Raw genomic sequence first — 57,671 nt, 5'->3', positions numbered from 1 at the left:
TCACTATTTCTTTCTTCTAAATAACCATAAGAATAGTAAACACCAACTTTATATTGTGCATAACTAAAACCTGCTTCAGCTCCTTCCAGCATATATTCAAATGCTTTAGCGTAATTTGGTTCACCACCATTTACACCTTCTTCATAGAACAAAGCGATGTCAACATTAGCATCTACAAAACCAAGTTCTAATGCTTTCTCAAATAATTCAAAAGCCATTTCTTCATTTTTATCACCTCCTATTCCATAACGGTAGAAACGTGCTAAATGATAAACTCCCTCTGCAATATCATTATCTGCAGCAATCTGGAAATACTTACGAGCTTCCTCTAAGTTTGGTTCTCCTACAACACCATCTTCACTCATAAACCCTAAACGCAAGGCAGCAAAGAAATACTCATTGTTTAAAGCATCAATATATAAAGCTTGTGCCTCCTCAGCATTAGCATCTAAACCTTCACCTCTCTCCAACATCATAGCCAACTCAACTTTACAGTAGTTAGATCCGTGCTGTTCTATTCCTTGTTGATAATAAGCAATTGCCTTTTCTGTATTAGGTTCTCCTGCATATCCATAACGATTATACCTACCTGCATATTCCAATCCCATTCCATTATTTCTTTCAGCAGACAGTTCAAAATACTCAAGTGCTTTCTCATAGTTTGGTTCATCTTCAAACTCTGTATTTTGATAAGCAATACCTAAGCGGTAAGGCGCATAATCACTTCCTAATTTAGTAGCCTCTTCTAACAAAGCTTTTGCTTCTACTACATTGCTTTCTACCTCTCCTGAATCTAACAAAACAAAAGCCTTTTCAGACATTGCTCTATCAAAGCCGTTCTCAATTGCTCTATCTAAATATCCTATTGCTTTTTCAACATCTTTATATTCCTCATTGTACAGACGAATAGTTGCTAATTCTAACAACGCTTCATTTGAGTCATAAGCAACTGTTTTCTCTAATAAAGCAATTGCAGTTTTAAAGTCTCTTTCTCCTCCATTAAGAGGATACAAATAGCTATACGCAAGTACAAAACCACTATATACAATTCCGTAATCGAAAGCATAATCAAGTAAATCACGCCCTCTTTCAACAGTATATCCCAAACTTTCAAATCGTCCATTACAGCACATCATTCCTAATAAATAAGCTGAATAAGCACTTTTATTAGCAATTCCTTCCTCTAATACTTCTGCAGCTTTAGCATCTTGCTCTTCTCTTAAATAATAATCAGCTAAAACATACAATCCTTTCTTTTGATTGTGTAATAAGTCTGAATATTTTTCAATAACCTGCCATCCTTCCTCTGGAGAATTACAATTGCGAAACTCAATATTCAATAAAAACAACTCCCCTGCAGCAATCTTTGTCTTTGCTACAATATTCTGTAACAACTGCAACCCTTCATCTTGATTCTTTTCATATCCTAAGTTGCCATAATATTTACTATACCCTACGTGACAAGTACATAGATCATCTCCTAATTCATATCCTTTTTGTAAATATCCCTTTGCAATCTCATCATCTTTATAGCTAAAACGAGCATTTAAAAACAACTCATATTGAAAACCATAAGCTCTTATAAAACCTTGATTTATAAATAAGTTATTTAATTCTCTAACATCTGTAAACCAAGTAGCATAATCCTCTGCATTTAAAGACATACTGCTATGAACACAATTAGAATCTTCGTTCAATTGAATATATAATTCTTCAATTACTTCATTACTTTTTGCTTCTTTAACCGCTAACAGACATATTGCATAAGCTTTATACCATTGATTAGGATCATTATAATCATTTGCTTCTATAAATGATTTTGCTTGTTCTGTTAGTGATACACTATCAGTCGCAAAGTCACTTACGTAGCTTTTATATTCATTAAAAGAATTTCTCATAATTGTCTGTTTTATTGTTTTTTGTAAACTAAATATCATTCTCAATAATCACAAATGTAAGAAAACGACATTCAATAAGAGTCGTCATTACGACTAAGCGCAATTTCTATAATTGTGAATTACTAAAATATTTACAATATTTCAATATGACACTACAAAATCAATAAAAAACAGAAGTAATGAATAAATTACACCGCAAAAAGAATAACCAAGAAAATCTAAACCGATAAAAATTAACGATTATTTGTTTGCTTGTAAATAGTTATGATTCACACGAGACGACGCTATTAGCGATGCTATCAATCCTAAGAAAATAATTGATACAAACACTAAAACTAAGTTCATTAAGTTGAACTCAACAGGATAAGCCATTCCCTCTCTAATTGAGATAAACTGAAAATGCGCTTGAAGTAAAACAAAAACAACTCCTAAAAAAACACCTATTAAACTTCCTAAACCACAAATAATCATTCCCTGAAATAAGAATATTTTTCTTAAATCAGTTAGTGGTGTACCAAGTTCGTTCAAGGTTTTAATATTGGATTGTTTCTCTAAAATAATCATAATCATTGCTCCCACTAAAGTAAAAAGAGCCATTATAACTACTAACACAAAAATAAGATAAACAACAAGGTTCTCTGTATTCAGCATACGATACAAACCATCATTTTGTTGTGCTCTATTCTTGATAATAAAATTTTCTCCCAATACTTCTTTTACCTTACTTATCGCTTTGCTTTCAGAGACATTATCTGCTATAGCAAGTTCAAGATTAGTAATCTCATTGGCAGGAATAAACAATAAGTCTCTCGCAACATCAATGTCAACGAATACATACTTATCATCTAAGTCATCATTTTGTAAAATATAGACACCAGTAGGGTTTAAAGTCTTTTTAATAAACGCATCTTCTGGATTATTAATCACCCCTTTACCTGGTTTCATTGCTAAAGCTTCAAAAGCATTTTCAGTATCAAAAAGCCCCATTGATAGCACAGCACTAATACCGATACCTACAACAGTCTCATCTGAATCTGCCTCAAGCCAATTACCATATTCTACTTTACTCTCGAAATCGCTAACATTTGAATAGTCAGAATCTACGCCTTTTATTGTAGAAACTGTTTGTTTTTCTTTAAAAGAAAATAAAAGGCGATCTTCTACTACTTTAGCAACTCCTTTAAAATAACCTGAATCTTCTAAGTCTAAAATCTGTTTGTCTTCCACTACAAAGCTTTTGCCTTTTTCGCTATACACTTTTAAGTCTGGATCAAGATCATTGACAAACGAAAGACTAAAACTCCTTAACCCACTAAACACAGACAAAACAATAAACATAGCCATAGCACTGACAACAATTCCAATGGAAGCTATTGCAGTAATAACGTTTATCGCTTTGCTCTTGCTTTTACTAAAAGCATATCGTTTAGCTATGTAAAGAGAGAACTTCAAATTACTTTTTCTTTCTTTTTACTAATAAATCACGGTCAGCGATTGGATTTTCTTCACCTTTTAAAGCCTTATCGATTTGGTCAATATACTCTAAACTATCGTCGATATAGAAAACTAAATCTGGAACTTTTCTTAATTGGTGTTTTACTCTTTGTGCTAATTCGTGTTTAATTAACGGAGCATTTGATTGAATTGCTTTCAATAATTCAGGACCTTTCTCTGATGGAAAGATGCTTAAGTATACTCTTGAAATTGATAAGTCAGTTGTAATACTAACTTTAGAAACCGAAATTATCAAGTTTGATAATCCGTTCTTACGTACCTCTCCTTGCAAGATATCAACGATATCCTTTTGCAACAAGGTCCCCATCTTCTTTTGTCTATTTGTTTCCATAGTGCAAAAATACAATTTTTTGCATATCAAAGTTTTTTATCTTTGTTTATCAACCCAAAAAAACTGAAATGAAAAAAATTGAACATATTGGTATTGCAGTAAAAGACTTACAAGCTTCTAATGCATTGTTTGAAAAACTATTTGGAGCTCCAGCTTACAAAGAAGAGAGTGTAGAGAGTGAAGGTGTAAAAACTTCTTTTTTTATGAATGGCCCAAACAAGATAGAGTTATTAGAAGCTACAAATCCAGATAGTCCAATTGCTAAATTTCTTGAGAAAAAAGGAGAAGGAATTCATCACATCGCTTTTGATGTTGAAGATATTGAGGCAGAAATGAAAAGACTTTCCGATGAAGGCTTTATCGTTTTAAACGAAAAACCTAAAAAAGGTGCTGATAATAAATTAGTTGCATTCTTACACCCTAAAACCACAAACGGAGTATTGATTGAACTATGTCAAGAAATCAAATAAATGCTAAAAAATTCTTGCATAAACCAATAAAACGGAGTAATATTGCACTCGTCAAATTATGTTTGACACTGGTCCTATAACTCAGCTGGTTAGAGTAGCTGACTCATAATCAGCAAGTCCCTGGTTCGAGCCCAGGTGGGACCACCACGAAATTTTACGGTCAAAAGACCGGTCCTATAACTCAGTTGGTTAGAGTAACTGACTCATAATCAGTAAGTCCCTGGTTCGAGCCCAGGTGGGACCACAAAAGAACCCCTCATTACCTTGGTAGTGAGGGGTTTATTTTTTTTAGGGGGTTGGTTAGGGGGCTATATTATTTCATACTATTTCAATAACATTATCCTTACCAAACCATTCTTCTGCCTTTTTTATCACTTCTACATCTGGATTGTGAAAGAAAATTGCTAAATTTTCTTTAGCTCTTGTACAACACACATAAAAAATCTTTTGAGTTCTTGATAAAACTCTTGGAAAAGATTCAAGTTTACTTTTAGTCTTTGATTTCCCATCTACAAGTTGCTGATAAATGCTTTTCTGATTAAAAAGATAATTAAAATTATAATCATTCCAATTACCATTATCTAGGATAACCAAGACATTATCAAATTCTGCACCTTTAGTTTTATGTTGTGTTGAGAATGGAGTTTGTCCTTCCAGATATTCATACAGTTTTTGAAATTTACTAAACTCTACATTTTTCACTCTATTATACAAATACTCACTTTTCACTTTAAAAGTCATGAGCTTATCATCAATCAAACAAATCTTTTTTTCGTGTGCATCGTTAATAACTTGTTCAATAGTATTATTTTCAACATCTTCAAGGCTTTCAATATTCTCTTTTAAAGCCTTTTTATCTGCGATACTTGTAATTTTAAAATGATAGTCTGTAGCTCTTAAAAACTCATTGTACTTTTTATTTTGATAGAGAAAAATATTATGCTGAATTTTAAATAAGTGTTTTATAAGATTATCCCTTTTTGAACCTTTCTTGTTCTCATCACCTTCATCTTTCTTTTTATCATCAAGTAATTGGTCTTTGTCAACATACATTTTGGAAAAATCAACAAAATTTAATGACTTGGCATAATCATACAAATCGACATTATCATCAATAAAAAGCTGCATTGCATCTGTTGGACGAACAGTTTTTAATTCTTTGCTATCTTTTCCTTGCTGTAATATTTCAATTACTTCTCCAAATGTATTCTCTGAAAAATCAGTTGCAATATTCTTATCTTTAATATACTTCTTAATTCTATCTCTAAAACTTAATATGTGGTCTTTATCATAAATATCCATCAACTCTCTAAAACCACCTTTTCCTGCTATTAAATTATGAGTAAGATTAAGTTCTTTTGTTTCCTTTGAATTACTAAAATCCCAAGCATGTTCTGATGCTAAAAAATCTTTAACTTTATTGAGATCTCCATCAGCAGAATACAAAAACAAAACAGCACCTTGTTTTATTACACCGTCAATCATATTAGGAGCTTCAGGGTCAGTAGAAGGTTCTTGAGTTATGCCATCAGTACGAAGTTTATTCGCTAAATTAATAACAAGTTGAGGATTTCTTCTATTTTGCTTCTTTAGAATTTCTTGTACTTGTCCTGCATTCGTTCCTTTGTAATAATCTAAATTACCAATGCCTTCTTCATAAATTGACTGCATCGTATCCCCAAAAAAGCCAATGATATTTTTTCTACTACTTTTCTTAAAATACGTAAGAAATATTTCTACAACGGCTTTACTTGTATCTTGATATTCATCTATGAAAATGAATTTGTATTTATCTTTTACTAGACTGCTGAGTTTGGGATATTTTTCAAAAAGGTAATTTGCTACTATTAGCAATTCATCGTGAGATATTATACCTTCACGTATTCTAACGAATTCTTTGTATTGCACTCCATTAGTCAAAGCCGCAAAATAATTCTCTGGAACGGGATTGACTTTTTCAATAGATATTTTAGTTACCTCTCCATTATTTGCTAAAGATATAAGAGCTTCTTTAAGCTCTTTTTGAAAGTGCTTAATATTATCCCATAGAAAATCGTGTATCGTAGATACATTAAGATTTTTATGGTTTACCCTTTCTTCAATTTCTTTAACAGCTGCATTGGTATAAGTCATACAGGCAACCTTAGCTGTTGGATTTTCAGCTATTACCTGCCTAATTACATTTACCAAAGAATAGGTTTTACCACTTCCTGCACCTCCACTTAATAGAAAATTATTACCTTCATCTATTAACTGAAAAATCTCCAGTACTTCTGGCTCTAAATTTCGTCTTCCTTCAACCATAACAAACCATTTTTAATATAAGCTGGAATATTCCAATTGCTGAAAACTTCATCACTATGATATATTATATCTAAAGCGAAATGAGTTTTCTTCTTAATACAATTATTAGCCAAATCATAAGGACTTTTTGCATTATCATCAAAATCAGATGAATTTTTTATTCCTTGAAACGTACCTTTATTTGATTTTACAAATTCTCTATTCAAGTGTATAAAAGCATCCTCAAAACTCCTAGCGTGATAACTATTTTCTTCCTGTTGGTAACATATGCATACTTTAGAAGTTCCAACATTGATAGTCCTATTTTCAATAGACAATGTTTTTAAATCATTCCAAGACATTTCCTTAAGAAAGTGTAATAAAGCTGAATTACTTGTTTCTGATCCTTCAACTACAGGACATGCCTCTATTATAGGATTACCTTTTTTGTCGTTATTCCCTAAATATCCTTTCGAATCAATATCAGTTAATATCAATGACTTTATACCTAAGAAATCAATAAATTTTTCAAATATGTGAGAGTAGGCGCCAACTTCTATAATTGAAATATTTTGAGATAGTAGAGGAAGGAGAGTATCATCATAATCTTCACTCGACAATCTTGCTTTATCTTCTAAATCTACTTTTCGCATAAAAGTTGGTATTAAGATTCTCTCAGTATCCCCCTCTATAAGAACAGCCTTATCAGCAAAAAATATCTCTGCTCTACTAACTGTTAAATATTGTTTTAAGAATTGATATTGCTTAGGGGTTTTATTATATTCAGCTATTAATTCTTTTAAATTTTTGGCCTTTACATCATTCTTTTTAATAGCCTTCAAATATTTTATATTTTCAAAATCACTATCTGCTACAATATGTGACGAGTGTGTTGTAATTATGTACTGTAATGGTCTATGTATCTCATTACACTTATTAATAGAAGTTTTCTTAATACCTTCTCGAAGTAACTTCTTAATGTTTTTAATGAAAACATACTGCATTTGAGGGTGAGTATGAGCTTCTGGTTCCTCAATAATCAATAAATTGATATCAGCAGGTTTTTTATCATTATCTCTCTTAAAATCTTGAACAAGAATTTCAATTTCAAAAATCATACTTATAAGATTCATATACCCTAAACCATTATAATGCTCTGGTAACCTATGATCATCATGAGTATATACAACTGTTGTATTCCCTTCAAGTAATTCTCTATGTTGTAAAGTAGAAATAATTGCGATATCAGTATCATTAAATTTTACACCTCCAAAGTCTTGTACTTTTTTAATTACATCTTTAAATAAATCTATATAAATACCACTTAATATATTATCAGTTTCTGAAAGCTGATGTTTGAAGTTTTCTGTAGCCTGACTCTTGTCAGCATTATCCTCCTGCTTTTTATAAATACTAGAAGTTTGTTTAGATAAAGTATTCTCTTTTTCTTTGTTAGTTACATCTCTTTTTGCACTTATGTACTTGAAATTAATGATATCCTTTAAATTTATATTCTCACGAACAAGGTCAATAGGCGTTGTGTCAGTAATATCTTCTGTTGTTATATCATACTCAAACGAGTATTTACGTATTTTAAAATAGTCATCTAAATTTTGCTTTAGAAAAAATTTTAATACTTTTTGAATATAATCAACTTTCCTTTCTTTCTTACCTTTCTTAGGCAATTCTTTATTTAAAAATGAATTAAAATCTTCTTGCAATTTCAAGAAGTCCTCAAAACTAATAGTATATTCAAAACCTAGCACAATAACATTATTATTAGGATCCAAATCCATCAATACCCTACTAACATTAGATAAGTCATCAAAATCATCATATTCTATATAAAGTTTTAGCTTAATACCTTTAGATAGAAATTTAGTAGAAGATTTTGAAGACTTAATGATTTTTTCAAAATCATTTTTAAAATCAATATTAAAATCATCGTATGAGAATTTAGTTTTTTCATTTAAAAACTTATCCAGAACAGATAAAATTGAGGTTTTACCCGTATTATTCTTACCAATAACTAAAGAAAGTTCATCTTCTAAATCAATTGAAAAATCCTTTAACAATCTAAAGTTTTGTACTTTTATTTTTGATATCTTCATATTTTATAATTCTAAAACATTATCAATTTCTTTCATCAACCTATCTGTTTCTACTAAAGCAACAATCATCTGATTATAGTGTTTAATATCTTCAAAAGACAATTCTCTATCCTTACGATCCTTTAGCCATTTCTGAGCTGGTTGATATCCACCTATGTAGAAATTCCAAGCCACTTCTGGAACGTTATCAAAGTATTGGGTATCGTTGATAAAAACTTTCCCTTCATTGAAAGCTGTTTTACCTACTACATTATCACCACTCTCAGGATAAGAAGATATAAAATCATTTATCTTGTCTAATTCTAGTAAATGTAGTTCACGTATTTTCTCACCTAAGGCTACTAACTTCCAGAATGACACCGAATCATTAGGATAAGGCACACGAGGAAAATCTATTTTTAAAAACTCTTTATAAGTTTCTCTGTATTTTGGCGAATGTAAAACAGCGTAGATATAATCTAATATATCTATAGGAGCAAAAGTTGCTTCTATCACCTCTTTTTCGTTTGTAAATGTTAACCCCAATTTATCTGCTATTTCATTTACAATTTCTAAATTTAAATTTGGTGTGCGTACTGATATTTTTTCGACACTTGTTTGAGTAAAGTCGTTGTATAAATATAAAGGGAAAATCGAAGTAATCTCACTTGTTTTATTTGAAACAAATGAACTTTCAATAATTTTATTAGATATAAATATATGTTGATAAGTATCTCCTGATTTAAATTGTTTACAAAGTGATAAGCCTAAATTTTTGCCATTTAACATATGCTTTGTTATATCTTTTCTTGATCGTTCTATAAATTCATATTTATAATAAACATATTTATTATCGAAAGGGCGGTAAGAAATAGGCTGAATATTCTCATCACTCCATAAGTCTGTTTTTTTTACAAGATCTATCTTAAAAGATTTATTTTCTTTTAAATTGTATTTTGATTGAATTTCATCTTTATTTAGTAGATAAAAATCTTTTATTCTATTTAATAATACATCCTTATTTGAATCAATTACAAAACTATCTCTAGAAGTCACTATCCCCACATTGTTGATAGGAAATAGTGAGTTTACTTTAAAACCATAATCATATGTTTTTTGAGCAGTAAAATCTTTTGGTACCATAAAATAATCAGGTGCCACATTTTCTAATTTATTAAAATCAATTGAATGAATATTTTTCTCGATTAAAAATTCGTATTTACTTTCTCTTTTTCCATATAAATCATATTGAAATACTTGACCTAATTCATTTGTTTTTTTAGATCCTGTTTTTACAAAAAGATTGATCGAAACACCCTGCATGATGTCAAAAACATTTTGATCAATTGAACCATCAGGTGCTGTTTCTTTTTTCTTTGAATTTCCATGTAAATCGATGGTATAAATCTTATCATACGTTTTTAGCAGATTCCATCTCATCCCTCTAAAAGTAGGATTGTCTAAAAAACCGTGTGGATTAATGAAAGCCAAAACCCCATTTCCGTTTTTCTCAATAAAATGCTGTCCATAACGCAAGAACTTTACGTAATCATCATTTATCCATTTAGGGTTTCTTTCTTTTAATTTCTCTTTACCTCCAGGTTCTTTCTTATAATCTTCCATCAAGTCCATTATCCAGTTTCCCTTGTTAGCCGATTCACCACTATAAGGTGGATTCCCCATAATAACCATCACAGGTGTATCTTTTTTTATAGCATTTGCTTGGTTACTTTCATCTGATAACCAAGAGCTAAATAGTGTATTAGTATCTGGATGTGCTTCCTCTAAAGAATTCGTAAGATATATTTTGAATCGTTGATCATCATCACTATGATAACCTGTTTCTTGTAATAGCATATCCATCTTTAGATGTGCCATTGCATAAGATGCCATCAATAACTCAAAGCCATTAAGGCGTGGTATTAAATCAGCTTTTACATATTGATTCCACATACCTTCCATTCCTTTGAATTTTGAATAGATATGTTTAACAGTTTCGGCTAAGAATGTTCCTGTACCTGTAGCAGGATCTAATATCTGAACACGATGCACCTCTTTCTCTACTTGTCTATAACCAGTTGAAGAACGTCCATCTGCCATATCTGTATTTACTTTAATTTTAGTCTTTGATGTATCCGCTAATCCTTGAGATAAACCAAATTCATCTTTTAAAATATCATCTACAGCTCTTACAATAAAATTTACCACAGGTTGAGGGGTATACCAAACTCCTCTTGCTTTACGTAACTTAGCATCATACTTTGAAAGGAAAGTTTCATAAAAATGAATTATTGGATCTTCCATCTTTGTACTCTTACCAAATCCTTTCATAATTTGATGTACGTCTGTTGCCAAGAACACATTAACTAACTCATCTACAACCCAATCTATACGTTTATCCAAATCAAATCCAGCAATGTCCTGAAATAACTTACGCAAAAAAGGATTAGACTTAGGTATTAGATTAGCAGCTTCTATACGAGAAAAGGTATCTAATGTGCTATCATTATAGCGAGCAGCAAACATTCCATAAGCAATTGTTTGAGAATAAATATCGGAGAAAGCTTTATTATCTATATCGTGAATCAACATATTCTTAAACGAAATCATTTGCTGCTTTAATGGTGAGAATTGTTGTAATTCATCATCTGCATTTAAAGCCTTTTCAATTATATCAGCCATCAAACGTGCTTTACCTGCCAACAACTCTGCAAGTCTTTCGGCAGAACGAATAGTTTGAGACACAACTGTACTGAAGTTCAATATAAGACTCTCAAATGTATTTATGTTCTCTTCTATTGGTTGTATAACTCCATTACGTATTTCACCTATCGTTATTGTTGTTGTTAATTCTCCGTCTCTATAAAAATCAAATTTTAGGTAATCCGTTATAATCAAATTAGTAAGTCCTTCTTTATACCTACCAAACTGTTCTTGAAGTTGTTTTGACTTTAAATCGACTCCAATATCTTTAGCTTCGATATACCCAATAGGAATAGTACTTCCAACTTTAGTTAACACATAATCGGGAGCTCCACATGCTTGTCGTTTGGGTTCATTTGTTGCCTGTATTTCTGGTAACAAACTCTCTATTAGGTTTTGTAAATCTCCACGAAAAGTATGCTCTGTAGAATTTCCTAATTTATAGCGGTTATTAAGGCTTGATATGTATTGTAAGGTCTTCATTGTAAATAGCTTTAAAAACCAAAAATACTTATAATTCAAGTAAGTTAAAAGGGATTAAAAGCTAACTCATAGAAACTACTAAAAATGACTAAAACTGACAGTTAAATAAACAATTTCTATTTAAATAAAAAAGAACACTTTCCTACATTTCACTTTATTCCCTACATTTGCATTAGAAAATATTACGAACACGCGTGAGCTGTCGAATTTGGTTACAGAAAACTAGGAATCTTCTTAAAACCCAAACTTCGTCAGACTTACGCTCGTGCCTTATATTGGCGTGGGCTAGGTCTTTCTGGGTTTTGGGTATCCTAGTACCTCTGTAACGGATTGATTTTAGTTTCACGCCTTTTTTTAATTTTATAAGGCAATGAATTACACACCGTTTATTACAATCCTAAATAAAGTACTCTTTGATAAGAAAAAAGTGAGTTTTGCAAAAGAAAATGAGATTTTACTCACTCCTTCTTTTATCGAAAGCTTAAAAGAGATTCGATCAAATAAAGTTTCTCAATACCTTTTACAACAGATTAAAGAAACTATAAACGAGATGAATACAATAGATAAATCTTCAATACTACAGATTACTATTACAAATGAAGAATTATTTCATGCTATGTTTACTAAATCCATGTTAGGTATTTATCCCGATTGTCCAAATATAAATGATTTTGACTTTCAGCGTGATGCAAGTTCATTATTACTTACCAAGAATATTCCCACTGTGTTTATTTACTTTATCTATGAACACATGCTGTTTCCTATATACAAAGTTCAAGACTTCAAAAAAACAATCACTAAAAAAGATTACTTTGATTTATGTAGTTTAATTTCCAAACATTACTTTACGCATTAATTCAATTTTAATTGATTTGTTTAGACATGACAGTATTCCAACTATCAATAAGAAATTCTATTTCCTGTCCAGAAAAATAAGGTCTTAGTTGTTCAACTATATCTTGTTCTCTAATACCACGAGTCCCTAATAAAAAAATGATTTTTTTAAATACATAATCATAATGATACTCCAAAGGATGATCTATTCTTTCATCTTCTGGATCTAATTTGAATATAATATCCCTTCGTGTAGCAATAACTTTTTTATCCAAAGTTCTAATAAACCCAATAAGAACATTGTTCCTTTCCATCAACATTTTCTTCATTTCTTTAGTGTGTGTATCTAAGAGATTTGACACATTCTCAAGATAACTTATTGGTTTAATATTTTTCTTTTTTACTAAATCTACTTGAAAATTATTGTCGATAAAATTCCTAACAATATAACCTAAAACATCTTGTATTGGAACATCTATAATTTTAGAAATTGAAAAAACCTCCTCATGAATCTTTTTTTCAATTTTTATACTTTTTAATACTTTTCTACTCATAACTATTTGAATTACATCATCTTAAATACTTTTTTCTACTTTTAATTTTTTCTTTTCAAAAGAAACACAAAGTAACCGACTAACAATCAATCACTTCCCCCCGAATGGGCAATAAAGTATCGGAAATATGCCGATACCGTCTTGCTATTAAAGAAATACTTCATTTAGTCTATCTTACCATTAACATTCATTCATTTCAAAAATGAGACTTCTCATAACAAACATTTCAATTATTTACTTCTATTCACTAAATAATCATTGATATCTTTAGAGCAATTATAAAAAACACTACCATCAATTGCTCTATTTCCATAAAAAGAAATAATTTTTTCAGCTGACAATCTTCCATTTTCATCTTGATCTAATAAACAAATAATCTTAGAATATCTATTCAAAAAATCAAATGTATTTTTGTTAGACAATAATGATGTAGAATTTAAAATGACATAATCATGTTGAGATTCACGGTGGGGATAACCAACTAAAAAGGATAAAAAATCAGTCCAACTTTCCAAAACAATTACTGAATTTTTATTATTTATAAATGTTGAAACAAACTTCTTTCCTAAACATATTTTTATGTATTTGTTTCGAACTTCGTACCCATCCAAATCATTTTTAAAACCTATTCCGTAATATAACTTATCATTAAGTTTGTAATGAAGTTCTACACAATACTTTTTAGCTATTTTCAGATCAATACATCGACTTTGTATATAATTGATTAGTTGAATATTCGTTAAAGGCTTAATCACTCTTATTTCGTAATTCTTTTCTTTTTCAATAGCAACATCTTGAAAAAAGGACTGGTGAAAAGAAAAATATTCATTGTTTAAAATCTGTAATACTTCTTTTAAATCACACTTGTAATATATCATTACAAAATCTAAAACGTTTCCTCCTTTTCCTTCTCCATGATCATACCACAAGTTCTTTAAAACATCTATTTTAAAAGAAGCTGTGCATTCATTCCTAAACGGACTTATGTACCAAATCTCACGATTTGTCTGTTTGACATTTTTAGCTCCTATTTTATCCAAAATAGATGCTAAGCTTATTTTTTTTGCTTCATTGCATGTCATAATCCTGTACGACTTAAATTTTACTGATTTTTTGATGATTGATGACAGAACCTTGTAAGTTGTTGATATTTAATAAAATACACTGTCATCAAACTGTCATCAATCATCAAACTTATTCTAAAGCTGTCATCAAACTTATTTTGATGACAGCTTGATGACGATTTTGATGACATATAACTTACTGAAATAAATCACATTACACTACTTGTCATCATTATCATCAAAATAATGAGCAATTTTGCTTAACTCAATTTCATAGTAGCGTCCTTTTCTATCTAATCTTGTAAATTCTCCATAAGATTGATAATCATAACCAGAATATTTATTTGAATTATTAGAGGGTATAAATCCCCAATTTTTAAAAATAGTTCTCACATCATTCGCTTCGATATGACTTCTTTTATTTAGTTTTTTTATAATGGCACAAGTTTCCATTGGTGTAAGACAGATTTTTTTCTCTTCAAATCTTTCTGCAATCTCTCGTAATAATTCTAACACTTCATCCTGTACCTTGCTTTTATCAGAATTCATTAGTTTAATAAGTGCTTCAGTACGAATTTCTTCAGGTGTAAACCACATACGTGTTTTCTTTGTAGTTGAATAGGATATTGTATGTAGATAATTAAGAAAGTCTGGGATTTCTTTGAAAAGCAAGTCTAAGAAATCCGGGTTCTTTTCTATTTGTGGAATTTTGCGTACCCAAAAGCGTATTTCCTCTCTGTCTATCTTCATAAACGAATCTTCAAAATTGCTTGTCATTACAAACTTGTAAAAAGATTCCACTTCTTCTTTATCTCTACCTTTTCGTTCAATCTTATTTCTATCAGCAGTACTTAAAAACTTGATACGTTCAGTGATTTGTTGATTATCAGTAACAACTTCATCTATAAGAACTAATAACTTCCCATCTAAGTCTGAATTAAAATTATTTACAAAGGATTCTGCATTGATATAAGTAGCATTAAATGAAAATATCTTTCTAAGATATTTAAGCATAGTTGATTTTCCCGTTTCTCTTACTTTAGAAACTAAGACAAGTACAGGTAGAACCTGTGTCGGATATTCTAACATTATCTTAAAGTAATCAAGACCTAAATGATATTGTTCTCCGAAAATATGACGTATAAAATCCAATGTATTTTTTAGTTTACTTTCTAAGAAAACTAATTCGTCAATAGACCTTTGTACTCGGTAGTCTATAGGGTGGTAAATATTGTAGAAATCAGCTATCTCCCTACTATAGTTTATATGTTGGGGAATACAACAAAAACCATAATACTTTTTAATATTGGAAATAAAGTCTTTTCCAAAGTCATTAATAATCGTTTCCTTGTTCCAAGGCAGCATTACTTTTTCAGTAGTTTTACCTAGAGTTGGTCGTTCGATTATGGCATAGTAAGCTGTACCCACTCGAATAAATTCGGCAGAATGTAAGTTCATAAGAAATAATAGATTATAATCCTTATATTTGCAATACAAGGATTTGATTAAAAATAAAAATTCTAAGCGTTTGGTTTTTGAAGGAAGCAAACGCTTTTTTTATGGGTTTAATAAATGATGATTTTTCAATGCAATTTGGATTAATTGCTTACGCGAAAAGATAGGCCTTCCATCAATCTCATAGTATGGAATCTTACCTTTATTTTTCCAATTAATAATAGTTTGAACAGTTCTATCAAACATATTAGCTACTTCTTGTTGAGACATTCGATCCTCTCCAATAGGGAAAAAAGTATTATTTAATACATCATGAGATTCATTTGATAATCTCTCTTTATTTTCATTTAAAACATTTGTACTCATTTGAATTGATTTTAAAACATTTGAACACAGCAAAGATTTATTTTTCTTTAAAAAAAAATATTACAGACCATTACACATTAATATAACAATCTGAATAACAGGTTATTATAATATATTTTTTTGAATAGATATTGCCCAATCATTAATGTAATTACAATCCGCTAAGAATTCTTTACTATTTTTTTCTTCTCGAATTATATACTGGTTAATTGTTGTTTGCGACAAACTATTTCCTTTAAAATAAGTGTATAATATTTTAGGTAATTTTTTTGGAACTAATTTAATGGAGTCGCTATTCTTTAAAAAAATAAAAATAGAAATGATGTAATTAAAGACTTGTTTATTACTAGCTACAATACTGTTTAATAATCCATGTGCATAATATAAATCGTCTCGGCTAAATGAAGGATAAGTCTGAGTACAAGAAGAAAAAAACAATTCGAATACATTAGACTCTTTATAGATGAACTTTTCTTCGCATATAAATTCAAAAAATGAGCGAAGTATCTCTTTTGAATAATCTAATCTATCTTCAGGAAAATCATCATTAATCTGAAATAATTCATATTCAGAAAGCTCAAAGAGAGGAATCTCTTTTTGAAAATATTCCTCTTGCCCTATTATTTTCTCAAGCTCTTTTTTAGTTATTATAGCATTTTCAGAAATAAACAACTCCATACCATTTTTATAGTTATGGTAAGATATATTGGGCACAAAATTCATATTTAAATACCTAAAAAAAGTATCTTTCAAAATTATAATATTTTGATGATTAGAAGAACCTACTCCTGAATAAAGTTCTTTAGATATAAAGTTTACAAATCTATTTACAGCAGTTTTCTTGTCATCTAGAAATAACAAGCCAAAACAATTAGCTAAAGTCACTTTGTTCTTCTCTAAATTCTCATTAATTTGAAAAAGTGCTTGAAAAATAAGTTGATCTAAAACATTCAGAAAGTAATTTACATCTCCTTTTTCAGAGATACTAAATTGTTTACTTATTGATTTATCAAGAAAACTAACTCTAACCAAAAAATTAAGCTTGAAAGCTAATAATTCACATAAATAATGTAACTCTGAATTCTTCTTCTTTCCTTCAGAAAAACTTAGAAAAACCTTTTCCTGTAAAGTCATAAAAGAACTCGTAGAAATATTTTCTATTAAATCAAGCTTGAATTTTTCCTGTAAAGGACCTGTAAATAAGTCAATTAAATCATTATAATCAAAATGCATAACAAGTTCTTTTTCAACACTTGAGAAAGAAACTTCAGATCCAGAGTGCCCTTGTAGGTACTCCATTAATTGTTCTAAAGGTGTTAATATTTTAAATTCCTTTTTCATTGGATTATATATTTTCCCATTTGTTCAACTCTTTTTGTTTAAATGATTCCCCAACGTGCACGTATCTTCTAAAGCTTCTTTCGTCTTTATGATTGGTGGTACTTTTAATTACTCGCTCTGAAATTCCTAAAATGATACTATTAGTAATAAATGTCTTTCGCCCTACATGAGAGGTAATTACATCACACTTTCTTACTTCTGTATCTATCCTATTTGCACCTATATAACGAGTTAGTCTAATCTTGTCTGTAATTCCCACCTCTTCACAACATTCTTTAAGTCTCTCATTCAATTTCTGAGAAGTGATTCTTGGCACAGGGCTATAAGGAGTGTCTTTATACTTCTCAAGTATCTCTTTTGCAAATGATATTAAGTAAACCTGATGATGAACTGTCTTAGTCTTAACAACAGTATAATTCAGATAATCATCAACTATATTACAATCTCTAAGAGAATAAATATCACTATGCCTTTGCCCAGTAAAACAAAGGAAGCAAAACATATCACGCGCTCTTTCCATAGATCTATTTTCAAAATTGTGATTATAAAGTTTCATCAATTCATCCATAGTCAAAAACACTACTTCAATTTCATTATCAACTCTTTTTATCTTTTTAAACTCAAGACTATCATGATAACCTCTATTAAAAGCCCATTGCATAAAAGCTTTTAAAGTTGCTATTAGCTTCCCATAATAATTATTCAATGTTTTACGTTCAACAAAACAATACTCCATAAAAGCCTCCTCAAAACGAAAATCTATCGTATCAAAACGTAGTACATATTTTGTAGATTTAGCAAAGTCCATATAAAAAGCTTTTACAGAATTATATTTAACTACGGTAGACTTAGCCTTAGAAATAGTAGAAACTTTAATATACTCACTAAAAGCATCAAAAAAACGAATAGATACACTTACCGCTTCTAACTTATATTTCTCCTCAAATAATTTTTCTGTAAATGAAATAGAATTAAACCTGAAGAAATCGAAGATATGTTCAACTTTATTAATAGTATTTGTCAATATTGCATTATACTCTTTATAATCTGCATATAGATTTTTATCCTCTTTATTTATATTACGAATTTGGTTAATCTCTGGATCCCAATCTTCAAGCTTAGTCTTGATACTTATATTTTTTCTTATTCTGACTTTGGGAGCAGTAATTATTAAGCGAATAGGAACCATATTATCCTTATCTATTTTATCTTTTCTAAGCTCAAAATAATACTTCATTGTAGTTGCTTTTTAAGGGGGGCTGGCCAAGGGGGCAAACTTTTTACACAAAAAAATAGGAGCTTTTCCTATTTTAATTTTTTTTTTCATTGAAATCTTAAAAAAACACTCTAAAACCCCAAAATTTACGTAGGGGGCAAATTAGGGGCTAACAGTATAATTAAAATGAATTAAAACCAGTTAAAACAGACTCAAATAAATTGTATTAAACTGATTATCAATGAGTAAAAGTATGTAAAAGCTCATTAAAAAACAAAACAAGTTCAGGTGGGACCACTAAAATTTCAAAGAAGCATCTATTGTAAAATAGGTGCTTTTTTTATGCCCTTTTTTCTCGTTTCACTTCATCAGTACAACATACGTACAACATTTTGTTCTACCCCACAAAGATACTAAAGTTTTCATTTTGTTTCATTTAGCTTCTTTTTTAGTCAAAAATAGCAAAAGTGAGACTTCAAGTGCCATCTCGCCTTTGCCTTTGAAACACTTCATTATATTGCATTTAGTTATATTTCAAATCCTAACTAATAACAATGCACTATGAATACCTTAATTGAAACTCCGTTTTTTTTCTTTCATCAGAAGTTAGAGAAGTTTAGCTCGATTACTTTGTCTAAAAAATTCACCTACATAATTGCACCATTACTACCAATATCATCATTGATTGTATCGGTAGCACTTTTGCCGTATTTCTATAACTTATCAAAGTGGTATATTCTTTTACCTTTGAGTGCATTAATTTACTCAGTACTATTATTAACCGCAGTAATTAATTTCCTCAAAGGACAAAACATTTTCTTAATCAGCCATCTAAACTTAATATACCGACAATCTTTTAAATCATTTCAAAACTCAACAGAGTATCTACTATCACTCCCTGTTGAAAAGATAATTTCAATCGATACAGCTCCTATTGAAAAAGAAAAAAAGTACAATAAGGATAATGTATTTACTTTCAATACTACACATGATACCATCATAAAAGAAACCTTATATCAATTAAAGAAAGAAGTTATTAATGATGATACAACTGTGGAGGATTTTAAAAGAGCAATACTATACTGCATTATTAAACATGTAGGACATATAGAACCCTTTATCAAATTAGAACTTCAATCCCAACATTGTGCAATGTTTTTGGAATCGTTCTTTATTCCTTTTGTACAGCTATTTACTCTACATAAAACCACACTTAAAGAAAGTTGTCGTTATTTTCAATATGCAACAGCAGAAAGTCATTCTGCAATTAACTATGATTCTATAAATAAAAAGGGAAGAAAACTAATCACTAACGCTCATAAAGAAACATATGCTAAGATCTTAGAAAATGTAAAAAGTCAGTTGTCTAAAAAAACGTTCTAAACCTTAAATTAAATGTCAGTTCACTGACAAACCACCGTTTCAGATAGCTTCATTCAAATAGTTTAGCGTCATAATTCAAAAAACATTTATTATGACAACGCTAAAAATCATCCAAGAGCTTAACGAGATTAAGCTAATGATTACCAAGGGTAATCAGTTTCAGAAAGAGATCTTTACTATTAAAGATCTAATGGCTTATACTGGTTTTTCAGACAGTACCATTCACAAATTAACTTCTAAGAATTTAATTCCTCATCACAAACCAACCAATGGTACCTTATTCTTTGATCGCCTTGAAATAATTGAATGGATTAAACAGTACAGAGTCTTTACAGACGAAGAAGTTTTATCGCAATTTTCAAAACAGTTAAAAAAATAAAAGCATTGATAGCCCTACTATCAATGCTTAGATAACTATTTCTATAACTCAAAGAAAAGAGTAGTAAATGTAACTACTTCTTTCTGAAAATTGTTTGATATGACTACAACTGCAACAGAATACATTCGAATAGGAACAGATTACTATGCGATAAGAAAGAAGAACGTAAACGGCAAAGAAATCATTGTCGAACGCAAACTATGGAAAAAGTCAGAAATCATCACTGACTTTGGAAAAGACATGATTAAAGAACTACCAAAATTCTTTGGTTATAAATGTGAACCCAGTCACATTAATTACGCTCATTTTATAGGAGATTATTTTAATTCCTACTCTCCTATTCTATATGATATAGACACTACCTCTGTACTTTCATTAAATTCACTTAAAGAGCAGATACCTATTACCTTTTATTTTCTACAACACATTTTTGGAAATCAATACTTACTTGGTATAGATTACTTTAAAATCTTGTTGTTCTATCCCGAGCAAATATTACCAATCATAGTACTTGTATCAAGAAATCGTGAAACAGGGAAAACTACCTTTCTAAACTGGATAAAAGAAATCTTTGATAAAAATGCTGTCTTTATCAAGGCCAATGCATTTACCGAAAAGTTCAATAGTGAAATGGATAGTAAACTTCTCCTGTTAATAGAAGAAGTAAAATCTGACAATAAAGATATCGTTGAAGCAATTAAATACATCTCAACAGCAATGTATCAATCCATTGAATACAAAGGACAAGAAAAAGTTGAACAGAAATCTTTTCTTAAGATTATTATGACTAGTAATCACGAGCATAACTTTCTAAAGATAGATAAAGAAGAAACAAGGTTTTGGGTGATTAAAGTTCCAATGATAAAAAATAGAAGCACTGAGTTCTACGCTAAGCTTATTAAGGAGGTTCCCATTTTTTTAAACTACCTCTATAGAGTGCCTTTCACGACTGAAAAGAAAACACGAATGTGGTTTACTCCTGAATTAATACATACAGAAGCTCTACACAAATTAAAACACGACTTAGACCTTCAAAACAAGAACCTGATTCTTGACATACTTGATATCATTTTTAATGAATTTGATATTAATGAACTAGACACTACTCCATCTGATATTAATGCCCTTTTAAACTATTATAACAGAGGACATAATATTCCTATGCGAGAGATACAGACCATACTTGAAAATATTGCCTTAGTACGATCAACGAATTCCAATAATTATGAGCGGATCAAAATTGAGGACAATACATTAAAGCGGATTATTCACAAAGGGAAATACTACAGAGTTTTAAAAGACACTCTTTTAAATCAGATGACAGATGAGAAATTACTGTAATAGATAGAATATCACTCATTTCATAATACTTCATAGTATCAAACCCTTGTCATCTATAGTTCATCTGCAATCATCTAAAACAATATTCTTTTAAAGACACAATCAAACTCAGATGCACAGATGACAACAAAATGACATAGAGATATTTTATTAAAAACTAAATATCAACTACTTACACCTAAAAACAATAATTATGACCTATCAAGAAGCAAAAAATATATCTCTTATCTCTATTTTAGATAACATAGGGATAAGACAATCTAAAATTAATAACAAGGAAGCCTGGTACTACTCTCCTTTTAGAATAGAGAATACACCGTCATTCCACGTAAGTGTAACTAAAAATGTTTTCTATGATTTTGGAGATAGTACATATAAGGGCAATGTCTTAGACTTTGTAATGTTGTATTACAAGTGTGATGTAAAAGAAGCTCTTAAGATTTTAGCAAACAACTCTTTTTCTTCTCACCAGTTACCTTCTAAGGTAGATACTTGTGAAAAAAGAAAAGACTATCAAATTAAGGCTATCATACCGCTTAGAAATAAATACCTAATACATTATATCAACCAGCGAGGTCTATCCCTTAAAATAGTTCAGAAGTACTGCAAAGAAGTACATTACACTATTGGTGACAAAGCCTATTACGCAATAGGTTTTCAAAATGAACTTGGCGGAGTAGAACTCAGAAACAAGTATGTCCAAATATGCTTAGGTTCTAAGTCGCTTTCTTATATAGACAATGGTTCAACTACCGTATTTATATTTGAAGCCTTTATAGATTTCTTATCATTTCTCACTCTTAAACCAAACTTAGAGTACAAGTTTGATTATATCATCTTAAACTCGGTTTCTACTTTGGACAATACACTAATTAAACCTCCAAACAATTATTTGTACAAAACCTTAGATAACAAAGTAATGTTTGAGTCAAAGTACAAGAGTATTATCGCTTGCTTGGATAATGACAAAGCTGGCGATAAAGCAACGGAAAAATTACTCACTGCATTTCCATTAACTACAAAAGATGCGAGGATGAGATATAAATATTACAAAGATCTCAATGATTATTTACTTAGTATTAACCGCATTGAACTGACGTAAGAATTATCGAGATGTGTCTTTGTCCTTACAAATTGAAAATTTGAATCGGAACAAAGACCACTCGTTTTTCTCCCGAAGGTCGCAAAATTGGCAAGACGATGAAAAGAGAACATAAGATAGAATTTAGAGTTACCCTAACAGAATCTCTGCTTATAAAAACCAAAGCAGATAAAATTGGTTGCAGCGTTTCTGAGTACCTGCGTAATACTGCACTTGGGTACGCACTTAGCTACAAACTAACACAAGATGAAATTGAGGTTTACAAACTACTAAATAAGTTTGCTGATAACTTTAGGAGAATTGGCAACCTATTTAAACTGGGTGATACCACAGGTGTAAAAGAAGCTACTATTGAAACCTCAAACTTAATTAGAGATCACCTTCAAAAACTAAAGTAATATGATAGCTAAAGCAAAAACATGTATTGGAGGAACAGCACTTTTTAATTATGTGATTAATCCAAACAAAGGCTATGAACTTGTTAGAAACAATCTTTCGGGGGAAACTCCGAAAGATATGTTTCAAACTATGCAGATTCTACAAAATCAAAACTCACGCTGTAAAAACAATACAATCTCCGTTGTTATCTCACCTACTATTGAAGATAGTAAGAAGATGACAGATAAAGATTTAAACAATCTTGTCCATGATTTTTTAGTTGGTTTAAAGTTAGATCCCAAAAATGCGCAATACATCGCTTTTGTTCATACTGAAAAAGAACACAAGCACATTCATATACTTGCTAACCGTATTGATGAAAATGCAAAGGCATTAAAGGATAATTATATCGGATTTCAAGCCCAACGCATTGCTCATGAAATAGCTTTAAAATATGGTTGGATTTCTATACGACAGGAAAACGAAAACAAAAAAGAACAAGTAAAAGCTAATCAGAAGCAAGTAGCCCAAGAGATTAAAAAAGCACACTACCTTGTTTTAAAAGAGCAACCTAAAAGTTTACAGCAGTATATTGATATGATGCGTATGCATCAAATAGAAGTAAAACCGAGTGTAAACAAACAAGGCAATATTCAAGGGTATCGATTTATTCATTTACCTACAGGTACAAACCTAAAAGCAAGTGAAGTTGACCGCAATCTAAAACTAAATGAGCTGTTTGAAAATAATACTCCCAAACGTAGTGACGATTTATTTCACGCTGTTCTGTTCAAAGACCAAGACAAACAAATTTCATTTGAGAATTGGAATACAAACACAGCAAGCCTGTTTAGTTTTCTAAACTCTTACAGCAATTACTATGAGGACTATGCTCCTGATATCACTAAAAAGAAAAAACGAACGATAAGACGATAGTTATGGCAAAGCAGCAACCAACACTTACAGAACTCACTGAGCTACTTTTTAAGCAAGTAGTTTACTTGCAAGAAACAATGAAGCAGAATATCGCTCAACAAACTGAACTTTCAGACAAAATAAACAGCATTGAGGTAAAAGTAAACCTGTCAGAACTTCGTAATCTTGAAACTAAAAATAGAAAAAGACTACAAAATGATTTTACTGCATTTCAATCTAAACTTGGAGATAGTAAAGAGGAACTTTTAAAAGTATATAGAGCGATTAGCAACAAGAAGATGTTTTACTTGATTGCTCTTAATATTTTTCTCCTCTTCACAAGTGGAGTATCAATGTACATTGCCATAGATAAATCAATTAATAGCTCTGATTACAATCACTTAATAGAGGCTAATTCAAAAGTAAAACTTGAATTAAATCATCTGAATCAGTTTTTTAAAGAAAACCCTAAGAACTATGAGGTATACAAGAAATGGAGAACCGAAACAGAGGTAAAAACAAACAAGTCTTAGTTTTAAATAACTAAGACTTGCTTTCGTTTTATTTTTTTGATAGCATCTTCTCTAAGTATGCTATTTTCTCTTTCTCCGCTTCTAATAGGCGCTCATAAAGCTTTTTATTTTCTTCATGTGCTTCGATTAATTTATCCAGTGGATTAAAAGTACAGAAGTTGTTATAGATTGGGCTATCGGTAATAGTACTATTGATAATATTCATTACTTTATCATCAGAGTATTCCTTGATAGCGTCAATAGGCACCTCCAATATTTTAGCAATGTTTTCTAATTTAGAATCTTCAACAGACTCACTGTTTTCAATAATAGATACTTGTTGCTGACTAACGCCTAAAAGCTCAGCTAACGTTATTTGCTTCATTCCCTTTATTTCACGGATTCGACTAATATTTTTTCCTATATGTTTACGAGTAGCTGTTGTCATGGCTTAACTTATTAGGTTCAACAAATATACAAAAGAGGTTTATTAAAACCTGTAACCTCTTTCATTCTAATGATAGCGTAAGATACTAATTTTCAATTGTATTATACAAGTAAAATTAGTTCGCTACTGTAGTTTATCATGTCAACTTTGATAATAAAACGCTACTTTATTACATACATTAATTAGTAATCAGTCTTTTACAAGTATTCATCCAAAATCTTAAATCAATTATGGAATACAAGATACACCAGGGAAGAAACATAAAACGTTTCAGAGAAATGCTTGGAATCAAACAAGAGGTTCTTGCATTTGATTTAGGAGATAATTGGACTCAGAAGAAAATCTCATTGTTGGAGAAAAAAGAGGTAATTGATAATTCACTCCTACAGGAGATTTCTGATATACTTGCTGTACCTATTGAAGCCATTAAAAATTTTGATTCAAAACGAGCTCTAAATATTATCTCAAATACACACATTGAGCCTCCAATACAAGAATATCATTACGATACTATTAATCCAATTACTGCCATAGTACAGTTACACCATGAAAAGATTGAATTGTATGAGCGAATCCTCAAAGAAAAAGATGAGATGATGAATCGTTTAGAGAAACTGATTCAAAATAAATAGGTACTTATAGAAAAAAGATAGAATTACTGTGGAAGGTATTCTACTTTTTTTTTTTCATAGATAGTAGTTTAAAAACGTTTAATGTGATTAGGTCTTAATAAGACTTGGTTTTTAGGTTTTATTTTTTATTAATAATTGCACAAAGTTAGGCAATGCCTTGCGGTTCGCTAACAAGAAATTCCCCCATAAATACTTGACTAAAGTCTTCACTTTATTGCGTTGCTTCTTGCGCTCGCTAAGCCATTACCAATTGTGGCTCCATAATTAATTTAAAAATTTAATATTATGGAAACTACAGTTTTAAACACAGAATGGCTTATTGCATCAGAAGTAGAATTAATTTACAAATCAAAAGTAAAGGCTTCACAGAGACCACAGATTACATCTTCTTACAGTGCATATCAAATAGCATTAAAAGCATGGGATAGTAATAAGATTGAATTATTAGAACAGTTTAAAGTACTTATGCTTTCAAACAACAACAAAGTACTTGGAGTATTAGAAGTTTCCACAGGAGGGATAACAGGTACAATAGTAGATTTAAGAATCATTTTCTCCGCTCTTTTAAAAGCGCATGCAGTGGGATTTTTGATTATACACAACCATCCGTCAGGAAAATTAGCACCAAGTGATGCTGATAGACAAATTACAAGAAAGATTAAAGAAGCAAGTAAAATACTTGATATTAATCTTTTAGATCATTTAATTATAACAGCAGAGAGTTACTACTCTTTTGCAGATGAAGGCATCTTATAAAGTGCCTTTATTTTTTTAAAGAGGTAAAACTATAAAGATGCTTTTACAGTTTTACTTCTTTAAAATATTAAATAATTATTTACTTTATATACAAATACACCTCCAAAAATAAACTTATTGATCTTCTTTTAGTATGAATCACACTAATATCTCACAAATGCTATACTACTTTAGAATGACCCTCTTGTTTTCAACATTATACTTGTAGTTTATAATACTCCCATTTAAAAGAAGCTGAATTACTTCATCAATGATATGCAATGGAACCACAAACCATTCTCTCGGAACAAAGCGATTTCCAGATTCGTCATATAAATCAACATTTAAACAAACCTCTGCAAAAAAACGATGAAGTAAATTTTCAAAAAATTGTATATTTAAACTATAACAGCTATAAGATGCTACAACTTCTACATCTGCAAATAAATACGTCGCTTCTTTTGATGCGTTTTTAATACGCTCATGAACAGGAGTTTTTGAAAAACCAATTTTATATAAGTTTTCTAAATTCTGGATTTCTGGATTTTCTGATTTTGATTTTAAAACATAAATCCAACCACTTTGAATATCTTCTTCTTTTAGAGAATTAAAATTTTCCTGTAATTGGTTGTATATTCCTTCATCTGTATTGGTAACGATTTTACCATTTTTTTGAATTGCCTTACCTAAAGAACGGAACAACATATTCGAGATAGTTCCATTCTCAAAAATAGTTACTGTTCTTCCTTCCAAACGAATTCGATCTCCAGACTTATTTTCTTTTACAACTTTTTCAGCATTTGAAACTTCTAAATAACACAAAATCCCGTCTACTAAATAAAAATTACCCTCTATTAAATTATCTTCCGCATTAGTAAAATTTAATAATTTACGCTTTCCTTCCTTAAGCTCTTTATGAACTTGCTTAAACATTTGGTCGTATTTTTGAAAATCTCTTTCTGAAATAGATTTTCTCTGCGCAATATAATCTGCACTTGTTCTACTACCTTCTTTTGGAGTGTATTTAAATTCAAAAATAGAAGTATCTCCTTCATTATCTAATAATCCAAAATCATCATCACATAAAATATCCTCTAATGTTTCAATTTTTAATTCTACTTCTCCTAAAAGATTGAAGCGATCGAACGTTTTCAAGATACTTTTATTTCGTTCATTAGCTCGAAAACCTTTCAATCTAGCTGACAATGTGTATTCTGACATAGAAGTTGTAGATGGTTCTCTATTATGTTTTTCAAAAAACAAATTGATTTCTTCAAACGAATCAATCAAACGATCCTCGTCTGTACGAACAAAAGATTGTTTTTGTTGTGATTCTAATAATCCAAAATCATCGTCATTAAATATATCGTCTAAACTTTTAGCCATTTTGATTTTTTCTACGTTTTGCGTCTTGCAAAAATAATAAAGCTTGTGCTAATCTTTGTTCCTTTGGATCATGCGAATTAATATCAGGAGCGTTCCCTGTGTTCGTTTTCCAACGTTTAATAGCTTCCCAAGAAGCAATCGCTTCTTCTTCGGTCATTTCTATTTTCGTAACATTAATTGTGTCTTGAATAGCCTTTAAAACAGATGTTGTTACATTTTTAGACAAAATCTCAAATGCCTTCTGAAACGGATTAATGGTATCGATTAAATCAATATGAATATCATCAATATTAACAAAGCTTCCTGCCATGCGAATGAATTTCTTTGAACCATGCTCTTCTACTTCACCATTTTTAATAACAGAATCAACAACTACATATTGACGAATTGCTTCCACATCTTCTGCTACTAAATCAGGATAAATCTCCCGAATAATCTTTGGGATTAAAACCGTATTAATTACTTCAGGTTCTAAATTCCCGGGCATTGCCTTTAGCATCGTATCATCTTGAAGAATACGTGCTTTTAAATCGTTTAAATCACTTTCAATAATATCTTTAGCTCTTTGTGAGGTTGGTTTTTTAAATCCTCTTATTTTGATCGTATTTTCATCGTCTGACTCTCCTTCATTTTCATCAGGATCATCCATTGGCTTGAATTTAAAATTTGGAGCTAATACTTGTTCCATCAACAAAGATGCTGTAATTGCTTTTAGCATATTGTTTACAGATAGTCGCACATCATCATCAACGGCATCAGGTTGTGCAATAAGATTGGTAAACTGTGCGTGCATTTTATTACTGCTATCTCTTGTAGCTCTACCTATAATTTGAATAATCTCGGTCAACGAACCTCTATATCCTATCGTTAAAGCATGTTGGCAGAAGGGCCAGTCAAAGCCTTCTTTTGCCATGCCTAAAGCAATAATCATATCAATATCATCGGGAGTTTTTACACCTCGTAAATAGGCTGTAATTTTATCACGTTCTTTCTGAATATCGTTAACCAAATCCGCAATTTTCAAGATTCTTCCAGAACGTTTACTTTTTACATACATAACACCTGTTTCTGTATCTTGATATTCTAAGTCGCCTATACAATCAATAATGTGGTTAACTTCCTCTAATTTTTCTTTTGAGGATTCTGCCGAATTTACGCTTGGAATATGAATAATAGTTTTAAGATTTTCGTCTAAAATCTCTTCCAAGGCAGACATTCCTCTTTCATCATCGTGCTTATAATATCTTCCTCGATAAAAATGATAACCAATTCCTAACGATTTTAAATATTCATAACCGTTAAGCTGATCGTAATAATTGTAAGTAACCTTAATAAACTTCTCTTCATCTTCAGGTAGTAATACAGGTACACTATCGCCACGAAAATAAGAACCTGTCATAGCAACGAGGTGAGCCGTAGATTTTTCCATAATTCTACGAATTACATTTCCTAAAATATTATCGCCATCGGCAGAAACGTGGTGAAATTCATCAATAGCCACTAAACAATCATTAAAATCTGTTTCTTGCAAACCTTCAAAAGCAAAACGCAAAGTGGCATGCGTACAAATCAATACTTTTTCATCTGATTGAAGAAATTCTTTGAATGCTTTTACTTTGGAAGTATCACTACCTGGCGAACAAAGATTGTATCTATTATTTAATTCCCAATCGGCATAAAAACCGTATTTTTTTAGTTCATTGGGTGCAAATGAATTTCCGATAGAGCGCTCAGGAACAGCTACAATTACTTTTTTTATTCCTTGATTAATCAGTTTGTCTAAAGCGATAAACATCAACGCTCTTGATTTTCCTGAAGCAGGCGGAGCTTTTAATAATAAATATTGTGCAGAGCGAGCTTCATAAGCTTTTGCCTGCATCTCGCGCATTCCTAATTCATTAGTAGATTTACTTTTACCTGTTTGAGCATAAGTAACATTTACCAAATTAATAGGTTTTATATAGTCTGTATTCTTATCTTTTTCCATTTTTACAAATACTTTAAGTTTACACCCTAACTAATCGCATCAGAGGTTCAAAAGAATACATTGCAGCTCTACGTCCTGATGATTCTTCTCTCAAAACTAAATACCCATTATCTAACAATTTTCTAATAATCAAAACTGCTGTTGCATTTGGGATTTTAGTTGTATTAACAAATTTATTATTTCTAAATACTGGATAAGTAAATATGAAATCTAATATTTCCATATTCCATTTTGAAGATAGCAAATCAGAAAATTCTGTTTTTGTGGTTTCGTACAAATTTTTAATACTTTCTGCTATTTCTAAATTTCTGATGGCTTGACTTTCCACAGCATTTAAGAAAAAACGAATCCACTCATTCCAATCATTTGTTTTAGAAACATTACGCATCTCTTCAATATATTCGTCTTTATTTTCTTCAAAATATCCACTAATATAAAAATGAGGTTGTGAAAGAATTTTTTCTCGCCATAAATTCAGCGTTATCAACATTCTTCCAATTCTTCCATTTCCATCTTTAAACGGATGCAATGCTTCAAACTCTAAATGCATAATAGCTGTTTTAATTAATGGAGGAAAATTACTTTCCTCTAAAAATTCAAAAAGCCTTTCTAATCCATCATTAAGATTTTCAGGTCGAATAGGAATAAATTGAATTTCCTTTTTCAATCTATCCGCTAAATAATTTTGCTCTTTTTTAAACTCACCTGGAGATTTATTTGCGCCTCTACCTAAGTACAATAACTGTTGGTGCATTTGTTTAATAAAGCTTAATGAAAAATTATAGCCACTTTCTAAGGCATTTTGTGCACTTTTTAAAGCTCTTTGATACAAGATAGTTTCAATAACATCTGCTTTTGCAGTAGCTGTGTCTTCTCCTTCATGATCAGCTTCATATTGAAGTATTTCATCCATCGTGCTAATGGTGCCTTCTATTCTGGAAGATATTACCGCTTCTTGATTTCGTAAAGGTGCTAATAGAATTTCAGTGTTATGTAGGTTTTTCAGCATTTGGTCAAAACGAGCCAACGCATCGGTAGCTTGTACCAACTCTTGTATAAAAAGGGAGTAATTAATATTTTCTGGTGGGAAACTGCCGTAATGATAATCTACTGCTTTGTCTAAATTGTAATCCATACATTGCTATTTTGAATACAAATTTAAATAAAAAAACACAATCAAATGCTTTTGTTTACAAAAAACAATATAAATGTGAATACAAAAACTTTTGATTACAATTTATGTAGACAAAACTCTTTGTTTACAAAAAAACACAGATTTATGTAGGCAAGCCTTTTTGATTACAAAAAATGAAAACAAACCACCTTGATTACAATAAACACAAAATTGATGTAAACAAGATAGTTTGATTACAATTTATGAAGACAAAACTCTTTGTTTATAAAAAAAAAATAAAATTTGAAATCAAGTAAAAGCACAGTGGGACACGCATGTCTTTCTGTGATATATATATTACTAATTTCACTTTTTCATATGATATAAAGAGCTATATATTATCTGTCTATTATTATTTGATAAGAACATTAATGTCCTTATCAAAACTATACTTTCTTCCTTTTTACTTTCCTCTCCCCTGTAAACAACGTTCCTTTTTTCGTCATTTCATCATACAATTTAAACAAATGTTCTAAACGTTCTTCATCTGAATTAAAAGGTGTTAAACGATATATGCGTTCTATAGCCAAATCTAACTCATGATGTGCTTGTTTTAAACCTGCTGGCATGGTTTCGGGATTATACAACCAAGCCATCGTTTTTTCGGGATATTTAGCACGCTCATCTAAAATAGCAAAAACGTATTGGTTAATGGTTTCTTTTTGTTTTTCGTTGAGTGAAGGAAATGGGAACGTATTATAACACAACTTAGCAGAATAACGGTAATCTGTTTTTAATTTTCCACCTACAGCATCTACCCAAACCATGTGTATTTTGGAATGAAGGACGCCGAATAGCCACGGTTGAGCGTCGTATACAGCCATTGCAGAATCAGAAATAATTGTGTCAGAATTAAGAAAACCTAACGGTATATACTCTCTCCTTTCAGAAGAAACACGTGGCACAATTATAGAATCTGTTTCTTTAAATCTAACCTCTCCAAAAGAAAAATAAATCTGTTTAAGTTTATTAGTTGCCTCTCTCTTGCTTTCCTTTCTATGTGAGAAAACCTTATCAAATCGAGATTTAATTATTTCATATTTTTCGAATTCTTTATAATTATCAATATCAAACCATAAACAATAACGACTCTTACCTTTTAGGAATTCCTCTGCTCCAATAAATTTTTTAAGAAATGTATTTGAGTTTGGAACAGTAGATTTAATTTCATCAAACTCTTCTTGATTCAAAATTAATCCGCCACCGTCATTTGGCATATTACCGAAATTCATTTCCGGTAAATTAGAAATGGATTTAGTTTTTGGAGTTATGTATATATTATCAGAATCTAATAAATAAGCATTTATATTTTTTACTTCTTTCGCAATACTTTCTGTAAATAACCATTTAAGTTTATTTGACGTATTACGTAAACCTACGATAATAACCGTAACCCCTGCATTGGCTTTGGCATTGTTTATCCATTTAAACGATTGATACGCAAAACCAATTTCTATTTTATCATTTAATATTTCAGGCCACAATAAGGAAACTTGTTCCCCTTGGCATACAGAATTCGTAGATACCAGACCTAACTTAGCATTTACACCCTCAATATATTTTGCTCCTTTATAAAACCAAATAAAAATGTAATCAAGATTGTTTGCTCCTTTTAACTTTAGAAAATTTAAACTGATATCCTTTTTCTGTTCAGCATCTTGAATTCTCGCTCCCAAATACGGCGGATTTCCGATGATATAGATTTCATCGTTTTCCTTTTTAGGGCAAGCTGTTTCCCAATCTACTCTGGCAGCGTTTCCGTGGGTAATGTTTCCTGCTTCTTTTAAAGGTAAAATAGGCTTCGATCTTCCATAATCCATCAATTCATTTTCAAACACCTGGTTCATTTGGTGCTCGGCTAACCAAAGTGAAAGAATCGCCATTTCGTGTGCAAAATCTTTTATTTCGATACCGTAAAATTGGTTTAATGAAATTTCGGTGAAATACAATTTGTTCTCACCTAAATCAATCAGGTGTTTAATGATTTGAATTTCGAGATTACGCAATTCTTTGTAGGTAATAATCAAAAAGTTTCCGCTACCACAGGCAGGGTCAAAAAACTTAATTTTTGATAAACGAATGCGTAATCGGTCTAAAGCTTTTGCATTGTTTTTGTTTTTCTCGAATTCTTCGTACAATTCATCCAAAAACAACGGCTTAATCAATTTTAAAATGTTGACTACCGATGTGTAGTGCATTCCCAAATTGTTTCGCTCGCTTGGATCGGCAACTGCCTGAATCATTGATCCAAAAATATCAGGATTGATTTCAGACCAATCCAATTCACCCGAATCAATTAAAATTTGTCGTGCTTTTTTAGAGAATTTCGGGCATTCGATATCATCCCGAAATAAACCGCCATTTACATAAGGGAAATCTGTTAAATATGAAGGAAAATCACCTTTATCAGTATTTAACTTTTTGAATAGCAATGATAAAAACTCATCAACATCAGAACCATCGGCTTGAGTGTTGTTAACTAATGCTTCAGTGAAAATACTTTTTATAGGAAAAATGCCTGTGTCTTCAGCAAAGAAACAAAATAACAAACGAGATAAAAAGATATTTAATTGATGACTTCCCTGTGCAATCCAATCGGGATTATCAACGACCAGAATATCATATAATTCCCCTAATTTATAAGCCGCATTTCGGTCTAACTCGTTGTTATTATGAACACGATAAATTTCTGCACCCGATAACGGTAAAAAGAAATCGGTTTGTTCGGCTAATTCGTCAAGCGTAAACTCCTTATTGGTTTTAAGTTTTGTATCGGTTGCAAAAAAACGATCAAAATCGGTAACCACAATAAAACGTGGTTTTTGTTTAAGGATTTTATCGTCTTTTGAAAGCTCATCAATGGTATCAATTAAACTTCCTTCCGTAAGGCTTTTAAAGAATATTTTGCCTTTATAAAAAAGTTCTCCTTCGTTTTTTGATAGATTATAATCACCTTTTTTTAAACGTGTTATGGTGGTTTTTGACAAGCCAAAAGATAAAAGAAAATCGTAAATAAAGTTTTCTTTATCAAAGTTGGTCGATATATCTTGTAAACGTTGCTGTATTTCAGTTTTTTTCATGTTTTTGTAAAAAGAAATATTTCTTGTAAAGATAAATAAAAGACAAGGCATCCCAACTCAGATTCTTTAATACCTCAAACCTCACTTAATTCCCTCTAGTCATTCAAAAGGCCTTTATTAAGAAGCTATTTTGGTGTTTTTCCTAAATTGGGAGAAATTAAACCTCTAGTTATAAAAAGATTTGGTTTGAGTTTTTCGAAAATACACTTCGATTAAAAAGTTTTAAACGAGGTCATCTATAACTAAATTTTCTTATAACAAATGTGATAAGCTCTTAAATAGAGTTCATCATAGGTTATGATTTCTATATTTCTTGAATCTCTCCTGAATAATTCAAATGTCTTCCTTTTAATTTCTTTTATCTGGCTAGAATCTTGAGACTCCTCAACTTCTTTATTCAAATTTCCTACAACTAAAATACATTTGGAGTCATAGCCTTTTTGAGTAATTTTTTCACCTAAGGAATTATAAGGTTCAGTCTCTAATTTAATTTGTCCAACAGCTTTTTGTTCTAAAATTTGAGAAACAGCATAAATTAATTTGGTGGACAAACACCAACTTCCAGAACGATTTTGTCCACTACCTGTATTTACAAACAAATCTGTATCAGGAGTTTTTAGTTCTACAAATGTTGTAAAGTAATTATCTCCAATTAAGAAGTCTGCGTTAACTTGTCCTTTACCCGCTGCGTCTGTATTAGATGCTGAAAATTCTTTTTGTAAAATACTTTGATATCTATAATCCAAACCATAACCAAATATCCAAGGATTTTTATTGAAGAAATGCTGCCAAGCAATCTCGTCTTTTGTATTATTAGATAAATCCTCTTCATTGAGTTTATATTGTTGAAGATAATTTTTTTCATTAAGTAAACGTTCGAAGATTTTTAATTGATTTTTTCGGTAACCAGTGTTTACGATATCTTGACTTGTAATAATATCATTATCAAGTAGCTCTTGGATTACTTCCGCACCTTCATTTCCTTGAAGTAAAGTAGAAATATTTTTTTTCGTTTCTTCATCTAAAATATCCAAAGAATTATCAGCTAATTTTAACCTTCTTTCTGCAACAGTACTTAAATCAATATCATGTATGAAATTTAAGAATAGCTCTAGTTGAGCAAAGTTGAATTTGGAGAAAGACACTTTTTGGCTTTCTTTTCCATTAACAATTTTAATAATATCTAATCCTTCAATATCATTTCGTGAAGGTAAATATTTGATTTGCATAAAAGTTTTTGAAGCAAGTTGTATCGCTGTTTTCTCATCATTAGCAAATACAATTTTAAAAAACCTTCCATTTTCAATCTTATGATTATAAAGTTGTTCCAATTTATAATTATCAATAATTTCCGTATAATTCGGTTTTGAGGTCCTAGAACTCATAGTTACTTAGTATAAATAAAAAGAAGTTATTTTATTGCGTTTTTTTAATATAATTGCCATCAATGTATGGAGATTTCTAACAACATGTTTTTTCACAGAACAAAACACATTCTAGTTTCCAAAACCACACAAATGACCGTAATATATAAAATCGCATACTAATATAATTAAATAATTATAACTTAATCGGTTACTATAATACTCACTACTCTTATCGAAATTTTTTATTTATAAAATCTGAGGTTGTATATAACTAAACTCCCGAATAAATTAAAACAACCTCTCAAACACTTCATCTAATTCATCCTTACTAAAATCTTCCACATAGGCCTCAGTAGTTTTAATAGATTGGTGACCGAAGGCTTGTTTAAGCATGTATAGGTTTACACCTTTTTTTAATGATAAAGTAGCGAAAGTATGACGAGCAGTATAGAAGGTTACTTTAGTTTTAATACCGCAATCTTTTGCTATCAATTCTAATTGTTTGTTATAATAATCTCTTACACTACTTTTTCGTGCCCTTAGCTCTTCTTTAGTATATAGGCTTATATCCTTGTCCAGAATCGAAAAAATATAGTCTGTATCAAATGGTCTATAGATTCTAAAATAGTTCAAAATAGTATCTAAATCTTTATTGTCAGGTATCTTTACATTAATAGCTACCCCCGTTTTATTGCGGATATAACTAAAGCGATTAGAGTTTATATCATCCCACTTTAACTCAGCGATGTCTGTAAAATTCATCCCACGACAAAAGAAGCTAAATAAATAAGTGTATAATACCTTAGCTCTTTCAAGGTTTTCAGAGAAATCATAGTCAAGTAACATCTGTAGTTCCTCTTTTGTAAGTGCTTTCTTTATCTTAGTTGATTTCAACTTAGATATCACATAATCTCTAAAAGGATAATTATCCTGGGATGCTATTTTAGATTTAATGGCAGAATTATAAACAGCACGAATATTACGCATGTATAAAGAAATACCACCATTAGTACAACCTCTTGATCTTAAATCTGATTCAAATGCAACCAAGAAGGCATAATCAATTTGTGCAAACTCGTACTGAACTATTGTAGTTTTAAAGCGCTTTAAAGCACAGACAGTATTGTAGTATGAATATGAAGAACTAATTTGACCAGATTCTTTAAACAGATCAATTCTTTTCTGAAAGAAATCAATAAACTTTAACTCTTCCACTTTCTCAGGTCGAAACAAGGAATCAAACATTTCAAGAGTAAAGTTCTTTTCTTGTTCCATCATTAAATCTAATATTTTTGATGCCTCTTGTTTAAGCGTATTCAATATTCTATTAGATTGTAAAAAGTTTGGAAACTTTGAAGTAAATTCACCTAACTTTTCATTCCATAGTTTTGGTGCTACACTATAAGGTGTTTTGTAAAACTTAGACTTTCTATCAATAGTAATTCTAAGGTTGATTGGATAAGTACCATCACTTAATTGTGTTTTCTTTAGTACGATTTTTAAACTTGCTTTCATCTTAATTGGTTTTGAGTACAACATACGTACAACAAATAGTCACTTATGGTGCAATTGGATGAAACGAAAATATTTTTAAAAAATCATAATCCACTGTTAATCAATAACTTTGAAACAAAATACAGCTATCTGCAACGCTTCATTATTTTTCTCATAATCAGGTGGTCCCTGGTTCGAGCCCAGGTTAGACCACAAAAGAACCCCTCATTACCTTGGTAGTGAGGGGTTTATTTTTTTTAAGGCATTAAAAACTTTTACTCTAAAACATCACACTCTTTTCTGCTCCTCTTTAATCTTCTCAATTCCTTCTTTATAAGCTGTTATCTTAAAATCAGGAAAGCGTTTTTTAAACTTACTTGAATCAAAAATATTATCCTCTCCATAGCGAGGTAACAATTCTTGTAACTCTTTTACTTTCTCAACAAACAAAGCACCAATAGACAACAACCAATTTGGAATAACACGATAAGTAAACTTCTCACCATATACTTCAGAAACTAATGTAATAAACTGTTTATAAGTAAGGCGATTGTCATCACAAGGTAAATGCCATGTCTGTCCATAAGCATCTGGTGTATTCCCTATCAATGCCATAGCTCTACTTGCATCTGGTGTCCAAATCAATGTTCTCAATACATCATCTCTCAACAAAACTTTTAGTTTTTTACCACCTTTTATAGCGTCAAAAATAAATGTGTTTGTAATACTTTGTGTTTGACCAGGACCATAAAACTCTGGAGCACGACAAATCACTGCATCAATTTCCTTTGCTTTCATTGCTTCTAAAAGCATCTCTACAATTTGTCTTCTCACCTTCCCTTTTCTCCCCACAGGAGCAAAAGCTGTTTCTTCAGTAAGAACTTTATCATTTTGAGGATACATATAGGTATTATCAAAAAAGACTAACTTAGTGTTATGCGCTTGACAAGCCGCTATAACATTTTGCATAATTACAGGAAACTGCTCTTCCCACATCTGACTATTCATTGGTAACCCTAAAGTAAAATAAACGATATCACTTCCTTCTACAGCTTTAAAAGCCATTTCTCTATCTAATAAATTCGCAACAAATAACGCATCCGTATCATTTACTTTCTTAGGCTTTCTACTTACCAGCCTTATGTCTGACGTATAATTTAATTTTAAAGCTTTAGCTAATTCTGTACCTATTTGCCCATTTGCTCCTAATATTGTCTGCATAACTTCTCTGTTTTCGTTTCTATATATCCTTTTCAAAATTCAAAAAGTTATAATACAACGAAGTTAAAAAACTATAACAACTTCAATCATAACTCAATCACAAATTTCTTAATCCTAATCCTTGAATTAAAGTTAAATCTAAGTGCCCATTCTCCCAAATCATAGTTCTTATTACTAACATTATAAGTATAAAATCACCAATACAAAAAACACTTTTAATCAAAGATACTCCGACACTCATCCGACAATCCTCTGACTATTGTCCGACTAAATCCTTATAAAGCCAGTATTCTCGGAACATTGTCGGAGTATTGTCGGAGAAATGCCCTATAAGCCTAACAAATACGTATATTAAGTAATGGGCTATAATATGATAATTACCAGGTAAACAAAAAACAAAACACTAACAACCAATAACTTATAAAATAAAAAACAACATACTAATAACAATAAAAAATCACTCATTTTTATATATTTGGGGAATAAAGTGATAAAAACACAACTCTTTTTACTCCAAAAACATTCTTTTTCTAATAAATAATGAGTAAGAATATTACAATCCACCTATAAGTAATCGCCATTCACATAACTATTCATTGATTAACTTTTCAAGAAAAAGTCTATTCTTAAATGAATTTATAGAGACAACAAAAAACACTCAGTAACATTCACTTAACTTTTAAAAACAATCTCAAGACACCACTTCCCTCACCAATGATAGATCATTAATAATCGCAATATTTACCAATACATTTAACTACAGTAATACACAAAAAAACAACTTGTGTTAATAAACACATACATTTACACAGATAAAGACAAAAAGAATAAATCTAAATCAAAAAATTAATAATTTACTTTAATATACTACAACAATGTAGTAAATTGCAATAAACTAAATAAAGTACCGTTATCATTCAACATCTATAATTTGCTTAATAAGAAATTATTTCTTCAAGTCTATATATCTTATAAGAATTGGACTATTGATAACCAATTATATAGGTTTAAAAATATTTAAAATAAAATCATATTTTTTATATTAAATTTGCGAGAGGTTAAAACAAAATTGTTATTTGAATTAATAAAATAAAGAAAATGAAAAAGGTTATATTCTTATTTTTAATATTAACATCACTGAGCTCAGTGTATGGACAACGTAAATCGAAAAAGGTTGAAACCAAACCAAAAATCGAATACTTAGATATCAGAGAAATTCTTGAAAACACTTCTGAATTAGGATTGACATCTAAACAAACTGCAGCTTTTACAATCAAAAATGAATTCATTAAAAGAGATTTACAAAATCTTAATTCAAAAACAGATATTGATCCAGCTGAATTAAAAATGAATCGTCGTGACCTTGTTATTGGATATACTCAGTTCATTGAGCGTACATTAACAGAGGATCAACTTGAGAATTGGACAAAAATAAAAAAAGAAATTGAGGAAGCTAAAGCTGGTGAAACAGATTATAAAACTGAATTAAAAGAGTTAGAAACTGAATACAAAGCTAACGTTAAAGAGATTTATAGAAGATATAGTAAAGACCGTAAGATCTATTACGCTCAAAGAGACATAGCAAGAAAACAACTTGAAGGTAAAAAACTAAAACTTCAAAAGAAATATGAAGTTGCTAATTTAGAAGAAGGAGTAGAAGATGAAAAAGTACTTACTTTAGAAGAAATTTTAAACCTATCTAAAGAATATGATGATTATTATAACGAACCTACTCAAAGAAGTCCTCTTGAATACTTAGAGATAAGAGAAGAGAATTCAAATGGAAATGGGGAAGTACAGTATAACGAAGAAGAAGGAGATTATTAATCTCCTTTTTTTTTGCTCTTTTTTATCTACAAACCTTATCTAACCAAATAATGTCCGAATTATACAAAAATACAAGTGTATTAAACGGATTGAATTCATATTTTTTCACGAAATTTGCACAAAAATTAGATTATGTCTTATATCAGTAGAGTTGTTAGCGGTAAATGTCCAAACTGTGGGAAAGAGAAGATTTTTCACGATAATGGGAATCCTGTTACGTTCAGAATGCCGAAAATGACTAAAGATTGTACTTCTTGTGGATATAATTTTCACAGAGAAACAGGTTTTTATTTCGGTGCGATGTATATGAGTTATGCTCTTACAGTAGCTGAAATGGTAGCAGTAATGGTAGTTCGCTATATTTTAAACGCAGGTTTTGGCCTGAATATCAATTTACTACAAACTTTCATTGCAATTGTCTTCGTAGTCTTTATTTTATGGACGTTCAACTATAGATTATCAAGAATTATGTGGCTGAATATGTTTTATAAAAAAGAGTAGGATTATTAAATAAAAGTTCTTTATATTTGCACCACTGAAAAACACAAACGGGTGTAGTTCAAGGGTAGAATAGCGGTCTCCAAAACCGTTGATGGGGGTTCGAATCCCTCCACCCGTGCAGATCAACAAAAAACTCCTTAAGAAATTAAGGAGTTTTTTTTTATTCATATTTCTTCATAAAATCTTTCGGTGTATAACCTGTTTTCTTCTTGAATACTTTTGAAAAATAAGAGTAATCTTCATAGCCTAAAATCACTGCTATATCACTAAAACTTTTCCCTGTATATAAAAGCATACGTTTTGCCTCAAGCACTACTCTATCCAATATTATATCTGTTGTCGTTTTATCAACAAGTGTCTTACAAATTCGATTCAAATGTTTTTGTGTCATATTCATCCACTCTCCATATACCGCAGCAGACTTCTCTGTTCTAAAGTTCTTTTCTAATAAGTCTTCAAAATGTTGAAAATGGTTATTGTAATGCATATTTGCAACCACCTTAAATGATTCTCCGTGTAACAACAATCTGTTCGCTTGTACATAAAACAAAGAAGCTAAACTCACCAATACATTATTTTTCTTCCATTTCGCACTTTTAACCTCAGCAACCATCTGCTTCATTAAATAAACAATAGAATCAATCTCCTTTTCTTCTACAACAAAACCATTTGGATAAATTGCAGATTTGAAAACAGGATATTCGCGTACTGTCTCTCTAACAAAAAACAAGTCAAAAAACTCTTGAGTATGAAAAAAGATATAACCATCTATATCAGCTGACAATTCCCAACTATGTGTTTGCCCTGGTGCAAGCATAAAAACAGCTCCTCTTTTTACCTCAAAACTATTAAAGTCTATTTCGTGTGTACCTGAGCCATTGGTAAATATCATACAGGTATAAAAATTATGCTTATGAGGCTTCTCAATATGTGTATGATTCGAGATTAAATGCTTAGGGATTGTATTTGCATAAAAATCAGCACGAAGTACATTCTTCGTCAAATCCCGCATTTGTAAGATACTTATTTCATCCATTCTCAAAAATTAAAGGTCAAAAGTAACAAATAAAACAACAATCACTTACTACCTCCTATTCTCCATACGTGAAATACATACAAAATATTCGCAATTATAAAATAAACAGAAAATGGGTAACTACTATTTTACCTCCTTTTCTTAGCAAACTTTATTATCTTTAAGCCTTTAATTGAATTTCTTATGAAATATATATTACCTCTTTTATTCGTTTTTACATTAGTTTCTTGTTCTGAACAAAAACAAAACAACTTAGAGCCTATTGACAAACAATCTGCCAGAGAAGTTACTCTGAAAGCTGTAGTTGCTGGTGATAGTATCTTACATATTACAAGTCAAAAAATATGGGCTAACGGACAATTAGTTGCACAAAAAGTTGATACTGTAAAAACGCCTAAAGAAATCACTGTGTGGGGAGAAAAAACACCTACTACATTAGTGAAAACACCTATTTATGTAACTGTTGAATAATTGAATATGAGAAGGAAAAGTAGTAAAGCAGTTTCTCTTGTGCTGATTACAGCAACTTTAGCTGCTTGTTCTAAGCCACAAGAAAACCAAGAGCAAAAGCAACGCGTCTATATGCGTGCTGATAGTAGCGCTCCTTATACAGAAGTAACTGACCAATACCAACAACAAAGAAGTGGTGGTATGGGAATGGGTAGTGCTTTTTTATGGTATATGGCTTTCCGCCCTATGATGGGTGGCGGTATGGGCTATACAAGCCAAGGAATTGCTCCTCAATCAAATGTTGGTAATAATACGCACAAAGCAAATGCTTATGCCAAAACTCAATCTGCAAGAGGTGGTTTTGGAAAAACAGCGACTGCTAAAAATAGCAGTGCTTCTTCTTAACGATTGAAATGAAAATAAAATATTTAACTGCCGATGCTAATTGGCAACACCGCTTAGAACAAAACGGCTTTGGTTATCATACGGATGATGAAAACACTCCGTATTGGGTAGAGAATTACTATTATAGTATTAACGAAGCTTTTGCTGATGAAGTGTATACTGCAACAGCGGATTTATGGACAATGTGCTTAGAAGCTGTTGACCACGTTATTTCAAACAAATTATACGATCAGTTTCAAATTCCTGTATATATTCATCAATACATAGAAGATTCTTGGGAAAATGACGTTCCGAGTATCTATGGTCGTTTTGACTTTGTCTTTGATGAACAAAAAAAACAATTGAAGGTGTTAGAATTTAATGCTGACACACCTACTTCATTGTATGAAACTGGTGTTGTACAATGGCAATGGATGCAAAACTACTTCAAAGATAGCGTTGACCAATTTAACGCTGTTCACGATAGATTAATTGAGTCGTGGCAAGAAATTAAACCTTATCTAAAAGGAGATACCTTACATTTTAGCTGCGTTAGAGAGTCGCTTGAAGACTTAACTAACTTAGAGTACTTAAGAGACTGTGCTATGCAAGCAGGCATAAATACAAAGCTTATTTACATTGATGATATTGGTTGGAATGGTGATACATTCACTGATTTAGAAGAAGAAGTAATCACAGATATCTTTAAACTTTATCCTTGGGAATGGTTAATCTACGAACCGTTTGCTCTGCATATTCCAAATGATAATGCAAAAGCAAATTGGATTGAACCAGCTTGGAAGATGATTCTTTCTAATAAGGCAATTATGGCTGTGTTGTGGAAATTATATCCTAACCATCCTCTTTTATTGGAAACATACTTTGACGAACCTAAAGGAATGTCTGACTACGTAAAAAAACCTTTACTTTCAAGAGAAGGTGCTAACGTTACAATGTATAAAAACAACCAAATTATCGAGGCTTCTGCTGGTGAATATGGTGAAGAAGGATACATCTGTCAAGAATTAGCACATCTTCACAAAGAAGAAACAGGGTACTCTATTATTGGTAGCTGGGTAATTGGACAAGAACCTTGTGGTATCACATTTAGAGAAAGTGATAAGCTAATTACAACGGATAAAAGTAGATTTATACCTCATATTATTGAATAAGTCTTGGGTATTATTTATAATTCTCAAACATAAAAACAAACTTAGATGACCCCAGAATTTATATATGACAAGACATACGAAAACACTGTTTTCAACTTTAACGACATTTCTTTTAGAGAGTTTGAGAACTGTAAGTTTATCAACTGTGACTTGAGTGCTTGCTCTTTTTTAGCAACCTTGTTTATTGATTGCGAATTTACAGAATGTAATTTTAAAGATGCAGAAGTAAACTATGTAGGTATTAGAAACTGTAATTTCAACAAGTGTAACTTTACAAGAGTAAACTTTGCAATGATAGATCAAACTATTTTTGAGTTTACTTTTACGGATTGTAATCTTGAATTTACACAGTTCTATGGATTAAAACTGAAACGTCAACTGTTTTCAAATTGTAGTTTAGTTAGTGCTGACTTTATGGAGGCTGACTTAACAATGGCTATGTTTGACAATTGTAACTTATATCGCGCTGTATTTACTAAGGCAAACGCAGAAAAAGCAGACTTTTATACAAGTTATAATTATGAAATTGACCCACAATCTACTAAACTTAAAAAAGCAATTTTCTCTGCTCAAGGATTAGCAGGATTACTAACACAACATCAATTAGTTTTAAAATAATTTAAGTTTACTTCATTTTCTTGCAACAAAAACGTACCTTTATTACGTTTTAATATAGAAAATATATGAAATTAACTTTCGGTAAAAGAATATTCCTTTACGGAGGAATATTCTTCTTAATTGTTTACTTCTTCGGGCAGACCTTTTTAAACAAATTTGTCAATACGAAACTACCCGAAATTATAGCAGACAAAAACGATACTCCTTATAACTTTTCCTACAAAGACGTAGATTATTCTTTAGCGCTACGCAAGCTTACTGTGTCTGGCATTGAATTAACTCCTAAAGAATCTCTGAAACAAGAAAACAAAACTTATCTCTCGGGTACGGTTAAAAAAATCATAGTTCAAGGGGTTGGTTTTAAAGAGTTGTTTAGAAATCATAACCTGATTGCTAATAAAATTAGATTAGTTGAACCTGACTTTACAGTAATGCAGAGTGACAGCGTTTCTCCTCCTGCCAAAAAGTTTGACCTTACCAATAGCATTGATATCAGCAAAATATTTGTTGAAAATGCACACGTAAAAATCAAAGCAATTAAAGACAATCACCTCATCAATGAAGTGTTTAACTTTAATGCTGATATATTAGGGGTGCACTTTGGAATGGAAACTAAAAACAAGCCTATTCCTTTTACATACGAAAAATATACAATGTCTTGTGATTCTGTTTACAATAGATTGAATGATTTACACAGATTAAAAATTGGTAGTATTCAGATAGACCCTGATAAGTTTATCGCTAACAAAATTACTATTCGCCCAATTCGACAACAAATTGACTCGCTTGAAAAAGACAACTTATTATTGCTAAACATTCCTAAACTTGAATTATTAGGAACAGACTGGGGATATAGAGACAACCGTGATTTCTATGTTGAAATAAGTACGATACAAACAGACTCTACTTCGTTTAAAGTTTTACAGAAAAAACAGAAAACGCAAAAAGAGATAAAAAAAACGGCTCAAAAAGTACTCCCTCCTCTTGTTCCGTTTGACTTAAAGATTGGGGATATTAAGATTACTAATTTTCACTTCAACTCTCTTGATGTATGGAATACAAACAGGGCTAATCTGTGGATTCATAATATCGAAAACAAAGTATATGACACACTCCGTATTGATAAAATCAAGTTAGAGAATGCACTTGTTACGCATACACCAAAAGAGAAGTTCAATGCGCCAAAGGCTAAATTAAAACAAATTGACGACCGTATTTTTATCGACTCTCTTGTTCTTAAAAATGCTAATTACGTTTTAAAAGAAGAGAAATACGAGAAAAACACTTTAGAACTTAGCAATATTAATGCTACTATTCAAGACATTAATATCAATGAACAAACAACCTTAGAAAAGGTTCCGTTTACTTATAAAAACACTCTTCTACAGGTAGATAAAATCTATTATAATACACAGAAGTTTTACGACATACACGCTGATAATCTTAACATAACCGACAACAAGTTGGTAATGAAAAACTTTGCAATGAAACCTAAATACTCTCGTAAAAAAACGGTGAGTATGTTCAGATATGCAGATGATATTTTTAATTTATCTGCCAGTGAAATAGCCTTAAACGATTACAAATGGGGATTTGATAAAAATGGAGTATTTGATTTTTACACTAAAAACATCCACATTGAAAGTATTGATGCTAATATTTTTAGAGATAAAGCGCCTGAATTTAATATGAGTATTAAACCGATGTTTAGTAAAAAACTAAGGGACCTAAAATTCGGAATGCAAGTAGATCAAGTTACCATTCGCCGTTCTAAATTAGTATATGAGGAAACAGATGAAAAAGCCATAGCTCCTGGTAAGATTTTATTTACCAATTTTAGTGCTACAATAAACAATGTTTACAGTGGATTCAACAGAACGAAAGTTCCACGTACTACAATTGCTGTAGATGCGCGATTTATGAATGCAGCACCAATTCGCGTTGATTGGTCTTTCAATATATTAAATAGACGTGATCAGTTTAATATTCAAGGGGTAATTACTAACTTTCCGGCAACGGCAATGCACCAGTTTTTACAGCCTTACGCCAAAGCTTCTACAGAAGGGACATTGGATATTGTAAAATTCAATTTCAACGGAAACAATACCTCTGCAACAGGAACTTTTGGAATGGAATACAAAGATTTAAAAGTTACCCTTTATCGAAAAGATGGTAAAGCGAAGAGACGTGTTGTTTCAGCTTTGGGTAATCTTTTTATTCGCAACAATACAAAAGGAGATGTGAAAACAGTAAACATTAAAAAAGTAGATCGTATTCAAGAGAAATCTTTTTTCAACTACTTATGGCTTTGTGTAATGCAAGGGTTAAAACAAACAATATTATAAATCAACAAAACATACTATAAACAAATGAAAACAGCCTTAATAACAGGAGCTACATCTGGAATCGGAAAAGCAACTGCTGAAACTTTAGCTCCTAATCACCGCTTAATTTTATGTGGTCGTAGAGCAGACAAACTAAATGAAGTAGCCCAAGAACTTTCTAAAGTAACTGAGGTAACCACACTTACTTTTGATGTTAGCCACAAAGAAGAAACGTTTGCAGCAATTAACTCACTACCGCAACAATGGCAACAAATTGATGTATTAGTAAACAATGCTGGAAATGCACACGGTTTAGCAAGCTTTCAAGAGGCTACAATTGACGATTTAGAAGCGATGATAGATATCAATGTTAAAGGGGTAATCTACGTTACAAAAGCAGTCCTACCCTTTATGATACCAAACCAATCTGGGCATATAGTAAACCTATCTTCTATTGCAGGAAAAGAGACTTACCAAAATGGAACAGTCTACTGTGCTTCAAAAGCCGCAGTCGAAGCTTTATCTAAAGGAATGCGTTTAGATTTATTAACAAGTGGTATCAAAGTAACCAATGTTGCACCAGGAGCAGTTGAAACAGAATTCTCTGTTGTTCGCTTTAAAGGAGACAAAGAAAAAGCAGATCAGGTTTACAAAGGATACACACCACTTGAAGCACAAGATATAGCTAATGCAATTGCTTATGCTGTAAACCAACCTGAGCACGTGCAAATCGCTGATATGACGGTATTTCCAAAGGCACAAGCTGGTCCTTCTGCCTTCAATAAAAAAGTATAATTTTTTTCTTTTTAGTCTCACTTTAAAGAATACATTTGTGGCACTATTAGCGCACTTTGTCCTATGAAAAAAACAATAGCAATTAGCCTATTTTTGGCACTATATTGCACCAATAGTTGGGCTGTTAAAAAGTCTTCTATTAACTATGAATATCTTGTTGAAAATACTTTCAAAACAGATACTATCTTTATTGACTTAAAGAATGATCCAGACTTTAAGTTTAAAAAAGGACTGCGTTGGTACCAAGATCCTGAATTGGAATTATTCGGTATCAAAAATGCCCAAGATGAAATCTATATCGAACCGTTATTTTATCAAATCGAATCTTTTATAGATGGTGTTTCTATTGTAACCACAGACGACTTTCAAGGGGCTATAAACGACAAAGGAGAGGTTATTATTCCTTTTTCTTATGAAGAACTACAAACAAGTAGTGAATTTAAAATAGCCTATGTAGACATAGATAAATGGGGATTCTTCAATACAAAAGGCGAAAAAGTAATTAATGCCGAATACGACTTTGTAGGAAGTTTCTCAGACGGATTAGCGCTTGCTTCAAAAAACAACCTATTTGGTTATATCAATCACCAAGGCAAAACAGTTATCCCTTTTCAATACGATTATGCAAGTAATTTTGAAGATGGTGAAGCAAGGGTTGAAATAAAGTTCCGCTCTTTTGTTATCAATAAAAAAGGAATAAAAATAGCAGACTAAAATAAATATTGCGCGTCAATACTATTTAACCTACTGCAACAATAAAAACAAAGGTCATAAAAGCTAAAAACTTTTATGACCTTTTTTATTGCCCTTTAAAGCAAACCTCATCTTCCTTCTAAATAGTGTATAACAAAAAAAGCAACCTTACACACTGTAAGATTGCTTTTCATAGCTAACTATAATCAATAATTCCGAAGAACTATAGTCCATTAAATTTAACACCTAACGTAAACCATCTACCAGGCATTGGTACTACCCCTGCCTCGTTATATGTGGTATTGAAGATATTTTGAGCATCTACATAGAAATTAAACTTATCTACAGTATAACTCATTCTAATATCATTCACCCAATAACTCTTATAACTTAATCGGTCGTTAAAACGATTTACAAACGCTGTACTAAAGTTTTTATACTTATAATTAATTGTACCAACTACTTGATGTTTTAAAGCCTCTGAAGAATATTTAGAAATCTTATTCTCTGCTCTATTCTCAAGTTTTGGCGATAAATAAGTATACGCTAAACCAAGATTCCATTGAGATACATCATTTCCAAACGCATATTTGAATGTTGTATTAACCCCTGTTGTTTTATTCTTAGCAGCATTTACAGGTTCAAAAGGTTGTGAAACATCTGAGCGTACCCAGTGAATAAACTCATCTATATCACGGTAAAACACAAATGCTTCAGCAGAGAATCCGTCTTTAATATATTTTGCTCCCCCTTCTACTTGGTAAGCTTTTTCTGGATCTAAATTAGGGTTCCCAACATTCCCAGGTCTTTGATTCAAATATAAATCAGTAAACGATGGTAAACGTTGACTTGTTCCTGCACTAAATACAGCCTTCCAATTAGAATTAAATGCATAACTCATATCAATCCCTGGAAACACTTGCCAACCGTATTGTGTATTATAATTCACATAAGCTCCAAGATTAATATCTAAGCTATTGAAAAACTCACGTTGAAACTCTGCAAAGAATCCATAATTACTCTTGCTGTGATCTCCAATATTAGTAGAATTAATCTCCTCATATCTCATTTCAGCACCTACATTAAACTTTCCAAAGTCAACTTCATACTGTCCTTTTACATCTGCTGTAATAGCGTGTGTGTAGTGTCTACTACGTGCTACATCAAGCTTATGTCTAAAATATTGATAATCGTCAAAGTTATAGCGGTAAGCAACACTTGGCGACAATAAGAACTTATCACTTAAGCGATGTTTAGAACTAAAATTAGCAAATGTTGTACTAACAATCTCTTTTGAGTTTTTATCCCCAGGAGCAGCATAGAAACCATTTGCACCAAATGAACTTCTTGCATATCCCCCTAACACCATAATAGAGTTGTTTTCATTTGGAACAATATTCCCTTGATAGAAAACCTTATTATTGTGAAATGCCGTATTATATCTATAACCATTACCCGAATCGTGCGTTCCAAAAAGCATATGATTGTGTTTTTTCTTAATCACAGTTCCCCCTACTTGCACTCCACGTCCGTTAAACATATCTCCGTGGTCGTCTTCTTTATCCTTCTTAAAACTTGTACCCCCATAAACGTGTGCAAACACACCATCTTTAGAAGGGTTTTTAGTAACGATATTAACTACCCCAGTCAAACTATTTACTCCATATAAACGAGCAGATGGTCCGCGTAGAATCTCTACTCTTTCAATCGCTTCTAAAGGAACTGGAATATTCAACGCATTGTGGCCTGTTTGAGGATCAGTTAACTTCTGTCCGTTTAACAACAATAAGTTTTGTTCAAAACTACCTCCATCAATACTCAAATCTGCTTGTGTTCCAAAAGGACCACGTTGGCGTAAATCCACACCAGCTGCATAACTAAGTAATTCATTCACAGAAGAAACAGGTAATTGTTTTATCTGTTCTTTGCTTAGAATAGTGATGTTTCTATTTTTCAACGAACTTGCAAGTTGTAAACGTTGATTATAGATAACAATCTCTTCAATATTATTAGTAATTTCTTGTTCACTTGTTGTTTTCTCTTGTGCATAAACACCAGAAATAGCAGAAAGCATCAGTGATAAAATAACACTTCTCTTAACCATTTTAATATAATTTTCAGCAAAATTATCCTTATATCACACGACAAAGGTAGTCCGGTTTAAAAATAGAAGGTAGTCCGGGAAATACCCATCTCAAATTGGCCATTTTTAGCAAAAAAAAATCAAAATATAGCACATCACTGAAAAAACAAGTAAATTTGCCGGATATATCCTTTGCTATGAGAGAAATATTATTAAGTTTTTTAGCAACATTTTTATTAATGTCTTGCAAAAAATTTGATGCGATGGCCACACGAGTGGTGTACAGTGATTCTATACACGCTAACCCACTTGACGATGACACATCCATCAACATTGATTCCCTAAAACTGGCGAATCTTCCTAAAGACCTACAACAATTTTACCACGACAATGAGTACAAAATTGGATGGTTTGAAAAAGAAAACAGAGAGCAATTATTGAAAGCTTTAAACGAATCTTACTTAGATGGTATTAAAGTAAAAACGAAAGAAATCGACAAACTTACTACGCTAAATAATAGCTACGTTGATTTATCTGATAGTTTAAAAATTGAAGCCGACTTTCTTTATTCTAAAGCATATAATAGTGCGATAAACAATTTGTTCAACGGTGTATTAAATCCTCGCAGATTATACAACGATTGGGATATTGACAAAAAAGAAATCAATATTCCCACTACAATGCTGATTGCATTAGAGAACCAAGAAGTTTACACAAGCTTTGACAGCATTAGATCTCCTTCAAGTATGTACAAAAACTTAAGAGGAAAACTTGTTCGTTTTTACGACTTAAAGAAAGACACTATTCAAATTACTGCTACACCTGCTCCAAAAGTAAATGACACAGTAATCGGTTTAAGCAAGTTAAAAAAACACTTAGCTTTTCTTAATTACTATGCAGACAGTTTAGACATCAATGATATCAATACGAAAGAAGTTATTGCTGGTTTAAAAAAGTTTCAAAAGAACAACAAGCTAATTGAAACGGGTACTGTTAACAAGAAAACAATAGATGTTATTGCCAACGAAGAAGAAGCAGTTAAAAAATTATTAGTTACCAACCTTGAACGTTGGAGATGGTTTCCAAGAGATTTAGGAGAAAACTATATTCTGATAAATATAACTGACTTTAGTCTTGTAGCTGTAACACACGGTGACACCATCAAAAAACACAAAGTAATTGTTGGTACAACTGCCAGAAAAACGCCTATTCTTTCTTCTGTATTGAAAACAGTGGTACTTAACCCAACGTGGACAGTGCCTCCTACAATTTTAAAGAATGATTTAGTGCCTAAAGCAGTAAGTAACTTAGGTTATTTCAGCAGTAGAAATTTCACTATTTACGACAAAAAAACAGGGAAAGCTGTTGATCCTTCCAATTGGGATTCGTCAAGAGCAAGCTCATATAGATATGTTCAAAAAGGTGGTCCAGGTAATACTTTAGGTAGAGTTAAATTTATGTTTGACAACAACCACGCAGTATATCTTCACGACACTCCAAACAAAGCAAACTTTAACAGAGCTTCTCGTAACTTGAGTTCGGGATGTGTACGCGTTCAAGATCCGTTTGATTTAGCTCAGTTTATTTTTGATGTACAAGAAAATGAAATAACTAAAGATGAAATAACATCTATTCTTGACTCAGAAAAAACGAAAAATATATCTACTAATAAAGCCGGAATTACTATTCACCAATTATATTGGACAATTCAAGTAGATAATCACGGACAAATAAAGAGGTTTAATGACGTTTATGGTTTTGATAATGACTTATACCAAAAACTAAATTAATTACTAATTAACGTCACTCCTTTCAGAAATGACAACAATAAAGAAGCCCATTGCTCTATGAGAACAATGGGCTTCTTTATTGTTTATAAACAACTCTTAATTAAACAAGTTTAGAGCGATTTGTATAATCGTTACTTGGATAATAGATGAATAAACAAGACTTATCTTTGATTAACTCAATCAATTCTTTATTTACCTCTTGTGGTACTGCAGGACAACCGTAACTACGACCTAAACGCCCTTGTGCATCAATAAGCTTGCGAGAAGCATAATCTGCACCGTGAATAACAATTGCGCGCTTACGTGCATTATCATTAATTCCAGATTCTAAACCATCTAAACGAAGTGAAAAACCATTTCTACCACTATATGTTTCTCCTGTCGTATAAAAACCAAGGCTACTCATATGTGAATTTTCTCTATTTGAAAATGTAGTAGCAAACTCATCACCAGTCTTTTTACCATGTGCAACATACGATTGTAACACAACAGCATTTTCTTTTAAATCAATAACCCATAAACGAGGAATAGAAGACGAAAGACTAAAATCTACAATTGTCAACTTCTCATTCTGTATTTTTCCTGATTCTGCTAACTTATAATATCCTTTCAACGCTTTTGTAAAAACGTTTTGAGAAGGAGCATCAAATCCTTTTAAATCTAAGTTTGAAAATAAAGAACTTGCCTTCGTTTCAAAACTCGATTCTTTCGTTTCTTCAATCTTATATGTTAAATTATCACTTTTACTTTTTGCGGCATTCAAAGTACTACTTCCTACAAAATTCCCACATAGCATAATTGCAATCAAACTGCAATAAAACGTCTTATTTTTCATTTAACCTGTTCATTAATAGTATTTCACATTCATTTTTAAGAATTGTAAAAATAGAAAAAATAATTATCTATCCATACATTCTTTTAAACAATTATCGTGCAATTCGTCATTTTTTAAAAGTTAATTTTTAAGATTTCGCAGAAGTATGCGTAAATTTGTCTGACACAACTCAAATATTAAATATTTTTATCATGAATAAAAAAGTTATTTTAATGATTTTAGATGGTTGGGGACAAACGCAAGACCCTAAAGTTTCTGCCATCGAACACGCACAGACTCCTTTTATAGACAGCTTATATACACAATATCCTAATACTTATGTTTTAACTGACGGACTCAACGTTGGACTTCCTGCAGGTCAAATGGGAAATTCTGAAGTTGGACATATGAACTTAGGTGCTGGTAGAATTGTTTACCAAGACTTAGTGAAAATTAATATGGCTGTGGAAAGTGGTACTATTGCTAATGAACCTGCTTTAAAAAACGCTTTTGAATACGCGAAACAAAACAACAAGAAAGTTCACTTCTTAGGATTACTTTCTGACGGTGGTGTTCACTCGCACGAAAAGCATTTATATGGTTTAGTAGATGCTGCTAACAATGCGGGAGTAAAAGACATTTTTGTACACGCATTTACTGACGGACGTGATGTTGACCCTAAATCTGGTATCAAACACGTGCAACAATTAGAAAACCATTTACAAACTTCTAATGCTAAATTAGCTTCTGTCGTTGGACGTTATTACGCTATGGACAGAGATAAAAGATGGGAACGCGTTGCTAAAGCATACCACTTATTAGTAAACGGAACTGGTGTTCATTCTACGAATGCTGTAAAAAGTTTAGAGGAAAGCTACGCTAATAATATTACGGATGAGTTCATTGAACCAATCATTATGGTAGATGGAAACGATAAACCATTGGCTACAATTCAAGCTGATGATGTGATTATCTTCTTCAACTTCCGTACAGATAGAGGTCGCGAATTAACTCACGTTCTTTCACAAGAAGACAATGCTGAATACAATATGAAGAAACTACCATTGTACTTTGTTACCTTGACAAATTATGATGATACGTTTAACAATATCCACGTTGTTTACGACAAAGATAATATCACAAATACTTTAGGAGAGGTTCTTGAAAAACACGGTAAAAAACAAATCCGTATTGCAGAGACAGAAAAATACCCACACGTTACTTTCTTCTTCTCAGGAGGCCGTGAAGTACCTTTTGAAGGAGAAACAAGATTACTTTGCCCTTCTCCAAAAGTAGCAACTTATGACCTTAAACCAGAAATGAGTGCTTATGATTTAAAAGACGCTCTTGTTCCTGAATTGAAAAAAGGTGAGGTTGATTTTGTGTGTTTAAACTTTGCTAATGGTGATATGGTAGGACATACAGGTGTGATGTCTGCTGCTATCAAAGCGTGTGAGGCTGTAGACGAATGTGTAAAAGAAGTGGTTACAACTGCTTTAGAAAACAATTACACTACTATTATCTTAGCTGACCACGGAAACTGTGAAACAATGATTAACCCTGATGGTACGCCAAACACAGCGCATACTACTAATCCGGTGCCAATCATTATTGTTGATAAAGACATTAAAGAAGTTAATCACGGTGTACTTGGTGACTTAGCGCCAACTATCTTAAAGTTGATGGGAGTACCTCAACCAGAAGAAATGACAAGACATTCATTAATTTAATGAATTACTTATAAACAAAAATAGCCACAATACTGTGGCTATTTTTATTTTATAAACTTTCTATTTGCTCAACGTTCGGTTGTAATACTCACGTACAATTTCTTCTCTAAAATTTGGATGTGCAATATTAGCTAATGCCTCCACACGTTGGTCAATTGACTTCCCTTGTAAATCAGCAACTCCAAATTCAGTTACTATATATTGTGCGTGTGCTCGTGAAGTAACTACTCCTGCTCCTTCTTTTAGGAATGGAACAATTTTATTCGCTCCTTTTTTAGTTGTAGCTGACATCGCAATAATAGCTTTTCCTCCCGGACTCATAGCTGCACCACGCATAAAGTCAACCTGACCTCCTACTCCTGAATACAAACTATGTCCGATTGAATCAGCACAAATTTGTCCTGTTAAGTCAATCTCAACCGCAGAATTAATAGCTACAACATTTGGGTTTTGTCTAATAATAAAAGGGTCGTTCGTATAAGAACATTCCTTCATTATAAAGAAAGGATTGTTATCCATATATTTATAAATACGCTCTGTACCAACAAAGAAAGTAGACACTGCTCTACCTTTATTAGCTACCGTTTGCGTACAGTCTAAAGCACCTGCTTCAATCAAATCAATAACTCCATCTGCAAACATCTCTGTATGTAAACCTAAGTGTTTGTGATTTTTCAATTTCTGTAATACTGCCTCAGGAATATTACCTATCCCCATTTGCAACGTACTACCGTCTTCAATTAACTCAGCAATATACTTTCCAATCTTATCCTCTTCTTCACTAATATTCACAGAATACTCTGTCAATATTGGGGTATTATGTTCTACTAAAACATCAATATTAGAAATGTGAATCGTACTATCACCAAATGTTCTTGGCATAAAACTATTCACTTGAGCAATAACAATTTTCGCATTTTCAATAGCAGCAGGTGTAGCTTCTACTGAGGCCCCAAGCGAACAAAAACCGTGTTCATCTGGTGCTGAAACTTGAATTAAAACAATATCTAATGGTACTAATCCCTTTCTAAATAAACCAGGTAGTTCACTTAAAAAAACAGGAGTATATGTTCCATTTCCTGCTTTAATTGTATGGCGAACATTTCCACCAATAAAAAAAGAATTAACTCTAAAACTATCTTTTAAACTTGGATCAGCATAAGGTGCATTTCCTAAAGTGTGAATATGACAAAACTCTACATTTCGAAGTTCTGACGCTCGTGCTACAATAGCATCGATCAAATGGTTAGGAGTACAAGCTACTGAGTGTACATAAATTCTATCTCCTGATTTGACAAGCTTAGCAGCCTCAAGAGCCGACGAATATTTCATAATAAATTACTGTGTATTAAAAATCAAATTTTTACAATTAAAAACATCTAATAGGCTAAGTTAAAGTATTTCTATTTGATTGTCCAAGAAAAAACAAATTCTATTAATTTTTTTCATTCGTTCCAATAGCGTAATTTTGTACCACTTAAAAATTTAAAGTATGATCATTCCAAAAACTCCAGAAGAAATTGAGTTGATGAGACAAAGTGCCCTTCTTGTTTCCAAAACATTGGGTATGCTTACAACAGAACTAAAGCCAGGAGTAACGACTTTAGAATTAGATAAAAAAGCAGAAGAATATATTAGAGATCACGGTGCTGTACCAGGATTTAAAGGTCTTTACGGATGTCCTTCTTCTATTTTAACAAGTGTAAACGAACAAATCGTTCACGGTTTACCAACAAACAGACCTTTAGAAGATGGTGATATCGTTTCTATTGACTGTGGTACTGTAATGAATGGTTTCTACGGTGACCACGCTTATACTTTTGAAGTAGGTGAAGTTGCTGCTGAGACTAAAAAGTTATTACAAATTACAAAAGAATCGCTATATGTAGGTATTCGTGAATTCCGCATTGGAAATCGCGTAGAAGATGTTGGTAGTGCTATTCAACGTTTTTGTGAAGCTGAAGGATATACTGTTGTTCGCGAATTAGTAGGACACGGTGTTGGACGCAAAATGCACGAAGACCCTGAAATGCCTAACTACGGTAAACCAGGAAGAGGTAAGAAATTTGTAGAAGGAATGGTGGTAGCTATTGAGCCTATGATCAACTTAGGTACAAGAAACATCAAACAATTAAATGATGGATGGACTATCGTTACTCGTGACGGAAAACCATCTGCTCACTTTGAACACGATGTAGCTCTTGTTAATGGTAAACCAGAATTACTTTCTACTTTCAAATACATCTACCAAGCTTTAGGTATCGAAAGTAATGAAGAAGATGAATTTAGAGCTAATCCTTTAGTTTTATAATTCGTTTTTCCTTTATGAAAAAACTTTTCAAAACAATATTGAACACTGTGCCTCGACCGATTTTAATTCGGTTGAGCTACCTTGTTCGCCCTATTATTGCCTTTTCTTTAAAGGGTGATACGTATACGGACCCTATTGATGGAAAGAGTTTTAAAAGTTTTTTACCTTATGGGTACGCTAAACAGCGAAACAATGTTTTATCGCCAAGTACCTTGTCTTTAGAAAGACATCGCCTGCTTTGGCTTTATTTAAAAAATGAAACAGACTTCTTTAGCACCCCTAAAAAAGTACTGCACTTTGCTCCTGAACAAGCTTTCTACAAAAGGTTCAGAAAACAAGCTAATTTAGAATATACTACAACTGATTTAGAATCGCCTTTAGCTGATGTAAAGGCTGATATATGCAACTTGCCTTTTGAAGACAATAGCTTTGATATAATTTTGTGTAATCACGTATTGGAACATATCCCTGACGACACAAAAGCAATGCAAGAGCTATACCGCATTCTAAAGCCAGGTGGAATGGGGATTTTCCAAATTCCACAGGATTTAAATCGCCAAGAGACATTCCAAGACGACTCTATCACCGACCCTAAAGAACGTACATTAATCTTTGGACAATATGACCACGTTCGTATTTATGGTAGAGATTACTTTGACAAATTGCGTAAAATCGGATTTAATGTCAAAGAGGTTGATTACACCAAAACACTATCTAAACAAGAAATTGAAAAATATTGTTTAGCAGATGGAGAAATAATTCCCGTTTGCTTTAAATAACCTTTTATTTATAATTGAATAAAGTCTGTTACTAATCAAAATAACAAACATTTTACTTCAGACATCAAAAGACTTATTCAACTGTATTTTGACTTTCTTCTTCAGGTGTAAAACCACAATTTAATACTTATCAATATTCATTTATCAGCCATATTCTTCTAAGGATATAACACTTGACCCGTCCTGAAATAACTGTACAGTTTTAAAACAGTTAAAAATGGAAAATA

The 57,671-nt window shown here is 31.5% G+C and carries 48 protein-coding genes and 3 tRNA genes (1 of these 51 running past the window's edge); 27 read left to right on the top strand and 24 right to left on the bottom strand.

Features of this window, described 5'->3' with window-relative positions:
- From AABL81_RS11290 to rbfA, 3 genes are all read right to left on the bottom strand, one after another.
- Positions 1 to 1,898 carry the 5' portion of a tetratricopeptide repeat protein gene (locus AABL81_RS11290; protein WP_341341070.1) on the bottom strand. Its footprint begins 625 nt before the window's first position, so 1,898 of the gene's 2,523 nt are visible here — the first part of the coding sequence; its start codon is at positions 1,896 to 1,898; its stop codon lies beyond the left edge, outside the window.
- A gap of 240 nt (positions 1,899 to 2,138) precedes the next feature.
- Positions 2,139 to 3,350, bottom strand: a complete 1,212-nt coding sequence (locus AABL81_RS11285) for an ABC transporter permease (protein WP_341341069.1) — start codon at positions 3,348 to 3,350, stop codon at positions 2,139 to 2,141.
- 1 nt (position 3,351) lies between these two features.
- Positions 3,352 to 3,744: a 30S ribosome-binding factor RbfA gene (rbfA, locus tag AABL81_RS11280; protein WP_158210050.1), complete on the bottom strand. Its 393-nt coding sequence runs from the start codon at positions 3,742 to 3,744 to the stop codon at positions 3,352 to 3,354.
- A 68-nt stretch (positions 3,745 to 3,812) separates the two neighbouring features.
- Between rbfA and mce the strand changes: the two genes are divergently transcribed.
- The 3 genes from mce (at position 3,813) to AABL81_RS11265 (ending at position 4,458) form a co-directional block, all read left to right on the top strand.
- Positions 3,813 to 4,214 (top strand): methylmalonyl-CoA epimerase, encoded by a 402-nt coding sequence (gene mce / locus AABL81_RS11275; RefSeq protein ID WP_158210049.1) that lies wholly within the window; start codon positions 3,813 to 3,815, stop codon positions 4,212 to 4,214.
- A gap of 70 nt (positions 4,215 to 4,284) precedes the next feature.
- Positions 4,285 to 4,361 (top strand) — tRNA-Ile (locus AABL81_RS11270).
- Between the two features lie 23 nt (positions 4,362 to 4,384).
- Positions 4,385 to 4,458, top strand: a tRNA-Ile gene (locus tag AABL81_RS11265).
- 74 nt (positions 4,459 to 4,532) lie between these two features.
- On the opposite strand, the gene AABL81_RS11260 is transcribed toward AABL81_RS11265, so the two are convergent.
- Genes AABL81_RS11260 through AABL81_RS11250 form a run of 3 tightly spaced genes read right to left on the bottom strand, consistent with a single transcriptional unit; the run spans position 4,533 to position 11,773 of the window.
- A complete protein-coding gene (locus tag AABL81_RS11260; protein WP_341341068.1) occupies positions 4,533 to 6,518 on the bottom strand; it encodes a UvrD-helicase domain-containing protein in 1,986 nt (661 codons plus the stop codon).
- A complete protein-coding gene (locus tag AABL81_RS11255) occupies positions 6,494 to 8,608 on the bottom strand; it encodes an ATP-dependent endonuclease (RefSeq protein ID WP_341341067.1) in 2,115 nt (704 codons plus the stop codon). The genes AABL81_RS11260 and AABL81_RS11255 overlap by 25 nt, the downstream gene beginning before the upstream one ends.
- 3 nt (positions 8,609 to 8,611) lie before the next feature.
- The gene (locus AABL81_RS11250) at positions 8,612 to 11,773 is read right to left on the bottom strand and encodes a type ISP restriction/modification enzyme (protein WP_341341066.1); all 3,162 of its coding nucleotides are present in this window, start codon (positions 11,771 to 11,773) and stop codon (positions 8,612 to 8,614) included.
- A 370-nt stretch (positions 11,774 to 12,143) separates the two neighbouring features.
- Here AABL81_RS11250 and AABL81_RS11245 point away from each other — a divergent pair, with 370 nt between their 5' ends.
- On the top strand, positions 12,144 to 12,629 hold the full coding sequence (locus AABL81_RS11245) for a hypothetical protein (protein ID WP_341341065.1): 486 nt from the start codon (positions 12,144 to 12,146) through the stop codon (positions 12,627 to 12,629).
- Positions 12,630 to 12,636: 7 nt separating this feature from the next.
- Here AABL81_RS11245 and AABL81_RS11240 read toward each other — a convergent pair whose 3' ends face one another.
- The 6 genes from AABL81_RS11240 to AABL81_RS11215 all read right to left on the bottom strand — a co-directional run bounded on the left by AABL81_RS11240 (position 12,637) and on the right by AABL81_RS11215 (position 18,624).
- Positions 12,637 to 13,161, bottom strand: coding sequence for a hypothetical protein (locus AABL81_RS11240; protein ID WP_341341064.1), 525 nt, complete (start codon positions 13,159 to 13,161; stop codon positions 12,637 to 12,639).
- 230 nt (positions 13,162 to 13,391) lie between these two features.
- Positions 13,392 to 14,243, bottom strand: a complete 852-nt coding sequence (locus AABL81_RS11235; RefSeq protein ID WP_341341063.1) for a toprim domain-containing protein — start codon at positions 14,241 to 14,243, stop codon at positions 13,392 to 13,394.
- A 201-nt stretch (positions 14,244 to 14,444) separates the two neighbouring features.
- On the bottom strand, positions 14,445 to 15,683 hold the full coding sequence (locus tag AABL81_RS11230) for a primase-helicase family protein (RefSeq protein ID WP_341341062.1): 1,239 nt from the start codon (positions 15,681 to 15,683) through the stop codon (positions 14,445 to 14,447).
- 99 nt (positions 15,684 to 15,782) lie between these two features.
- Entirely contained in the window at positions 15,783 to 16,046 is a 264-nt protein-coding gene (locus AABL81_RS11225; protein ID WP_341341061.1) for a hypothetical protein, read from the bottom strand.
- Between the two features lie 105 nt (positions 16,047 to 16,151).
- Positions 16,152 to 17,387 (bottom strand): hypothetical protein, encoded by a 1,236-nt coding sequence (locus AABL81_RS11220; protein ID WP_341341060.1) that lies wholly within the window; start codon positions 17,385 to 17,387, stop codon positions 16,152 to 16,154.
- A gap of 4 nt (positions 17,388 to 17,391) precedes the next feature.
- A complete protein-coding gene (locus AABL81_RS11215) occupies positions 17,392 to 18,624 on the bottom strand; it encodes a site-specific integrase (protein ID WP_341341059.1) in 1,233 nt (410 codons plus the stop codon).
- Positions 18,625 to 19,164: 540 nt separating this feature from the next.
- Here AABL81_RS11215 and AABL81_RS11210 point away from each other — a divergent pair.
- The 7 genes from AABL81_RS11210 (at position 19,165) to AABL81_RS11180 (ending at position 24,634) form a co-directional block, all read left to right on the top strand.
- A complete protein-coding gene (locus AABL81_RS11210; protein ID WP_341341058.1) occupies positions 19,165 to 19,986 on the top strand; it encodes a hypothetical protein in 822 nt (273 codons plus the stop codon).
- 91 nt (positions 19,987 to 20,077) lie between these two features.
- A complete protein-coding gene (locus AABL81_RS11205) occupies positions 20,078 to 20,365 on the top strand; it encodes a helix-turn-helix transcriptional regulator (protein WP_341341057.1) in 288 nt (95 codons plus the stop codon).
- Positions 20,366 to 20,464: 99 nt separating this feature from the next.
- Positions 20,465 to 21,706, top strand: a complete 1,242-nt coding sequence (locus AABL81_RS11200) for a primase-helicase family protein (RefSeq protein ID WP_341341056.1) — start codon at positions 20,465 to 20,467, stop codon at positions 21,704 to 21,706.
- A 193-nt stretch (positions 21,707 to 21,899) separates the two neighbouring features.
- The gene (locus AABL81_RS11195; RefSeq protein WP_341341055.1) at positions 21,900 to 22,808 is read left to right on the top strand and encodes a toprim domain-containing protein; all 909 of its coding nucleotides are present in this window, start codon (positions 21,900 to 21,902) and stop codon (positions 22,806 to 22,808) included.
- A 98-nt stretch (positions 22,809 to 22,906) separates the two neighbouring features.
- Complete coding sequence (locus AABL81_RS11190) at positions 22,907 to 23,206, top strand: plasmid mobilization protein (protein WP_341341054.1); 300 nt, start codon at positions 22,907 to 22,909, stop codon at positions 23,204 to 23,206.
- Position 23,207: 1 nt separating this feature from the next.
- Positions 23,208 to 24,122 carry a relaxase/mobilization nuclease domain-containing protein gene (locus AABL81_RS11185; protein ID WP_341341053.1) on the top strand — a complete coding sequence of 305 codons (915 nt, stop codon included), beginning with the start codon at positions 23,208 to 23,210 and terminating at the stop codon, positions 24,120 to 24,122.
- Between the two features lie 2 nt (positions 24,123 to 24,124).
- A complete protein-coding gene (locus tag AABL81_RS11180; RefSeq protein ID WP_341341052.1) occupies positions 24,125 to 24,634 on the top strand; it encodes a hypothetical protein in 510 nt (169 codons plus the stop codon).
- A 28-nt stretch (positions 24,635 to 24,662) separates the two neighbouring features.
- Here AABL81_RS11180 and AABL81_RS11175 read toward each other — a convergent pair whose 3' ends face one another.
- The gene (locus AABL81_RS11175; protein ID WP_326366471.1) at positions 24,663 to 25,061 is read right to left on the bottom strand and encodes a helix-turn-helix domain-containing protein; all 399 of its coding nucleotides are present in this window, start codon (positions 25,059 to 25,061) and stop codon (positions 24,663 to 24,665) included.
- Between the two features lie 230 nt (positions 25,062 to 25,291).
- Between AABL81_RS11175 and AABL81_RS11170 the strand changes: the two genes are divergently transcribed.
- Both AABL81_RS11170 and AABL81_RS11165 read left to right on the top strand, forming a co-directional pair.
- Positions 25,292 to 25,693, top strand: a complete 402-nt coding sequence (locus tag AABL81_RS11170; protein WP_341341051.1) for a helix-turn-helix domain-containing protein — start codon at positions 25,292 to 25,294, stop codon at positions 25,691 to 25,693.
- 285 nt (positions 25,694 to 25,978) lie between these two features.
- Positions 25,979 to 26,449 carry a JAB domain-containing protein gene (locus AABL81_RS11165; protein ID WP_259637847.1) on the top strand — a complete coding sequence of 157 codons (471 nt, stop codon included), beginning with the start codon at positions 25,979 to 25,981 and terminating at the stop codon, positions 26,447 to 26,449.
- 165 nt (positions 26,450 to 26,614) lie between these two features.
- On the opposite strand, the gene AABL81_RS11160 is transcribed toward AABL81_RS11165, so the two are convergent.
- From AABL81_RS11160 to AABL81_RS11130, 7 genes are all read right to left on the bottom strand, one after another.
- The gene (locus AABL81_RS11160) at positions 26,615 to 27,814 is read right to left on the bottom strand and encodes a GIY-YIG nuclease family protein (protein WP_341341050.1); all 1,200 of its coding nucleotides are present in this window, start codon (positions 27,812 to 27,814) and stop codon (positions 26,615 to 26,617) included.
- Positions 27,807 to 29,801 (bottom strand): DEAD/DEAH box helicase, encoded by a 1,995-nt coding sequence (locus AABL81_RS11155; protein WP_259638356.1) that lies wholly within the window; start codon positions 29,799 to 29,801, stop codon positions 27,807 to 27,809. The genes AABL81_RS11160 and AABL81_RS11155 overlap by 8 nt, the downstream gene beginning before the upstream one ends.
- A 19-nt stretch (positions 29,802 to 29,820) precedes the next feature.
- Entirely contained in the window at positions 29,821 to 30,936 is a 1,116-nt protein-coding gene (locus tag AABL81_RS11150; protein WP_259638357.1) for a Fic family protein, read from the bottom strand.
- 425 nt (positions 30,937 to 31,361) lie between these two features.
- Positions 31,362 to 34,055 carry a class I SAM-dependent DNA methyltransferase gene (locus AABL81_RS11145; protein ID WP_341341049.1) on the bottom strand — a complete coding sequence of 898 codons (2,694 nt, stop codon included), beginning with the start codon at positions 34,053 to 34,055 and terminating at the stop codon, positions 31,362 to 31,364.
- 242 nt (positions 34,056 to 34,297) lie between these two features.
- Positions 34,298 to 35,440, bottom strand: a complete 1,143-nt coding sequence (locus AABL81_RS11140) for a Shedu immune nuclease family protein (RefSeq protein ID WP_341341048.1) — start codon at positions 35,438 to 35,440, stop codon at positions 34,298 to 34,300.
- 270 nt (positions 35,441 to 35,710) lie between these two features.
- Positions 35,711 to 36,937 carry a site-specific integrase gene (locus AABL81_RS11135; protein ID WP_259638276.1) on the bottom strand — a complete coding sequence of 409 codons (1,227 nt, stop codon included), beginning with the start codon at positions 36,935 to 36,937 and terminating at the stop codon, positions 35,711 to 35,713.
- A 267-nt stretch (positions 36,938 to 37,204) separates the two neighbouring features.
- Positions 37,205 to 38,137, bottom strand: coding sequence for an NAD-dependent epimerase/dehydratase family protein (locus tag AABL81_RS11130; RefSeq protein WP_341341047.1), 933 nt, complete (start codon positions 38,135 to 38,137; stop codon positions 37,205 to 37,207).
- Between the two features lie 1,098 nt (positions 38,138 to 39,235).
- Between AABL81_RS11130 and AABL81_RS11125 the strand changes: the two genes are divergently transcribed.
- From AABL81_RS11125 to AABL81_RS11115, 3 genes are all read left to right on the top strand, one after another.
- Complete coding sequence (locus AABL81_RS11125) at positions 39,236 to 39,964, top strand: hypothetical protein (RefSeq protein ID WP_158210036.1); 729 nt, start codon at positions 39,236 to 39,238, stop codon at positions 39,962 to 39,964.
- A 132-nt stretch (positions 39,965 to 40,096) separates the two neighbouring features.
- Positions 40,097 to 40,465, top strand: coding sequence for a DUF983 domain-containing protein (locus tag AABL81_RS11120; protein WP_158210035.1), 369 nt, complete (start codon positions 40,097 to 40,099; stop codon positions 40,463 to 40,465).
- 47 nt (positions 40,466 to 40,512) lie between these two features.
- Positions 40,513 to 40,583: transfer RNA gene (locus AABL81_RS11115), tRNA-Trp, on the top strand.
- 42 nt (positions 40,584 to 40,625) lie between these two features.
- Here the strand turns inward: AABL81_RS11115 and AABL81_RS11110 are convergent.
- Positions 40,626 to 41,501, bottom strand: a complete 876-nt coding sequence (locus tag AABL81_RS11110; protein ID WP_341341046.1) for an AraC family transcriptional regulator — start codon at positions 41,499 to 41,501, stop codon at positions 40,626 to 40,628.
- Positions 41,502 to 41,684: 183 nt separating this feature from the next.
- Between AABL81_RS11110 and AABL81_RS11105 the strand changes: the two genes are divergently transcribed.
- From AABL81_RS11105 to AABL81_RS11075, 7 genes are all read left to right on the top strand, one after another.
- Positions 41,685 to 41,972, top strand: coding sequence for a hypothetical protein (locus AABL81_RS11105; RefSeq protein ID WP_158210033.1), 288 nt, complete (start codon positions 41,685 to 41,687; stop codon positions 41,970 to 41,972).
- A gap of 6 nt (positions 41,973 to 41,978) precedes the next feature.
- Positions 41,979 to 42,356, top strand: a complete 378-nt coding sequence (locus AABL81_RS11100; protein WP_090405754.1) for a hypothetical protein — start codon at positions 41,979 to 41,981, stop codon at positions 42,354 to 42,356.
- An 8-nt stretch (positions 42,357 to 42,364) separates the two neighbouring features.
- Entirely contained in the window at positions 42,365 to 43,507 is a 1,143-nt protein-coding gene (locus AABL81_RS11095; RefSeq protein ID WP_341341045.1) for a glutathionylspermidine synthase family protein, read from the top strand.
- Between the two features lie 45 nt (positions 43,508 to 43,552).
- Complete coding sequence (locus tag AABL81_RS11090; RefSeq protein WP_341341044.1) at positions 43,553 to 44,125, top strand: pentapeptide repeat-containing protein; 573 nt, start codon at positions 43,553 to 43,555, stop codon at positions 44,123 to 44,125.
- Positions 44,126 to 44,190: 65 nt separating this feature from the next.
- Positions 44,191 to 46,470: a hypothetical protein gene (locus tag AABL81_RS11085; protein WP_341341043.1), complete on the top strand. Its 2,280-nt coding sequence runs from the start codon at positions 44,191 to 44,193 to the stop codon at positions 46,468 to 46,470.
- 24 nt (positions 46,471 to 46,494) lie between these two features.
- A complete protein-coding gene (locus AABL81_RS11080; RefSeq protein WP_341341042.1) occupies positions 46,495 to 47,244 on the top strand; it encodes an SDR family NAD(P)-dependent oxidoreductase in 750 nt (249 codons plus the stop codon).
- 63 nt (positions 47,245 to 47,307) lie between these two features.
- Positions 47,308 to 47,958: a WG repeat-containing protein gene (locus tag AABL81_RS11075; protein ID WP_341341041.1), complete on the top strand. Its 651-nt coding sequence runs from the start codon at positions 47,308 to 47,310 to the stop codon at positions 47,956 to 47,958.
- 202 nt (positions 47,959 to 48,160) lie between these two features.
- Here AABL81_RS11075 and AABL81_RS11070 read toward each other — a convergent pair whose 3' ends face one another.
- Positions 48,161 to 50,041, bottom strand: coding sequence for a TonB-dependent receptor plug domain-containing protein (locus AABL81_RS11070; RefSeq protein WP_341341040.1), 1,881 nt, complete (start codon positions 50,039 to 50,041; stop codon positions 48,161 to 48,163).
- Positions 50,042 to 50,259: 218 nt separating this feature from the next.
- On the opposite strand from AABL81_RS11070, the gene AABL81_RS11065 reads away from it, so the two are divergent.
- The gene (locus AABL81_RS11065) at positions 50,260 to 51,810 is read left to right on the top strand and encodes a L,D-transpeptidase family protein (protein ID WP_341341039.1); all 1,551 of its coding nucleotides are present in this window, start codon (positions 50,260 to 50,262) and stop codon (positions 51,808 to 51,810) included.
- Positions 51,811 to 51,910: 100 nt separating this feature from the next.
- On the opposite strand, the gene AABL81_RS11060 is transcribed toward AABL81_RS11065, so the two are convergent.
- Complete coding sequence (locus tag AABL81_RS11060) at positions 51,911 to 52,645, bottom strand: murein L,D-transpeptidase catalytic domain family protein (protein WP_341341038.1); 735 nt, start codon at positions 52,643 to 52,645, stop codon at positions 51,911 to 51,913.
- A 191-nt stretch (positions 52,646 to 52,836) separates the two neighbouring features.
- Between AABL81_RS11060 and gpmI the strand changes: the two genes are divergently transcribed.
- On the top strand, positions 52,837 to 54,354 hold the full coding sequence (gene gpmI, locus AABL81_RS11055) for a 2,3-bisphosphoglycerate-independent phosphoglycerate mutase (RefSeq protein ID WP_341341037.1): 1,518 nt from the start codon (positions 52,837 to 52,839) through the stop codon (positions 54,352 to 54,354).
- Between the two features lie 60 nt (positions 54,355 to 54,414).
- On the opposite strand, the gene AABL81_RS11050 is transcribed toward gpmI, so the two are convergent.
- Positions 54,415 to 55,686, bottom strand: coding sequence for an acetyl-CoA hydrolase/transferase family protein (locus AABL81_RS11050; protein ID WP_158210025.1), 1,272 nt, complete (start codon positions 55,684 to 55,686; stop codon positions 54,415 to 54,417).
- 160 nt (positions 55,687 to 55,846) lie between these two features.
- Between AABL81_RS11050 and map the strand changes: the two genes are divergently transcribed.
- Together map and AABL81_RS11040 are read left to right on the top strand one after the other, a co-directional pair.
- Positions 55,847 to 56,665: a type I methionyl aminopeptidase gene (gene map, locus AABL81_RS11045; protein WP_090405782.1), complete on the top strand. Its 819-nt coding sequence runs from the start codon at positions 55,847 to 55,849 to the stop codon at positions 56,663 to 56,665.
- A gap of 14 nt (positions 56,666 to 56,679) precedes the next feature.
- Positions 56,680 to 57,444 (top strand): class I SAM-dependent methyltransferase, encoded by a 765-nt coding sequence (locus AABL81_RS11040; RefSeq protein ID WP_158210024.1) that lies wholly within the window; start codon positions 56,680 to 56,682, stop codon positions 57,442 to 57,444.
- The last annotated feature ends 227 nt before the right edge of the window (positions 57,445 to 57,671 follow it).

The organism is Myroides sp. C1519 (genome assembly GCF_038039755.1).
In the GTDB taxonomy this organism is placed as follows: Bacteria; Bacteroidota; Bacteroidia; order Flavobacteriales; family Flavobacteriaceae; genus Flavobacterium; species Flavobacterium phaeum_A.
This window is presented reverse-complemented; position numbering and strand designations above follow the sequence as displayed.

What these genes read in the sequence shown, in the direction of transcription:
- rbfA (WP_158210050.1), bottom strand. Translation starts at nt 3,744, where the DNA reads ATGGAAACAAATAGACAAAAGAAGATGGGGACCTTGTTGCAAAAGGAT.
- mce (WP_158210049.1), top strand. Translation starts at nt 3,813, where the DNA reads ATGAAAAAAATTGAACATATTGGTATTGCAGTAAAAGACTTACAAGCT.
- AABL81_RS11260 (WP_341341068.1), bottom strand. Translation starts at nt 6,518, where the DNA reads ATGGTTGAAGGAAGACGAAATTTAGAGCCAGAAGTACTGGAGATTTTT.
- AABL81_RS11255 (WP_341341067.1), bottom strand. Translation starts at nt 8,608, where the DNA reads ATGAAGATATCAAAAATAAAAGTACAAAACTTTAGATTGTTAAAGGAT.
- AABL81_RS11250 (WP_341341066.1), bottom strand. Translation starts at nt 11,773, where the DNA reads ATGAAGACCTTACAATACATATCAAGCCTTAATAACCGCTATAAATTA.
- AABL81_RS11245 (WP_341341065.1), top strand. Translation starts at nt 12,144, where the DNA reads ATGAATTACACACCGTTTATTACAATCCTAAATAAAGTACTCTTTGAT.
- AABL81_RS11240 (WP_341341064.1), bottom strand. Translation starts at nt 13,161, where the DNA reads ATGAGTAGAAAAGTATTAAAAAGTATAAAAATTGAAAAAAAGATTCAT.
- AABL81_RS11235 (WP_341341063.1), bottom strand. Translation starts at nt 14,243, where the DNA reads ATGACATGCAATGAAGCAAAAAAAATAAGCTTAGCATCTATTTTGGAT.
- AABL81_RS11230 (WP_341341062.1), bottom strand. Translation starts at nt 15,683, where the DNA reads ATGAACTTACATTCTGCCGAATTTATTCGAGTGGGTACAGCTTACTAT.
- AABL81_RS11225 (WP_341341061.1), bottom strand. Translation starts at nt 16,046, where the DNA reads ATGAGTACAAATGTTTTAAATGAAAATAAAGAGAGATTATCAAATGAA.
- AABL81_RS11220 (WP_341341060.1), bottom strand. Translation starts at nt 17,387, where the DNA reads ATGAAAAAGGAATTTAAAATATTAACACCTTTAGAACAATTAATGGAG.
- AABL81_RS11215 (WP_341341059.1), bottom strand. Translation starts at nt 18,624, where the DNA reads ATGAAGTATTATTTTGAGCTTAGAAAAGATAAAATAGATAAGGATAAT.
- AABL81_RS11210 (WP_341341058.1), top strand. Translation starts at nt 19,165, where the DNA reads ATGAATACCTTAATTGAAACTCCGTTTTTTTTCTTTCATCAGAAGTTA.
- AABL81_RS11205 (WP_341341057.1), top strand. Translation starts at nt 20,078, where the DNA reads ATGACAACGCTAAAAATCATCCAAGAGCTTAACGAGATTAAGCTAATG.
- AABL81_RS11200 (WP_341341056.1), top strand. Translation starts at nt 20,465, where the DNA reads ATGACTACAACTGCAACAGAATACATTCGAATAGGAACAGATTACTAT.
- AABL81_RS11195 (WP_341341055.1), top strand. Translation starts at nt 21,900, where the DNA reads ATGACCTATCAAGAAGCAAAAAATATATCTCTTATCTCTATTTTAGAT.
- AABL81_RS11190 (WP_341341054.1), top strand. Translation starts at nt 22,907, where the DNA reads ATGAAAAGAGAACATAAGATAGAATTTAGAGTTACCCTAACAGAATCT.
- AABL81_RS11185 (WP_341341053.1), top strand. Translation starts at nt 23,208, where the DNA reads ATGATAGCTAAAGCAAAAACATGTATTGGAGGAACAGCACTTTTTAAT.
- AABL81_RS11180 (WP_341341052.1), top strand. Translation starts at nt 24,125, where the DNA reads ATGGCAAAGCAGCAACCAACACTTACAGAACTCACTGAGCTACTTTTT.
- AABL81_RS11175 (WP_326366471.1), bottom strand. Translation starts at nt 25,061, where the DNA reads ATGACAACAGCTACTCGTAAACATATAGGAAAAAATATTAGTCGAATC.
- AABL81_RS11170 (WP_341341051.1), top strand. Translation starts at nt 25,292, where the DNA reads ATGGAATACAAGATACACCAGGGAAGAAACATAAAACGTTTCAGAGAA.
- AABL81_RS11165 (WP_259637847.1), top strand. Translation starts at nt 25,979, where the DNA reads ATGGAAACTACAGTTTTAAACACAGAATGGCTTATTGCATCAGAAGTA.
- AABL81_RS11160 (WP_341341050.1), bottom strand. Translation starts at nt 27,814, where the DNA reads ATGGCTAAAAGTTTAGACGATATATTTAATGACGATGATTTTGGATTA.
- AABL81_RS11155 (WP_259638356.1), bottom strand. Translation starts at nt 29,801, where the DNA reads ATGGAAAAAGATAAGAATACAGACTATATAAAACCTATTAATTTGGTA.
- AABL81_RS11150 (WP_259638357.1), bottom strand. Translation starts at nt 30,936, where the DNA reads ATGGATTACAATTTAGACAAAGCAGTAGATTATCATTACGGCAGTTTC.
- AABL81_RS11145 (WP_341341049.1), bottom strand. Translation starts at nt 34,055, where the DNA reads ATGAAAAAAACTGAAATACAGCAACGTTTACAAGATATATCGACCAAC.
- AABL81_RS11140 (WP_341341048.1), bottom strand. Translation starts at nt 35,440, where the DNA reads ATGAGTTCTAGGACCTCAAAACCGAATTATACGGAAATTATTGATAAT.
- AABL81_RS11135 (WP_259638276.1), bottom strand. Translation starts at nt 36,937, where the DNA reads ATGAAAGCAAGTTTAAAAATCGTACTAAAGAAAACACAATTAAGTGAT.
- AABL81_RS11130 (WP_341341047.1), bottom strand. Translation starts at nt 38,137, where the DNA reads ATGCAGACAATATTAGGAGCAAATGGGCAAATAGGTACAGAATTAGCT.
- AABL81_RS11125 (WP_158210036.1), top strand. Translation starts at nt 39,236, where the DNA reads ATGAAAAAGGTTATATTCTTATTTTTAATATTAACATCACTGAGCTCA.
- AABL81_RS11120 (WP_158210035.1), top strand. Translation starts at nt 40,097, where the DNA reads ATGTCTTATATCAGTAGAGTTGTTAGCGGTAAATGTCCAAACTGTGGG.
- AABL81_RS11110 (WP_341341046.1), bottom strand. Translation starts at nt 41,501, where the DNA reads ATGGATGAAATAAGTATCTTACAAATGCGGGATTTGACGAAGAATGTA.
- AABL81_RS11105 (WP_158210033.1), top strand. Translation starts at nt 41,685, where the DNA reads ATGAAATATATATTACCTCTTTTATTCGTTTTTACATTAGTTTCTTGT.
- AABL81_RS11100 (WP_090405754.1), top strand. Translation starts at nt 41,979, where the DNA reads ATGAGAAGGAAAAGTAGTAAAGCAGTTTCTCTTGTGCTGATTACAGCA.
- AABL81_RS11095 (WP_341341045.1), top strand. Translation starts at nt 42,365, where the DNA reads ATGAAAATAAAATATTTAACTGCCGATGCTAATTGGCAACACCGCTTA.
- AABL81_RS11090 (WP_341341044.1), top strand. Translation starts at nt 43,553, where the DNA reads ATGACCCCAGAATTTATATATGACAAGACATACGAAAACACTGTTTTC.
- AABL81_RS11085 (WP_341341043.1), top strand. Translation starts at nt 44,191, where the DNA reads ATGAAATTAACTTTCGGTAAAAGAATATTCCTTTACGGAGGAATATTC.
- AABL81_RS11080 (WP_341341042.1), top strand. Translation starts at nt 46,495, where the DNA reads ATGAAAACAGCCTTAATAACAGGAGCTACATCTGGAATCGGAAAAGCA.
- AABL81_RS11075 (WP_341341041.1), top strand. Translation starts at nt 47,308, where the DNA reads ATGAAAAAAACAATAGCAATTAGCCTATTTTTGGCACTATATTGCACC.
- AABL81_RS11070 (WP_341341040.1), bottom strand. Translation starts at nt 50,041, where the DNA reads ATGGTTAAGAGAAGTGTTATTTTATCACTGATGCTTTCTGCTATTTCT.
- AABL81_RS11065 (WP_341341039.1), top strand. Translation starts at nt 50,260, where the DNA reads ATGTCTTGCAAAAAATTTGATGCGATGGCCACACGAGTGGTGTACAGT.
- AABL81_RS11060 (WP_341341038.1), bottom strand. Translation starts at nt 52,645, where the DNA reads ATGAAAAATAAGACGTTTTATTGCAGTTTGATTGCAATTATGCTATGT.
- gpmI (WP_341341037.1), top strand. Translation starts at nt 52,837, where the DNA reads ATGAATAAAAAAGTTATTTTAATGATTTTAGATGGTTGGGGACAAACG.
- AABL81_RS11050 (WP_158210025.1), bottom strand. Translation starts at nt 55,686, where the DNA reads ATGAAATATTCGTCGGCTCTTGAGGCTGCTAAGCTTGTCAAATCAGGA.
- map (WP_090405782.1), top strand. Translation starts at nt 55,847, where the DNA reads ATGATCATTCCAAAAACTCCAGAAGAAATTGAGTTGATGAGACAAAGT.
- AABL81_RS11040 (WP_158210024.1), top strand. Translation starts at nt 56,680, where the DNA reads ATGAAAAAACTTTTCAAAACAATATTGAACACTGTGCCTCGACCGATT.